Origin of the sequence: Streptomyces sp. NPDC017056, assembly GCF_044332485.1 — a bacterium.
In the GTDB taxonomy this organism is placed as follows: Bacteria; Actinomycetota; Actinomycetes; order Streptomycetales; family Streptomycetaceae; genus Streptomyces.
Genome location: NZ_JBIRPD010000002.1, coordinates 167,979 through 224,334, shown reverse-complemented (window position 1 = coordinate 224,334; position 56,356 = coordinate 167,979). Strand labels below are relative to the sequence as shown.

General features: G+C 73.3%; 53 protein-coding genes (2 of these 53 only partly in view). 25 read left to right on the top strand and 28 right to left on the bottom strand.

The genetic code is table 11. The annotated features are described in order from the left end of the window. The 3 genes from ACH4OW_RS03925 to ACH4OW_RS03915 all read left to right on the top strand — a co-directional run. Window positions 1-416: the 3' portion of an AAA family ATPase gene (locus tag ACH4OW_RS03925; RefSeq protein WP_360135317.1), read on the top strand. The gene continues 217 nt to the left of window position 1, outside the view; the window shows 416 of its 633 coding nt (coding positions 218-633); its start codon lies beyond the left edge, outside the window; the stop codon is at window positions 414-416. 92 nt (window positions 417-508) lie between these two features. Next, window positions 509-1,411 carry a sigma-70 family RNA polymerase sigma factor gene (locus ACH4OW_RS03920; RefSeq protein WP_360135319.1) on the top strand — a complete coding sequence of 301 codons (903 nt, stop codon included), beginning with the start codon at window positions 509-511 and terminating at the stop codon, window positions 1,409-1,411. 160 nt (window positions 1,412-1,571) lie between these two features. Next, window positions 1,572-2,312, top strand: coding sequence for a DUF4097 family beta strand repeat-containing protein (locus ACH4OW_RS03915; RefSeq protein ID WP_398024746.1), 741 nt, complete (start codon window positions 1,572-1,574; stop codon window positions 2,310-2,312). A 69-nt stretch (window positions 2,313-2,381) separates the two neighbouring features. On the opposite strand, the gene ACH4OW_RS03910 is transcribed toward ACH4OW_RS03915, so the two are convergent. Then, window positions 2,382-2,792, bottom strand: coding sequence for a VOC family protein (locus ACH4OW_RS03910; protein ID WP_360135323.1), 411 nt, complete (start codon window positions 2,790-2,792; stop codon window positions 2,382-2,384). Between the two features lie 169 nt (window positions 2,793-2,961). On the opposite strand from ACH4OW_RS03910, the gene ACH4OW_RS03905 reads away from it, so the two are divergent. The 7 genes from ACH4OW_RS03905 to ACH4OW_RS03875 all read left to right on the top strand — a co-directional run bounded on the left by ACH4OW_RS03905 (window position 2,962) and on the right by ACH4OW_RS03875 (window position 10,646). Next, window positions 2,962-3,741 (top strand): hypothetical protein, encoded by a 780-nt coding sequence (locus tag ACH4OW_RS03905; RefSeq protein ID WP_398024743.1) that lies wholly within the window; start codon window positions 2,962-2,964, stop codon window positions 3,739-3,741. Between the two features lie 37 nt (window positions 3,742-3,778). After that, window positions 3,779-4,819 (top strand): IPT/TIG domain-containing protein, encoded by a 1,041-nt coding sequence (locus tag ACH4OW_RS03900; protein ID WP_398024741.1) that lies wholly within the window; start codon window positions 3,779-3,781, stop codon window positions 4,817-4,819. Between the two features lie 267 nt (window positions 4,820-5,086). After that, entirely contained in the window at window positions 5,087-6,361 is a 1,275-nt protein-coding gene (locus ACH4OW_RS03895; RefSeq protein ID WP_360135416.1) for an extracellular solute-binding protein, read from the top strand. A 56-nt stretch (window positions 6,362-6,417) separates the two neighbouring features. Further along, window positions 6,418-7,431, top strand: a complete 1,014-nt coding sequence (locus ACH4OW_RS03890) for a carbohydrate ABC transporter permease (protein WP_398024739.1) — start codon at window positions 6,418-6,420, stop codon at window positions 7,429-7,431. Beyond that, window positions 7,428-8,276: a carbohydrate ABC transporter permease gene (locus tag ACH4OW_RS03885; RefSeq protein ID WP_398024737.1), complete on the top strand. Its 849-nt coding sequence runs from the start codon at window positions 7,428-7,430 to the stop codon at window positions 8,274-8,276. The genes ACH4OW_RS03890 and ACH4OW_RS03885 overlap by 4 nt, the downstream gene beginning before the upstream one ends. 64 nt (window positions 8,277-8,340) lie before the next feature. Further along, entirely contained in the window at window positions 8,341-9,306 is a 966-nt protein-coding gene (locus ACH4OW_RS03880) for a carbohydrate kinase family protein (RefSeq protein WP_398024735.1), read from the top strand. Next, window positions 9,303-10,646: an alpha-glucosidase/alpha-galactosidase gene (locus ACH4OW_RS03875; protein ID WP_398024733.1), complete on the top strand. Its 1,344-nt coding sequence runs from the start codon at window positions 9,303-9,305 to the stop codon at window positions 10,644-10,646. Before ACH4OW_RS03880 ends, ACH4OW_RS03875 begins: the two co-directional genes overlap by 4 nt. A gap of 65 nt (window positions 10,647-10,711) precedes the next feature. Here ACH4OW_RS03875 and ACH4OW_RS03870 read toward each other — a convergent pair whose 3' ends face one another. Continuing rightward, window positions 10,712-11,182, bottom strand: a complete 471-nt coding sequence (locus tag ACH4OW_RS03870; protein WP_398024731.1) for a GNAT family N-acetyltransferase — start codon at window positions 11,180-11,182, stop codon at window positions 10,712-10,714. After that, window positions 11,179-11,721 carry a DUF6790 family protein gene (locus ACH4OW_RS03865; RefSeq protein WP_398024729.1) on the bottom strand — a complete coding sequence of 181 codons (543 nt, stop codon included), beginning with the start codon at window positions 11,719-11,721 and terminating at the stop codon, window positions 11,179-11,181. Before ACH4OW_RS03865 ends, ACH4OW_RS03870 begins: the two co-directional genes overlap by 4 nt. A gap of 57 nt (window positions 11,722-11,778) precedes the next feature. Between ACH4OW_RS03865 and ACH4OW_RS03860 the strand changes: the two genes are divergently transcribed. Then, entirely contained in the window at window positions 11,779-12,252 is a 474-nt protein-coding gene (locus tag ACH4OW_RS03860) for a MarR family winged helix-turn-helix transcriptional regulator (RefSeq protein WP_360135342.1), read from the top strand. Between the two features lie 40 nt (window positions 12,253-12,292). Here the strand turns inward: ACH4OW_RS03860 and ACH4OW_RS03855 are convergent, their stop codons facing one another. Further along, window positions 12,293-13,768 (bottom strand): PLP-dependent aminotransferase family protein, encoded by a 1,476-nt coding sequence (locus ACH4OW_RS03855; protein ID WP_398024727.1) that lies wholly within the window; start codon window positions 13,766-13,768, stop codon window positions 12,293-12,295. Between ACH4OW_RS03855 and ACH4OW_RS03850 the strand changes: the two genes are divergently transcribed. Continuing rightward, window positions 13,767-14,741, top strand: a complete 975-nt coding sequence (locus ACH4OW_RS03850; RefSeq protein WP_398024725.1) for a DMT family transporter — start codon at window positions 13,767-13,769, stop codon at window positions 14,739-14,741. The genes ACH4OW_RS03855 and ACH4OW_RS03850 overlap by 2 nt on opposite strands. Before the next feature lie 196 nt (window positions 14,742-14,937). Beyond that, window positions 14,938-15,141, top strand: coding sequence for a DUF1918 domain-containing protein (locus tag ACH4OW_RS03845; protein WP_360135348.1), 204 nt, complete (start codon window positions 14,938-14,940; stop codon window positions 15,139-15,141). Between the two features lie 34 nt (window positions 15,142-15,175). Here the strand turns inward: ACH4OW_RS03845 and ACH4OW_RS03840 are convergent, their stop codons facing one another. Beyond that, window positions 15,176-16,471: a family 10 glycosylhydrolase gene (locus tag ACH4OW_RS03840; protein ID WP_360135349.1), complete on the bottom strand. Its 1,296-nt coding sequence runs from the start codon at window positions 16,469-16,471 to the stop codon at window positions 15,176-15,178. Between the two features lie 179 nt (window positions 16,472-16,650). Between ACH4OW_RS03840 and ACH4OW_RS03835 the strand changes: the two genes are divergently transcribed. Beyond that, window positions 16,651-17,508, top strand: a complete 858-nt coding sequence (locus ACH4OW_RS03835; RefSeq protein WP_360135351.1) for a 3-hydroxybutyryl-CoA dehydrogenase — start codon at window positions 16,651-16,653, stop codon at window positions 17,506-17,508. 691 nt (window positions 17,509-18,199) lie between these two features. Further along, window positions 18,200-18,457, top strand: a complete 258-nt coding sequence (locus tag ACH4OW_RS03830) for a hypothetical protein (RefSeq protein WP_398024722.1) — start codon at window positions 18,200-18,202, stop codon at window positions 18,455-18,457. 42 nt (window positions 18,458-18,499) lie between these two features. Here ACH4OW_RS03830 and ACH4OW_RS03825 read toward each other — a convergent pair whose 3' ends face one another. The 10 genes from ACH4OW_RS03825 to infC all read right to left on the bottom strand — a co-directional run bounded on the left by ACH4OW_RS03825 (window position 18,500) and on the right by infC (window position 29,398). Then, window positions 18,500-19,030 (bottom strand): NUDIX domain-containing protein, encoded by a 531-nt coding sequence (locus ACH4OW_RS03825; protein WP_360135355.1) that lies wholly within the window; start codon window positions 19,028-19,030, stop codon window positions 18,500-18,502. 49 nt (window positions 19,031-19,079) lie between these two features. After that, window positions 19,080-20,417: a tetratricopeptide repeat protein gene (locus tag ACH4OW_RS03820; RefSeq protein ID WP_398024720.1), complete on the bottom strand. Its 1,338-nt coding sequence runs from the start codon at window positions 20,415-20,417 to the stop codon at window positions 19,080-19,082. A 133-nt stretch (window positions 20,418-20,550) separates the two neighbouring features. Beyond that, the gene (locus ACH4OW_RS03815; protein ID WP_398024718.1) at window positions 20,551-21,777 is read right to left on the bottom strand and encodes a PP2C family protein-serine/threonine phosphatase; all 1,227 of its coding nucleotides are present in this window, start codon (window positions 21,775-21,777) and stop codon (window positions 20,551-20,553) included. Window positions 21,778-22,054: 277 nt separating this feature from the next. After that, window positions 22,055-24,583, bottom strand: a complete 2,529-nt coding sequence (gene pheT / locus ACH4OW_RS03810) for a phenylalanine--tRNA ligase subunit beta (protein ID WP_398024716.1) — start codon at window positions 24,581-24,583, stop codon at window positions 22,055-22,057. Continuing rightward, window positions 24,583-25,707: a phenylalanine--tRNA ligase subunit alpha gene (pheS, locus tag ACH4OW_RS03805; protein ID WP_398024714.1), complete on the bottom strand. Its 1,125-nt coding sequence runs from the start codon at window positions 25,705-25,707 to the stop codon at window positions 24,583-24,585. The genes pheT and pheS overlap by 1 nt, the downstream gene beginning before the upstream one ends. A gap of 142 nt (window positions 25,708-25,849) precedes the next feature. After that, the gene (locus ACH4OW_RS03800; protein ID WP_398024712.1) at window positions 25,850-26,980 is read right to left on the bottom strand and encodes an ATP-binding protein; all 1,131 of its coding nucleotides are present in this window, start codon (window positions 26,978-26,980) and stop codon (window positions 25,850-25,852) included. Window positions 26,981-27,019: 39 nt separating this feature from the next. Continuing rightward, complete coding sequence (locus tag ACH4OW_RS03795; protein WP_398024710.1) at window positions 27,020-27,874, bottom strand: TrmH family RNA methyltransferase; 855 nt, start codon at window positions 27,872-27,874, stop codon at window positions 27,020-27,022. Window positions 27,875-27,977: 103 nt separating this feature from the next. After that, window positions 27,978-28,361, bottom strand: coding sequence for a 50S ribosomal protein L20 (gene rplT, locus ACH4OW_RS03790; protein ID WP_360135368.1), 384 nt, complete (start codon window positions 28,359-28,361; stop codon window positions 27,978-27,980). A 104-nt stretch (window positions 28,362-28,465) separates the two neighbouring features. Continuing rightward, complete coding sequence (rpmI, locus tag ACH4OW_RS03785) at window positions 28,466-28,660, bottom strand: 50S ribosomal protein L35 (RefSeq protein WP_030017691.1); 195 nt, start codon at window positions 28,658-28,660, stop codon at window positions 28,466-28,468. A gap of 123 nt (window positions 28,661-28,783) precedes the next feature. Beyond that, window positions 28,784-29,398, bottom strand: a complete 615-nt coding sequence (gene infC, locus ACH4OW_RS03780) for a translation initiation factor IF-3 (protein ID WP_360135417.1) — start codon at window positions 29,396-29,398, stop codon at window positions 28,784-28,786. Window positions 29,399-29,752: 354 nt separating this feature from the next. Between infC and ACH4OW_RS03775 the strand changes: the two genes are divergently transcribed. Further along, a complete protein-coding gene (locus ACH4OW_RS03775; protein ID WP_360135370.1) occupies window positions 29,753-30,151 on the top strand; it encodes a DUF1844 domain-containing protein in 399 nt (132 codons plus the stop codon). A gap of 121 nt (window positions 30,152-30,272) precedes the next feature. Here the strand turns inward: ACH4OW_RS03775 and ACH4OW_RS03770 are convergent, their stop codons facing one another. From ACH4OW_RS03770 to ACH4OW_RS03755, 4 genes are all read right to left on the bottom strand, one after another. Further along, window positions 30,273-31,001, bottom strand: coding sequence for an MIP family channel protein (locus ACH4OW_RS03770; RefSeq protein ID WP_360135372.1), 729 nt, complete (start codon window positions 30,999-31,001; stop codon window positions 30,273-30,275). Between the two features lie 99 nt (window positions 31,002-31,100). Beyond that, window positions 31,101-31,841, bottom strand: a complete 741-nt coding sequence (locus ACH4OW_RS03765) for an SseB family protein (RefSeq protein WP_398024708.1) — start codon at window positions 31,839-31,841, stop codon at window positions 31,101-31,103. Window positions 31,842-32,273: 432 nt separating this feature from the next. Further along, window positions 32,274-33,434, bottom strand: coding sequence for a type VII secretion-associated serine protease mycosin (gene mycP, locus ACH4OW_RS03760; RefSeq protein WP_398024706.1), 1,161 nt, complete (start codon window positions 33,432-33,434; stop codon window positions 32,274-32,276). Beyond that, the gene (locus ACH4OW_RS03755) at window positions 33,431-34,678 is read right to left on the bottom strand and encodes a hypothetical protein (RefSeq protein WP_398024704.1); all 1,248 of its coding nucleotides are present in this window, start codon (window positions 34,676-34,678) and stop codon (window positions 33,431-33,433) included. Before ACH4OW_RS03755 ends, mycP begins: the two co-directional genes overlap by 4 nt. 224 nt (window positions 34,679-34,902) lie before the next feature. Here ACH4OW_RS03755 and ACH4OW_RS03750 point away from each other — a divergent pair, with 224 nt between their 5' ends. Further along, window positions 34,903-36,120 carry an amino acid deaminase/aldolase gene (locus tag ACH4OW_RS03750; protein ID WP_398024701.1) on the top strand — a complete coding sequence of 406 codons (1,218 nt, stop codon included), beginning with the start codon at window positions 34,903-34,905 and terminating at the stop codon, window positions 36,118-36,120. A 23-nt stretch (window positions 36,121-36,143) separates the two neighbouring features. On the opposite strand, the gene ACH4OW_RS03745 is transcribed toward ACH4OW_RS03750, so the two are convergent. The 4 genes from ACH4OW_RS03745 to ACH4OW_RS03730 form a co-directional block, all read right to left on the bottom strand. After that, a complete protein-coding gene (locus tag ACH4OW_RS03745; RefSeq protein WP_398024698.1) occupies window positions 36,144-37,442 on the bottom strand; it encodes a haloacid dehalogenase-like hydrolase in 1,299 nt (432 codons plus the stop codon). Window positions 37,443-37,570: 128 nt separating this feature from the next. Continuing rightward, window positions 37,571-38,383, bottom strand: coding sequence for a 3-oxoacyl-ACP reductase (locus tag ACH4OW_RS03740; protein WP_398024696.1), 813 nt, complete (start codon window positions 38,381-38,383; stop codon window positions 37,571-37,573). Continuing rightward, the gene (locus ACH4OW_RS03735) at window positions 38,384-39,751 is read right to left on the bottom strand and encodes an aldehyde dehydrogenase family protein (protein ID WP_398024694.1); all 1,368 of its coding nucleotides are present in this window, start codon (window positions 39,749-39,751) and stop codon (window positions 38,384-38,386) included. 13 nt (window positions 39,752-39,764) lie between these two features. Then, a complete protein-coding gene (locus ACH4OW_RS03730) occupies window positions 39,765-41,132 on the bottom strand; it encodes a glutamine synthetase family protein (RefSeq protein WP_398024693.1) in 1,368 nt (455 codons plus the stop codon). 73 nt (window positions 41,133-41,205) lie between these two features. Between ACH4OW_RS03730 and ACH4OW_RS03725 the strand changes: the two genes are divergently transcribed. The 4 genes from ACH4OW_RS03725 (at window position 41,206) to ACH4OW_RS03710 (ending at window position 45,021) form a co-directional block, all read left to right on the top strand. Beyond that, window positions 41,206-41,973 (top strand): FadR/GntR family transcriptional regulator, encoded by a 768-nt coding sequence (locus tag ACH4OW_RS03725; RefSeq protein WP_398024691.1) that lies wholly within the window; start codon window positions 41,206-41,208, stop codon window positions 41,971-41,973. 112 nt (window positions 41,974-42,085) lie between these two features. Beyond that, the gene (eat, locus tag ACH4OW_RS03720; RefSeq protein WP_398024689.1) at window positions 42,086-43,558 is read left to right on the top strand and encodes an ethanolamine permease; all 1,473 of its coding nucleotides are present in this window, start codon (window positions 42,086-42,088) and stop codon (window positions 43,556-43,558) included. 49 nt (window positions 43,559-43,607) lie between these two features. Continuing rightward, window positions 43,608-44,303, top strand: coding sequence for a gamma-glutamyl-gamma-aminobutyrate hydrolase family protein (locus tag ACH4OW_RS03715; protein ID WP_398024687.1), 696 nt, complete (start codon window positions 43,608-43,610; stop codon window positions 44,301-44,303). Between the two features lie 181 nt (window positions 44,304-44,484). Continuing rightward, window positions 44,485-45,021, top strand: coding sequence for a hypothetical protein (locus ACH4OW_RS03710; protein ID WP_360135395.1), 537 nt, complete (start codon window positions 44,485-44,487; stop codon window positions 45,019-45,021). Window positions 45,022-45,040: 19 nt separating this feature from the next. Here ACH4OW_RS03710 and ACH4OW_RS03705 read toward each other — a convergent pair whose 3' ends face one another. Then, on the bottom strand, window positions 45,041-45,988 hold the full coding sequence (locus tag ACH4OW_RS03705; protein ID WP_398024685.1) for a LysR family transcriptional regulator: 948 nt from the start codon (window positions 45,986-45,988) through the stop codon (window positions 45,041-45,043). Window positions 45,989-46,058: 70 nt separating this feature from the next. Between ACH4OW_RS03705 and ACH4OW_RS03700 the strand changes: the two genes are divergently transcribed. Further along, window positions 46,059-47,228 (top strand): TDT family transporter, encoded by a 1,170-nt coding sequence (locus tag ACH4OW_RS03700; RefSeq protein ID WP_398024683.1) that lies wholly within the window; start codon window positions 46,059-46,061, stop codon window positions 47,226-47,228. Here the strand turns inward: ACH4OW_RS03700 and ACH4OW_RS03695 are convergent. The 3 genes from ACH4OW_RS03695 to ACH4OW_RS03685 form a co-directional block, all read right to left on the bottom strand. Beyond that, window positions 47,200-47,943: a helical backbone metal receptor gene (locus ACH4OW_RS03695; RefSeq protein WP_398024680.1), complete on the bottom strand. Its 744-nt coding sequence runs from the start codon at window positions 47,941-47,943 to the stop codon at window positions 47,200-47,202. The genes ACH4OW_RS03700 and ACH4OW_RS03695 overlap by 29 nt on opposite strands. Window positions 47,944-48,047: 104 nt before the next feature. Further along, the gene (locus ACH4OW_RS03690; RefSeq protein ID WP_398024678.1) at window positions 48,048-50,645 is read right to left on the bottom strand and encodes an ABC transporter permease/substrate binding protein; all 2,598 of its coding nucleotides are present in this window, start codon (window positions 50,643-50,645) and stop codon (window positions 48,048-48,050) included. Next, the gene (locus ACH4OW_RS03685; RefSeq protein WP_398024676.1) at window positions 50,638-51,837 is read right to left on the bottom strand and encodes a glycine betaine/L-proline ABC transporter ATP-binding protein; all 1,200 of its coding nucleotides are present in this window, start codon (window positions 51,835-51,837) and stop codon (window positions 50,638-50,640) included. Before ACH4OW_RS03685 ends, ACH4OW_RS03690 begins: the two co-directional genes overlap by 8 nt. Window positions 51,838-52,081: 244 nt before the next feature. Here ACH4OW_RS03685 and ACH4OW_RS03680 point away from each other — a divergent pair, with 244 nt between their 5' ends. Then, on the top strand, window positions 52,082-52,996 hold the full coding sequence (locus ACH4OW_RS03680) for a 5'-3' exonuclease H3TH domain-containing protein (RefSeq protein WP_398025222.1): 915 nt from the start codon (window positions 52,082-52,084) through the stop codon (window positions 52,994-52,996). Window positions 52,997-53,045: 49 nt separating this feature from the next. Next, complete coding sequence (locus ACH4OW_RS03675; protein ID WP_398024674.1) at window positions 53,046-53,900, top strand: siderophore-interacting protein; 855 nt, start codon at window positions 53,046-53,048, stop codon at window positions 53,898-53,900. Between the two features lie 401 nt (window positions 53,901-54,301). On the opposite strand, the gene ACH4OW_RS03670 is transcribed toward ACH4OW_RS03675, so the two are convergent. Continuing rightward, complete coding sequence (locus ACH4OW_RS03670; RefSeq protein WP_398024672.1) at window positions 54,302-55,783, bottom strand: PLP-dependent aminotransferase family protein; 1,482 nt, start codon at window positions 55,781-55,783, stop codon at window positions 54,302-54,304. Window positions 55,784-55,895: 112 nt separating this feature from the next. Here ACH4OW_RS03670 and ACH4OW_RS03665 point away from each other — a divergent pair, with 112 nt between their 5' ends. Then, window positions 55,896-56,356, top strand: the 5' portion of a protein-coding gene (locus ACH4OW_RS03665) for a methyltransferase domain-containing protein (RefSeq protein ID WP_360135411.1). It continues 340 nt past the right edge of the window; the window shows 461 of its 801 coding nt (coding positions 1-461); it begins with the start codon at window positions 55,896-55,898; the stop codon falls past the right edge of the window.

Sequence of the window (56,356 nt, the reverse complement as noted above, 5' to 3'; positions counted from 1 at the left end):
CCGGCACGGTGATCGTGCCGATGACGCTCGTGGAACCGGCGTATTTCCGCGAGACCGTCGGCCGGCTGCGCGAACGCGGGCACGACGTACGCCACTTCGCGCTGCTCGCCGACCGGCGGACGGTGCTCGGTCGGCTGCGCGAGCGCAACTTCGGGTACGCCGTGAAGATCGTGGCGGGGAAGGACGCGCCGCTGCGGCGGGAGAGTTTCGCCGTGGCGCGGCTGGACGAGTGCCTGGAGCGGCTGCGCGGCGCGGAGTTCGCCGAGCACGTGTGGACCGACCGGCTCACGGTCGCGCAGGTCGCCGACCACATCGCCGCCTCGGCGGGCCTGGACCTGGCCGCCGACACCGACAGCGCGCTACGGGGGCGGCTGCGCCGCGCGTGGACGGGCGTCAAGCACATCCGCTTCGACTGACGCGGTCCGGCGTCTCCGGCCGGGTGCCTGTCACATCGGGGCGGGCCGATCCGTCAGAGTACCGACGGAACGCGAACAGGAGAATGTGACCAGTGGACGAGAAGGACTTTCTGGCGGAGCGCTTCGAGGAGCACCGGGCGCATCTGCGGGCGGTGTCGTACCGCATGCTCGGTTCGCTGAGCGAGGCGGACGACGCCGTGCAGGAGGCCTGGCTGCGGCTCAGCCGCGCGGAGACCGGCGGGGTCGGCAATCTCGGCGGGTGGCTGACGACCGTCGTGGGCCGGGTGTGCCTGGACATGCTGCGGGCCCGTACGGCGCGGGGCGAGGAGTCCCTCGACGCAGGGGAGTCCGCCGGTGTCCGCGTGCCCGACCCCGTCGTCGCCAGCGGTACGGACGGTACGGACCCGGAGCACCAGGCGCTGCTGGCCGACTCGGTGGGGCTCGCCCTGCTGGTGGTGCTGGAGACGCTGGCGCCGGCCGAACGCCTCGCGTTCGTCCTGCACGACATGTTCGCGGTGCCGTTCGAGGAGATCGGCCCGGTGGTCGGGCGCAGCGCGGGCGCGGCGCGGCAGCTCGCCAGCCGGGCGCGCCGCCGGGTGCGGGGCGCGGCCACCACGCCCGACGCCGACCTGGCCCGGCAGCGGGAGGTGGTCGACGCCTTCCTCGCCGCCTCGCGCGGCGGTGACTTCGAGGCACTGCTCGCCCTGCTCGATCCGGACGTGGTGCTCAGGGCCGACACCGGCGCCAGGTTCCCCGGCGCGGCCAAGGTGCTCGTCGGGGCGCGGCAGGTGGCCGGGCAGGCGTTCACCTTCCGGGGGCTGGCGCGGTTCGCCCGTCCGGCGCTCGTGAACGGGGCGATGGGTCTCGTCACGGTCACGAACGGGGTGCCGGTGTCGGTGATGGGCATGACGATCACGGGCGGCAGGATCGTCGCGATCGACATCCTGGCCGATCCGGAGCGGCTGCGGGGGCTGGGGGCGGGGAGCCGGGGCTGAGGATCCTGGGGCGAGCCACCGGCGGAACCGGGGGTTGTCCCCATGGTGGCCGTCGCGGCGCGTCCCATAGGCTCCATGATCGTCGCGCCGGTCCGCGCGGCGATCCGCGGCGTGCGCAGGACCCGTGTGCGCTGTGCCGACTACATCAGGGGGAATTTCCTTGCGTCGTCATCTCCGCGTTCTCGGAGCCGTTGCGCTGACCGGTATCGGTGTGAGCGCGCTCGGCGCGTGCGGATTCCTGAACCAGTCCACGTACGAGGACGACGCCACGCTCACCGCGCGGGTCACTTCCGTACGGCTGGACAACGGGAACGGCTCGGTCACCGTGCGCGGCAAGAAATCCCTCGGCAAGGTGTCCGTGCACCGCAAACTGGCATACCGGGGCGACCGGCCGGAGGAGCCCAGTCACCGGGTGGAGAACGGCGTGCTGGTGCTCGGCGGCTGCGGGGACGACTGCTCGGTGGGCTACACGGTCGACATACCGGCGGACCTGCCGGTGACCGGCGAGACCTCGAACGGCGCGGTGCGCCTCTCCCAGGTGGGCGACGTGCGGGTGCGCACCAGTTCCGGGGCGGTCGAACTGGACGGCGTCACCGGCACGGTCGACGTCCGCACCAGCAACGGCCGCATCCACGGGCGCGGGCTCCAGGGCGGCGGGGTCGAGGCGGAGACGTCCAACGGCGCGATCGACCTCGTCACGGGCACGGCGCAGGACGTCCGGGCGAAGACGTCGAACGGCGCCGTCACGCTGGTCGTGCCGGGTGGCGAGGGCAACCGCTACCGGGTGTCGGCCGACACCGACAACGGCCACAAGAGCCTCGGCGTACCCGACGACCCGGCCGGCAAGCACCGGCTCGACCTCGTCACCACCAACGGTTCCATCACGCTCAAGGGGGCGTGAGCGGGGCGCGGCACGGTCGTGCGGGCGCCCGCGGCCTTGCCGCCACGGGCGCCCGCCCCCGTCACGGCGTCACGAGGATGCCGGGGCCGCCTCGTCCGGGAACCCGCCGTACGGGCGGGTGATGATCTCCAGGCCGTGGCCGGACGGATCGTGGAAGTAGACCCCGCGCCCGCCGTCGTTGTGGTTGATCTCGCCCGGCTGCTTCCCGTGCGGGTCGGCGTAGTACGTCAGGCCCGCCTGCTCGATCCGCGCGAAGGCCGCGTCGAATTCCTCCTCCGAGACGAGGAACGCGTAATGCTGCGGGACGATCGACCCGGCGGGGATGGTGGCGAAGTCCAGGGTGACTCCGTTGCCGGTGTCCACCGGAATGAACGGGCCCCATTCCGCACCGGTTTCGAGCCCGAGGACATGCGCCAGGAATGCGGCGGACTCCCGGTTGTCCCGGGAGTGGACGATGGTGTGGTTCAACTGCACTGACACTGTGGAATGCCTCCGTAAGGCAAACTCACGGACACCTCCATGTCTCACCCGGCCGGTGACCGACACGCGATGCCGTCGCGGCAGATAGTAGGCGGCATCACCGGTGCCGTCGAGTGGTGTTCCGGTGGGCCCGGCGGTGTGCCGGCTGCCCGGATGCCATGATCGGCGTATGAGCGAACCGGGGGACACGGCGGCGGTCACGGACGCGGCGGAGCGGGCGGCATGGGTGCGCGCGGCGGCCCGTAACAACGCCCAGTGGTGCGACACGGTCTGCCGCGCCCACGGCATACGGGGCGTCTTCGGCGGCGGCGCCTGGACCGGCTCCCGCCGCACTCCCCCGCTCTACCCGGACGCCGTGACCCTCACCGACCGCCTCCGCGGCGCTCCCGCGGAACTCCTGGACCGGATCGACACCGCGTCCCCGGGCTGCTCGGTCAAGGACAGTTTCGCGTGCCTGGACCTGAGCGCGGCGGGGTTCGAGGTGCTCTTCGAGGCGCAGTGGATCCACCGGCCGGCCGGGGCCCCGGCCCCCGTTCCGCCGCGGACCGGCGGACCGGTCTGGGACGTGGCGGGCACCCCCGGCGAACTGCTCGCCTGGGCGCAGGCATGGGGAGCGGAACCGGGCACCTGCGGCCCGTTCCGGCCGGAGTTGCTCGCGGACGGCGGCACCCGCTTCCTGCGCGGCCGGTCCGCCGACGGGCGCGTCACGGCGGGCGCCGTCGTCTCGCTCGGCGCCTCGGTGGTGGGCCTGTCCAACGTCTTCACCTCGCGGGCCGATCCGCGGCGGGATCCGCGCGACACCTGGGCCGGGTGCCTGTCCGCCGTCACCGCCCGCTGGCCCGGCCTGCCGGTCGTCGGCTACGAGTCGGGCGCCGACCTGGAGGCGGCCGAGGCGAACGGGTGCCGGAGGGCCGGACCGCTGCGCGTGTGGCGGGCGGAAGGGACGTAACGTAACGGGAACAGGCGTGCGGGCGATGAGGGAGGGCATGACCACTCGATTAGCAGCGGCCTGGCCGGCCTTCCTCCTCGCCGCGGCCGCCCTGTTCGCGGCGGGCCCCGCCCGCGCCGCCACCGCCGCCTCCGGCCCCGATGTCGCCGTCTCGCAGGCGGGCAACTACCCTACGCAGCCCAACAGTTACGGGAACTTCTCCGTCAGCTGGACCTCGGTCGGCACGGCCGACGCCACCGGGGTCACCCACCTGACCGTGGACCTGCCGCCCGGCCTGAAGACCGGCGGGGCGCTGATGTACTCGACGCCTTACGACTACACGTTCGACCAGACCGTGTCGCCGGACGGGCGGCACCTGGAGGCGACGTTCCGCGGCACCCGCGTGCCCGGCCGCGGCGACTTCATGAAGGTGCAGGTCAGCTCGGGCGCGGCGAAGCCGTCCGGGGTGATCAGGGCCACCGTCGCGCACCGCGACGACGTCAACCCGGCCAACAACGTGTCCACGTACACGGTCAACGGCCCGCAGCAGCCCGCCGGGACACCGGACCGGCCCGCGGTGACCGCCATCGGCACGACCACCGGGCCCGGCGCCGGGGGCACCGCCGTGACGCTCACCGGCACCGCCCTGGACGACGGCTTCGTCCTGTTCGGCAACGACCGGGTCGCAACGACGAGTTGCACGGACACGCGGTGCACCGCCACCACGCCGGGCGGCTCCGGCACCGTGCCCGTCACCGTCGTCACGCCGGGCGGCGCCGCCGGCGCCCCGGAGGGGTTCGCGTACACCGGGCCGCCGCCCGCCCCGCCCGCCGCTCCGGTGGTCACCGGGCTGAACGTGCGCGGCGGCCCGGCGCGGGGCGGGACGTCGGTGTACGTCCTGGGCACGGGCCTCGCGGGCGGCACGGTCTCGTTCGGGGGCGCCCCGGCGGCGCACGTGTCCTGCGGGGAGTCGTTCTGTAGCAGTACGTCGCCGGCCGGGGCGGGCACGGTGCACGTCACCGTCACGACGGCGGGCGGCACGAGCGCCACGGTGGACGCGGACCGGTTCACGTACACGGACGCGGCGCCGCGGCGCTGAGACCGGTGCCCCGCGGCGCCCCACCCGTCGCGGCAGCACCATTGCACCGATCGGTGCCTGCTGGTTAGCTCTTGAGGGCTCCCGACCGTCCGGCTCGGGGGCCCGGGAGCGGGCGCAAACGGTTCTTCGGGACCTCGGACCGGTTCTTCGAGGGGGTGGCCGGTGGTGCGCGACGCACCGGGCGGGGACACGGGCACGGCAGGCTTACCCGACGCGAGCGCCGGACCGGGCGCCCGGCCTCCGGGCGGGCCGACACGGCGCCGCCTCCTGCACACCGGCGCCGCGCTCGCGGCCGGCGCACCACTCCTCGGCGGCTGTCTGGCGTCGGACGCCGGGAGCGTCGGCTCCGACGGCCGGATCACCGTCGAGCTGTGGCACGGCCAGGCCGACACCGGCCGCAAGGCCATCCAGTCGCTCGTCGACGACTTCAACCGCCGCCAGTCGCGCATCCGCGTCGACGCCGGGGGCGGCGGCGTGGTGGCCGACGCCATGCTCCAGAAGGTGACGGCGGCACTGGCCGCAGGCTCGTACCCGGACATCGCCTACGTCTTCGGCGCCGACCTCGCCCGGGTGGCCCGCAGCCCCCGCGTCGTCGACCTCACCGACGAGCTGCGCGCCACCGCGTACTGGCCGCGGTTCTGGGGACCGGTACGCGACGCGGTCCAGCTCAACGGCCAGGTGCGGGCCGCGCCCGCCGTGCTGGACTCGCTGTGCGTCGTCTACAACAGGCAACTGTTCCGCCAGGCCGGGGTGCCCTACCCCAAGGCGGGCTGGACCTGGGACGACTTCGTCCGTACGGCACGCCTGCTGACCGACCCCCGCCGCGGCACCTTCGGTACGAGCTGGCCCGGCACCGGCGACGAGGACACCGTCTGGCGGCTGTGGCCGCTGGTGTGGGATCTCGGCGGCGAGGTCATCGCCCCGGACGGGCACGGCATCGGCTTCAAGGACGTCGGGGAACAGGCGCTGGGCACCCTGGCGCGGCTCGCCGCCGACAAGAGCGTCTACGTCGACCCCAAACCGGGCAGCGAGCAGATGCACCAGGTCTTCATCGGCGGCCGGATGGGCATGATGGCCACCGGCCCGTGGGAACTGCCGGACATCGTGGCCGGCAAGGTCGACTACGACGTGGTGGCGCCGCCCACCTACAGCGGCCGGCCCTGCACGATCTCCGGCCCCGACACCTGGACCGTCTTCGACAACGGCCCGCAGCGGTCGCGCGCCGCGGTCGAGTTCCTGCGCTGGCTGGGCGACCCGGCACAGGACGTGCGGTGGGCGGTGGGCGGCGGCAGCCTGCCGCTGAGCACGGCGTCCGCCGGGCGCCCCGAGTGGCGGCGGTACTCGGCGCGCACCACCGGGCTGCCGGTGTTCACCAAGGCACTGGAAACCGCCAGGGTGCGGCCCGTCCACCCGGCCTACCCGCAGATATCGCAGGCGGTCGGCGAGGCGGTCGTCGCCGTACTGCTCGGCCGCAGCTCCCCCGCCGACGCGCTGCGCACCTGCGCCGAGAAGGCCGACGCGGCCCTGCTGATCCCCCGATGAGACCGGACGACGCCCGTGCGGCAGCGGCCGGCAGCGGCCGGACGAGAGAGGGTGCCATGCCGCCAGTGCCCCGCACGGCCCGCCGCACGACGCCGCGCGCCGTCACCCCTGACCCGCGCCGCGACGGCACCGGACGACGCCCCGGCACCCCGGCCGGCCGGCGGCCCCGTACGCTCGCGGGCCGCACCCGCAGGGAGACCGCCACCGCCTGGGCCTTCATCGGCCCGGCCGTGGTGATCATCCTCGGCCTGGGCATCGTCCCGGTCGTCTGGTCGCTGCTGCTCTCCTTCCGGGCGGACGACCTGGTCACGCCGGGGCGCTGGGTGGGCCTGGACAACTACCGCGCGCTGGTGCGGGACCCGGGCTTCCGTACGGCGGTGGAGAACACCCTGGTCTACGCGGGCCTGTACGTGCCGCTCAGCCTGGCCGGCGGGCTGGCGCTCGCGCTGGCGCTCAACCGCCGCATCCGGCTGATCGGCCTCTACCGGACGCTGGTCTTCATCCCGTTCGTGATCTCGGCCGCCGCGCAGGGCGTGCTGTTCTTCTTCATCCTCGACCCGCAGTTCGGCGTCGCCAACTCCCTGCTGCACCACCTGGGCGTCTCCCCGCAGGGCTTCCTCTCCGACCCCGGCCAGGCGCTGTACCTGCTGGTCCTCATCTCGCTGTGGAGCGGCGTCGGGTTCTGCGTCGTCGTCTATCTCGCCGCGCTCCAGGACGTGCCGCCGGAACTGGTGGAGTCCGCGCGGCTGGACGGCGCGAACAGGCTGCGGGTGCTGTGGCACGTCAAGCTGCCGGCCCTGACGCCGGTGACCGTCTTCCTGGTGCTGTGGCAGCTGATCACCGCGCTCCAGGTGTTCGACCTGATCTACGTGACCACGAAGGGCGGCCCGCTCGGGTCGACCACCGTCATCGTCTACTTCGTATGGGAGCAGGCGTTCCAGATGTTCACCGCCGGATACGGGGCCGCCGCCGCGTACGTCCTCGCGGCCGCCCTGCTGCTCGCGGGGACCGCGCTGCGCCTGTACCGGCGGCGCCGGCCGGGCACCACGCCGAGGGGAACGGTCCGTTGACCGCGCGGCGGAAACCGGGCCGGCGGCGCAGGCTCCTGCCGTTCAGCGCCTGGCACCTGCTGCTCGCGCCGCTGTCGCTGGGGTTCGCGCTGCCGCTGGTGTGGCTGGTGCTCAGCTCGGTGATGACCAACGCGGAGATCAACCGGTTCCCGCCCGCGCTGTGGCCGGCCGGCATCGACCTGGGCGGGTACGACTACGTGCTGGGCAACGCGATGTTCCCGCGCTGGTTCGCCAACTCCTCGGTCGTCGCGGTGACCGCGGTGCTCGCCAACCTGGTCCTCGGCTCGCTGGGCGGCTACGCCTTCGCCCGGATGCGGTTCGCCGGGTCCCGGCTGCTGCTCGGGCTGATGCTGGCGACGATGGTCGTGCCGTTCCAGCTGACCATGATCCCGACGTTCCTGGTGATGAAGGGGCTGGGGCTGATCGACACGCTGGGGGCGCTGATCGTGCCGTCCCTGGTCACGCCGTTCGCGGTCTTCCTCTTCCGGCAGTTCTTCCTCGCGCTGCCCCGGGAGCTGGAGGAGGCGGCCTGGATCGACGGGTGTTCGCGGCTGCGGGTGCTGTACTCCGTGGTGCTGCCGCTGGCCCGCCCCGCGCTGGCCACCGTCGCCGTGCTGACCTTCCTGACCACCTGGAACGATCTCACCTGGCCGCTCATCGCGATCAACCACGACACCCAGTACACGCTCCAGCTGGGCCTGACGACCTTTCAGGGGCAGCACCACAACCGGTGGTCGGCGATCATGGCGGGCAATGTGATCACCGTGCTGCCGGTGCTGGTGGCGTTCCTGTTCGCCCAGAAGACCTTCATCCAGTCCCTGACGTCGAGCGGTGTGAAGGGGTAGCGCCGCCCTTCGCCCGTACCGGTTCCGTCACCCGGCCCCGCCCCGTCCCGTCCCGGAGGTGTCCGTGTCCCGCCCCTTCGATCTCCTCGTGATCGGCGACGCCAACCCCGATGTGGTGGTCGGCCCGGTCCCGCACCCCTTGGAGTACGGGCAGCGCGAACACCTCGTCGCCACCGGCGCCCTGCTGCTCGGCGGCTCGGCCGCGATCACGGCCTGCGGCGCCGCCCGGCTGGGCCTGCGCGTGGCGTTCGCCGGGCGGGTCGGTGACGACGCAGCGGGCGCCTTCGTCCGTACGGCGCTGGCCGGGCGCGGCGTGGACGTCACCGCGCTGACCACCGACCCGGAGCTGCCCACCCCGCTCACCACCGTCCTCGCCCAAGGCGACGACCGCGCCATCCTCACCGCCCCCGGCTGCCTGGCGGCCACCGGGCCGCAGGACGTGCCGGACCGGCTGCTGGCCGCCTCCCGGCACGTGCACGCCGGATCGTTCTTCCTGATGCCGCGCCTGGCCCGGTCGCTCGGCGGCCTCTTCGCGCGGGCCCGCGGACACGGCGCGGCCACCTCGCTGGACACCAACGACGACCCCACGCGGCGCTGGGACCCCGAACTCCTCGGCCCCGCCCTGGAGTACACCGACATCCTGCTGCCGAACGCGGCGGAGGCACGGGCGCTGGCCGCGACGCTGGCGCCCGGAACACCGGAGGACGACGCGCCCGCCGCCCTCGCCCGGCGCGGGCCGCTGGTCGTCGTCAAGGACGGCGCGGCCGGGGCGCTCGCCCACGACGGCAGCACGCTCACCCGTACCGGCGCCGTCCCCGCCGACCCGGTGGACAGCGTCGGCGCCGGCGACAGCTTCGACGCCGGCTTCGTCGCCGCGGTCCTGCACGGCCTGGACCTGCCGGCGGCGCTCTCCTTCGCCGCGGCCTGCGGCGCCCTGTCCACCCGCGCCCACGGCGGTACGGCGGCCCAGCCCACCTGGGACGAGGCCCGCGCCGCCGCCCTCACGACCTCACCAGGGAGCCACGCATGACCCGCACCAGCCCGGCCGGCCGCACCGGCACCGGCACCGTGAAGATCGCCTTCATCGGCGCCGGCAGCGTCGTCTTCACCCAGGGCCTCCTCGCCGACCTGCTCGCCTTCCCCGAACTGCGGCGCATCCACGTCGCCCTGCACGACATCGACGCCGAACGCCTCGCCACCGCCGAGGGCGCGGCCCGTTACATCGCCGGCACCCGCGGCGCCGAGCCGGTCGTCACCGCGCACCTGGACCGGCGGGCCGCGCTCCAGGACGCGGACTTCGTCGTCAACACCGTCCAGGTCGGCATGAACGAGGCCACCCGTACGGACTTCGGCATCCCGGCGCGCTACGGGCTGCGCCAGACCATCGGGGACACCCTCGGCATCGGCGGCATCTTCCGCGCCCTGCGCACCTTCCCGCTGCTGCGCGCCCTCGCCGACGACATCGCCGAACTCTGCCCGGATGCCTGGCTGCTGAACTACACCAACCCGATGGCGATGAACGTGATGTACCTGGCGCAGGCCACACCGCTGCGCCGGGTCGTCGGCCTGTGCCACTCGGTCTACTGGACCGTGCGGGACCTCGCCGACCTGCTGCACGTGCCCTACGAGGAGATCTCCTACCTGGCCGCCGGCGTCAACCACCAGGCGTGGGTGCTGCGCTTCGAACGGGACGGGCAGAACCTGTACCCGCTGCTCGACGAGGTGATCGCCAAGGACCCCCAGCTGCTGCGGCGGGTCCGCGTGGACATGTACCGCAGGCTCGGCTACTACCCGACCGAGACCAGCGAGCACTCCTCCGAGTACGTGCCCTGGTACCTCCACCACGACAGCGAGGTGGAGCGGCTGCGGCTGCCGATCGGCACGTACCTGGACATCGTCGAGGAGAACACCGCCGAGTACGAGCGGACCCGGGACGCCCTCGCCTCCGGCTCGCCGCTGCCGGTCGAGGGCACCATGGAGTACGCGCCGCAGATCGTCCACAGCATCGTCTCCGGCACCCCGCGCACGGTCTACGGCAACGTCCCCAACCACGGCCTGGTGGACAACCTGCCCGCCGCCGCCGTGGTGGAAGTGCCGTGCCTGGTGGACTCGCTGGGCGTCCAGCCCACCCGGGTCGGCGCCCTGCCCCCGCAGTGCGCGGCCCTGAACCGGGCCTACGCGAGCGCCAACGAGCTGGTCGTACGCGCGGCGGTGGAGGGCGAGCCGCGCCACATCAGGCACGCCGCGATGACGGACCCGGCCACCGCCGCCGCGCTGCCGGTGGAGCGCATCTGGGACCTGTGCGACGACCTCGTGCGCGCCCACGCCGATCTGCTCCAACCGGAACTGCGGGAGGTGCTGGGGCACTGAGCCGGAGCGGTACCGCCACCGGGCGGCACCGCTACCGGACGACATTGGGCTACCGGGCGGCATGGCTACTGGAGGCCGAGTGCCATCCACTTGCCGGGCTCGGCCAGCGGCTCGAAGCCGACGCGGGCGTAGACCTCGTGGGCATCGCCCGTCGCCAGCAGGATGCGGCGCAGCCCGCAGGGCGCCAGGTGGTCGCGGACGCGGGTGACGAGGGCGGTGCCCAGGCCCTTGCCCCGCGCGGCGGGGGCGATGTAGACGTCGCAGAGCCAGGCGAAGGTGGTGTGGTCGGTGACGACGCGGGCGTACCCGACCTGCCGCCCTCCGGCGGTTCCGGCGGCCGCCCCGCCGGAAACCGCCTCGTACAGGCCGAAGTTGAGCGAGCCCGCCACCGCCCGGTCCTGGCGCTCGCGGGGGCGCCCGAGCGCCCAGTAGGCGTCGGTGGAGAGCCAGTGGTGGATCAGGGCCAGGTCGAGGCGGGCCGGGTCGGTGGAGACTTCGTAGCCGGCCGGGATGCCGTCGGAGCTGCTGTCGTTCATTGCGGGAGGCTCGCAGAGCAACCGGCCGGAGTCGAACGGTTTACGCCGCGAACGCCGCGGACGTCCCGGAGGGCCAGGGCGATCATGACGGCGGGGATGAGGATGTCGTTGGCCAGGATGCCGCCGGTGTTTCCGGCGGCGTGGTCGCCGTTGGCGAACCACTGGTAGACGTGGCCGATCGCGGCTCCCCACAGGAACACGGCGGCCGCCAGCCCGCTCGTGAGGCGCTCGCGGGGCGACGCGGACGCGCCGCGGAAGCCCAGTACGGCGAGGGCGAGGTTGGCGAAGGCGATCTCGAACTGGAACGGCGAGGGCGTGAAGCCGATGGTCTGGGCCATGCCCTCCGGGAACGCCAGGAACGCGAGCGTGATCCACAGGCTTCCGATGCCGAGGGCGCCGACGGACCACCAGCGCTGCCAGATCTCCGCCGCCGGCCGGCTCCGGCCGCGGCGGCGGCAGCTCAGCAGCGCTCCGAGGGCGGGCACCAGCAGGAAGAGAAGCGGAAACGCGGTCTGGACCGCGTACGGGAGAGTGTCCATGGATCCGAGTGTTGCATGGTTAATATTAACCATGCAAGAGTCCGGTAGACTGGGCACATGGACGAAGGACTGGCAGAGCTCCTGCACCGCGTGGTCATGCTGATGGGCGAGGCGGCCCGGCGCCGCTCCGGCCCCGACCAGCGCCTCTCCCCCAGCCAACTGCGGCTGCTGGGCACCCTTGAGGAGATCCAACCCGCCACCCAGCACCGCCTCGCCGAAGCCCTGACCCTGTCCGACCCCGCCATCAGCCGCGCCCTGCGCCCACTGGAGGCGGAGGGGTACGTGACGATCAGCGTCGACCCCGCCCACCGGCGCCGGCGCCTGGTCGCCCTCACCCCGGCGGGCCAGGCCGCTTTCCTGGCCGAGGGCAAGCCTTTGGAGGAAGAACTCCGCACCGCCCTCCTGGAGGCCGGCTTCCCCTACGAGCGCTACCTCGCGGAAACCCACCGGCTCGCCGCGCTGCTGACCCCCGCGGAGCCACGGCGCGGAGCCGCGGCCCGGCAACCGGGCGGCACACCGGATCCGGACTGAGCGGGTCCGGCATGAACCGGCTCGGGAACCTCGGCCCCCTCTACTCCCGGCCCCCGACGCGCAGTTCCTCGCACGCGGTGCGCAAGCGGCGTACCCCCTCGGCCAGTTCGGCCGTGCCGGCGGCCGAGGCGTAGGTGAGCCGCAGGTGCGCTGCCGGGGGCTCGGCGGCGAAGTACGGGCGGCCGGGGGCGACCGCGACGCCCGCACGGAGCGCCGCGCCGGCGAGCGCGGACTCGTCCGTACCGTCGGGCAGCCGCAGCCACAGGTGGTAGCCGCCCGGCGGCACGACCTGCACACCGGGGCCGGGGCCGGCCGCCTCCCCGTCCGCGAAATGCAGCCGGAGCGCCGCGACCAGGGCGTCCCTGCGCGACGCCAACTGCCCTGATATCACCCGCAGGTGGCGGCTCCACGCCGGGGACCCCACCAGTTCCAGTGCCGCTTCCTGAAGTGGCCTGGCGACGAAGAAACCGTCCACGACCTGGATGGCGCGCAGCCGGTCGAGGACCGGGCCGTGCGCGGCGAGCGCGCCCACCCGCAGGCTCGGCGAGGTGGCCTTGGTGAGCGAGCAGACATGCACGACCGTGCCGCACGGGTCGTCGGCGATCAGGGTGGGCGGCGGCGCGGGCGCGTCCTGGTGGACGAGCCGGCGCGCGAAGTCGTCCTCGATCACGAAGGCCCCGGCCGCGCGCGCGATCCGCAGCACCTCCGCCCGGCGCCCGGCGGCCAGCACGGTACCGGTCGGGTTCTGGAAGAGCGGCTGGCAGACGAACAACCGGGCCCCGCTGGCCCGGAACGCCTCGGCCAGCAGATCGGTCCGCACCCCGTCCGCGTCCACCGGTACGGGCACGGGGCGCAGCCCGGACGCGCGGGCCGCCGACAGCATGCCCGGGTACGTCGGCGACTCGACGAGCACGGGCGCGCCGGGCGGGGCCAGTGCCCGCAGCGCCGTCGTCAGCGCGCTCTGCCCGCCCGCCGTCACCAGGACGTCCGAGGCGGCGAGCGCCCCGCCGGGGCCGCCGATCTCGCGCGCGAACCAGGCCCGCAGTTCGGTGACGCCCTCCATCGGCGGGCGGCCCCAGGCGCCGGGCCGGCGCCCGGCGCGGGCGAGCGCGGCGGCGAGGGCGCGTTCCGGTTGCAGGGCGGGGTGCAGGTAGCCGCCGTTCAGCTCGATGACGCCGGGGGCCGGGGCCGCCAGCGTGGCCAGCACGCCGGAGTCGTCCACTCCGCGCGGCGCGTGGTCGTCGGCGGCCTCCGCGCTGAGGGCGATCTCCTGCCAGGACGTGTCCACGGCGCGCGCCTGCGGCCGCGCCTCCGCGCGGAAGGCCCCGGCGCCGGGCCGGGTGACCACCAGTCCCTCGGCCACCAGCTCGGCCAGGGCCCTGGACACCGTCACCGGGCTCACCCGGTGCCGCTCGACCAGGGCCCGGCTCGACGGCAGCTTCTCACCCGGAGAGTAGCGGTCGAGGCCGTCACGGAGGATACCGGCCAGTTCGGTCACGCTGCTACGCTCGTGCATGAGAGATCACGATAGCGCTACTGCGATGAGCGCGATAGCAGTCGGCGAGCCGGACAGTGCGACCCCGGCACCCCGTACGGGCAGCGCCACCTCCCTCGGATCGGCGGGCACCACCGCCGCCGCCCGCGGCACCCTGCTCGCCGCCCTCGGCGTCGCCTCCTTCTCCCTCACCTTCCCCGCCACCGCCTGGGCCCTGGAAGGCATGGGCGCCTGGACGGTGGTGACCCTGCGCAGCGTGCTGGCCGCCGCCATCGCCGGCTGCTGTCTGGCCGCGTTCCGGGTCCGGCCGCCCGAGCGGCGGCACTGGGCGGGCCTGGCCGTCGTGGCGGCCGGCGTCGTCCTCGGCTTCCCGCTGCTGACCACCCTCGCCCTGGAGACCTCCACCACCTCGCACGCGGCGGTCGTCGTCGGTCTGCTGCCGCTGACCACCGCGGTGTTCTCGGCCGTACGGACCGGGGCCCGGCCGTCGAAGGCGTTCTGGGCCGCGGCGCTGGCCGGCGCCGCCGTCGTCATCGGCTTCACCGTCCAGCAGAGCGGCGGCGCGCTGAGCACCGGCGACCTCTACCTCTTCGCCGCGCTCCTGGTGTGCGCGGCGGGCTACACCGAAGGCGGCCGGCTCGCCCGGCACCTGCCCGGCTGGCAGGTGATCGGCTGGGCGCTGGTGCTGGCCCTGCCGGTCACCGTGCCCGGCGCGGCCCTCGCGCTGCTCGCCGAACCGCCGCACCTGACGGGGCACGCGGTGGCGGGCCTGCTGTGGCTGTCGTTCGGGTCGCAGTTCCTCGGGCTGGTGGTCTGGTACCGCGGCATGGCGCTGATCGGCGTGTCCAAGGCCAGCCAGCTCCAGCTGGCCCAGCCGCTGATGACCCTCGTCTGGTCCGTGCTGCTGCTGGGCGAGCAACTGCCGCTGGCCGCCCCGGTCGCCGCCGTCGCCGTACTGGTCTGCATCGCGGTCACCCAGCGCACGGCCGGCTGAGAGCCCGCGCCCTCACCCGGCCGCACCCTCACCCGTCCGTGGCCCCACCCGTCCGTGGCCCACCCGCCCGTGGCCGGACACCGGCCTGCGCCACGCGCGGGTACCGCCTTCCACGGGTGCATCGGCGGTGACCGGCCGTAGACTTGCCGCCACGCGACACACACCCTCCGACCGACTGACGAGGAGGCCGTAGCCGATGCAAGCGAGTGTGGGAGACCGGCTGCTGGTGCACGGCAGGATCGTGGGGCAGCACGACCGGACCGCCGAAGTCATCGAAGTCCTGGGGCCCAACGGCTCCCCGCCCTACCGCGTCCGGTTCGAGGACGGCCACGAGACCCTGATGTCCCCCGGGCCCGACACGGTCGTACGGAGCTTCCCGGCGGCGGAGGCCCAGGACTAGGAGCCCGCACACAGGGCCCCTCGCCCGGGGCCCCTCACGCGGGGCGCGGCGGCAGCGCCGGCCCGTGGTAGTGGTCGGCCACGACCCGGGCCATCGCCCCGGTGCGGTCCTCCGCCACCTCCTTCGCCGAGAAGAAGACGTGGCCGCGCACCTGCGGGAAGCCGCGGGCCAGCGTGAGGTGGCGGGAGAGCTCGGCGGGGTCCTGCCAGGCGGGCGGCTGACCGGGCGCGCCCGCCTTGTACAGGGCCTCGCCGATACACAGGTGCACGCGTGTGCCGGTGACCGTCTCCGACCACCAGGGCAGCAGCTTGGCGTAGTCGGCCGCGGGAAAGCCGATGTTCCAGTACACCTGCGGCACGATGTAGTCGATCCACTCCTCGCGCACCCACTTACGGGTGTCGGCGTAGAGGTCGTCGTAGGTCTGCACGCCCGCCTGCGTATCGGAACCGGACGCGTCGGTGGCGCGATTGCGCCATATCGCGAACGGGCTGATGCCGAACCGGACGGGCCGGTGGTGCTTGCGGTCCCGCCTGCGCCACCGGCCCACGCGCCCGCCGCCGGCGCCCCGCGCGTCGCGCACCCGCTCCCCCGTCTCGCGCACCAGCAGGTCGATGTTGTCGCGCCGCCAGGCCGCCCGGTCCTCGAAGCCGCCGCCGTACTCCTCGTACGCGGCGTCGTCGGCGAAGGTCTGGCCCGCCACCGGATAGGGGTAGAAGTAGTCGTCGAAGTGGACGCCGTCGATGTCGTACCGCTCGACCGCGTCGAGGATCGCGTCCTGCACGAAGGCGCGCACCTCCGGCAGGCCGGGGTTGTAGTACAGCTTGCCGCCGTACGGCACGGCCCACTCCGGGTGCAGCCGCGCCGGGTGGGTGGGCACCAGCCGGGACGGGTCGGTGTGGTTGGCGATGCGGTACGGGTTGAACCAGGCGTGCAGTTCCAGTCCGCGCCGGTGGGCCTCGCGCACCGCGAAGCCCAGCGGGTCCCAGCCCGGGTCGCGGCCCTGCACGCCGGTCAGGTACTCCGACCAGGGCTCGTACGGGGACGGCCACAGCGCGTCCGCCGTCGGCCGCACCTGGAAGACCACCGTGTTCAGGCGGCGCGCCACCGCGGCGTCCAAGTACCCCAGCAGCTCGGCCTGCTGGCGGGCGGCCGGCAGCCCGGGCTTGGCAGGCCAGTCCCGGTTGGCGACCGTGGCCAGCCACATGCCGCGGAACTCGCGCCGGCCGGTGTCCGTGCCCCGGCCGCGGGCCGCCGCGCTGCCGCTCCCCGGAACCGCTGCGGCCGCCGTGAGGGCCGCCACCGCGAACGCTCTGCGTGTGATCCGTCTCATGCCACGCCCCCAAAGTGTCCGGAACGTCCGTCTCAGGACAACAGAATGCCCGCCCCTGCCCCCGCCGCACAGCACCCCGCGGAGTAACGTCGGGGCCGAGGCGGACGCCGGGGTCCCTGCCGCAGGCACGGACGGCCCCGCGCGCCCCGCCGGTCCCCGAGATCAGCGAAAGGCACGATGTGACCGACATCGAACGCGTCGGAGTGGTGGGCTGCGGCCAGATGGGCGCCGGTATCGCCGAGGTGTGTGCCCGCTCCGGCCTGGACGTGATGGTCGCTGAGACCACCGGCGAGGCGCTGGAGCTGGGCCGTACGCGCCTGACCAACTCCCTCGGCAAGGCAGCCGAGCGCGGCAAGATCACCGTCGCGGAGCGCGACTCGACGCTCGGCCGGCTCAGCTTCACCACCGATCTCGGCGAGTTCGCCGACCGCGACCTGGTCATCGAGGCGGTCGTGGAGAACGAGCAGGTCAAGACGGAGATCTTCCAGGTCCTCGACCAGGTGGTCACCCGCCCGGACGCGATCCTGGCCTCCAACACCTCCTCCATCCCCCTGGTGAAGCTGGCCGTCGCCACCTCCCGCCCCGACCAGGTCATCGGCATCCACTTCTTCAACCCGGCGCCGGTGCAGAAGCTGGTCGAGCTGATCCCCGCGCTGACCACCGGCGAGGAGACGATCAAGCGGGCCGAGGCGCTGGTCCAGAACGTCCTGGGCAAGCACGCCATCCGCGCCCAGGACCGCTCCGGCTTCGTCGTCAACGCGCTGCTGATCCCGTACCTGCTCTCGGCGATCCGGATGTTCGAGTCCGGCATCGCCAGCCGCGAGGACATCGACAACGGCATGGAGATGGGCTGCGCCCACCCGATGGGCCCCCTGAAGCTGTCCGACCTGATCGGCCTGGACACGGTCGCCTCGGTCGCCGACTCCATGTACGAGGAGTACAAGGAAGCCCTCTACGCCGCCCCGCCGCTGCTCCAGCGCATGGTCGACGCCGGCCGCCTCGGCCGCAAGACCGGCTCCGGCTTCTACACGTACTGACCGAAGCCCGCACCACCCGACGCGAGGGCCACTCCCCCACCCGGGAGCGGCCCTCGCGTGTTGTGCCACGGCAGCACTCGCACCGTCACCGCCGCGCCCCACGCTTGCCCATCACCCCCGTCACCAGCCAGACGCCCCCGGGCTGCGCGCCGCAGTGGAGTCACTCGCGCCGTCGACGTCGGCCGACGGCCGGCTACTCGCCGGTCGTCCCGTGCGGAGTCAGCGGGAGCCCCGCCCCGCGGAACGAAGTAAGGGCGGACCCGGTCCCCCGGGTCCGCCCTTTCCGCGTCGCCGGTGTGGTGCCCGCGACCGTGTGTGCCGCCCGCCGTCCCCGTGCCCCCTGAGTGGCGTCCCCCGTTGTGGTCCGCCCGCCGCTCGGGGGAAAGACGGCGGGCGGACAACCGGCCGATGGGCGCCCGTCCACCGGCAGCGGCCCCCGTTGGTAAACAGCATCGGTGTTCGCGGGCTTGGTCGGGACCGTGTGAAAGCGGCCGGTTGGGGCGCGGGGTTCACACCCCGTGTGAAGTCCGCGCTCCCCCGCGGGCCGTCACGGCGTGTCACTTCACACGGGGTGTGCGCGGCAGACCCGCATATTCGTCCCGCACACGCTCCCGCCGTACGTGCCGAGGTAGTTGACTGGTGCGCGTATGGACAACGAAGTCCCGCCCAAGAGAGGAAAGAGGAGCGGACCGTGACCGCCCACCCCGAACCCGACCTGGTTGCCACCGACATGGCGGACTTGAGACGCTGCCTCGATGTGCGGACGGCCCGTGTCGACGGACAGCTGGCGTTGCTCGCGCAACGATCCGAACAGAACGAGCGTGACGCGGGCGATCTGCAGGCCCGCGTCACGCGGTTGGAGCACGGCCGCTGGCCACTGCCCTCCATCGCCGCACTCACGGGGCTCGCGGCGCTGGCGATCGCCGTATGGCAGGCGATGGGGCGCTGAGACCGGCGGGCCGGCGGCGTTCTCGTCGCGCCGCGGCCCGGGTCACCCCAGCCGGATGTGATGCAGCAACAGCAGGGCGGCCGCCATGTTGGCGGCCGGCACCTCCCCTCTGGCGATCATGTCGGGTACCAGTTTGAGGGGGACCCATTCCCGTTTGTCGGATTCGAAGTCGTCCTCGGGATGGCCCGTGAACGCGCCCTGGTCGGACCAGTAGATGTGGTGCCGGGCGTCGGTCAGGCCGTTGGACGGCTCGACCGAGAGGAGGTGTTTGAGGGGGCCGGGGCGCCACCCGGTCTCCTCCTCCATCTCCCGGGCGGCCGCGGCGGCGATGTCCTCGCCGTCCTCGACCACCCCCGCGGCAAGTTCCCATCCCCAGGTGTCGGTGATGAAGCGGTGCCGCCACAGCAGCAGCACCTCGTTGGCCTCGTTGACCACTGTGGCCACGGCGACGGGCCGCAACCGGATCAGGAAGTGATCCAGATGGCGGCCGTCGGGGAGTTCGACATCGGCGAGGTTGACCCGGAACCAGCGGTTCTCGTACACGGTCTGCTCACTGAGATTCTTCCATCGCACGTAAGTGCCACCTTCCGCCGTTGAGCCGGCAAGGTGACACGGGCCGGCCTCACAGTGGAACGCGCAGCGCCTCGTCGATCAGATCGGCAGCTTCGTCGGTGGCGGAACCTCCGGTCTCGGCCAGGTGCTCGCGCACCGCCCGCAGCCGGTCCCGTAACCGCTGCGACTCCATTCCCCGCGCCTGTTCGGTCATCTGCGCGGCGTTGGCCACAGCCTGGTCCGCGTCCCCTTGGCGCAGCTCGATATGGGTGAGCATGGCCAGCCGGTGGACCCGGCCCCGGTCGTGCGCGGGGGTGTCGACGGCGGCGTCCGCGTGTTGCCTGGCGGCTCTGAGGTCCCCCAGGCTCAGCAGCGCCTCCGCTACTTGGACGTTCACCAGACCCGGCTGGACGTAATCCGTTTCGTCGGGTTCCTGACCAGGGCGTATGCGCTCGGCCGCCGCCTCCGCACGCCGGATGCAGGAGAGCGCGCTGGCGCCGTCCCCGAGGCGTGCGTACGCCTTGGCCTGCATCGCGTAGAGATCCGCCGCGAGCGCCGGGGTGATCTGCGGCCCCGTCGTGCGCAGGGCCGCCTCCGCGAAGGCGACCGCCTGACGGTACTCCCGTACGAACAGGGACTGGTTGACCAGCAGCGCGATGACGTACGCGCCGAGCCCCCGGTCCCCGCTGGCCTTGGCCAGCCGCAGCGCCTGATGGAAGTAGCGCTGGGCCAGTCCCAGGGCGTCCGAGTCGTACGCACAGATTCCCGCGACGGCGACCAGTCCGCCGGTGGCCCGGTGGAGCTGTCGTCCCGTCGCGTCGGTGTAGCTGCCCCGCAGCAGCGGCGCCGCCTCGGTGTTGAGGAATCCGACGACCCGCGTTCTCGTCGCGATACCACCCGCCTTCCGGTACATCAGCTCGTAGTGCGTACGCGCCGCGCGGAGCATTTCGATGTCCGCCATGGAGACCCTGGTCAGGCCGTCCCGGGACACGTCGGAGTCCTCTGGCGGGTTCTCCCACTCCCATACGGGAATGACCGCCGAGGTGCCGGTGAGGGCGGGAGCGGACAGCACGTGCGGCCGCTGCTGTTCGTCGGACCGCCACAGCGCGGTGGCCCGCTCCACGAAGCCGGAGAGCGGGGTGTCCGGGGCGCGGCGCACTCCCGGCCGGCTCAGTCCGATGTCGTCGAGTCCGACGGCGCGGTGCAGCCGTTCGCTGAGGACCTCGCAGATCAGGTCGGGTACCTGGCCTCGTGGCCGCTGCCCTTTCAGCCAGCGGGCCACGGCGGTGTGTTCGTAGCGCAGTGCCAGTCCGCGCTGGCGGCCGAGCTGGTTGATGTGCACGGCCAGCCCGGCGTGCGAGATGCCTGCCTCGTCGAGAATCGCGTCGAGCAGGCTGTTGGGCTCCATGGTGCCCTCCTGGTGAGCGCGCGCCGTCCCCCCGGCCGGTGCGGCCGCTCGTAGACTTGTCGACTCAACTGCCCCTTGAGATCAGCGTAATGAAGCGGCCTTCACACGGGGTGTGAACCGGCCGCGCCGTCCTTCACTCCGGCCGCCCCGCCCGGACACGCCCGCGCATCGCGGGCGCCACGGCCGCATTGGCGGGTACCCGCAGCCGGTCGTTGCACAGCACCAGCAGCGCGACGTCGTCGGACAGCCGCCCGCCGGCGTGCCGCAGCAGCGCGGCCCGTACGCCTTCCACGACGCTTTCGGGGCGGCAGTCCCTGGCCGCCCTGACGCTGTCGTCCAGGGCCTCGGGCAGCGGGAAGAACGTGCCGCGGGCGTCGCGCGCGTCCGTCGCCCCGTCGGTGTGCAGGAAGATCGCCTGGCCGGGCGGCAGCGGCGGGCGGTCCATCACCGGCAGCTCGGCGGGCAGCGGGAACAGGCCCAGCGGCGGCATCGGTTCGCCGGGCGCGTCCGGCAGCGCGCCCTCGCGGCTGAGCCGGTACGGCCACGGGTGGCCGCAGTTCAGGGTCCGTACGGAACCGTCCTTGGCGATCTCCACGAGCAGCACCGTCACGAACTCCTCGGACAGCGGGTTCTCCGGCTCCGCACCGCCCGACGACGGGTGCTCGGCGCGCGCCCGCTCCCGCAGGTGCCGCTGCAAAGCGCGCTCCAGGCGCCGGAGCACGCCGCTCAGGTCCGGTTCGTCGTGGGCCGCCTCGCGGAAGCTGCCGAGCACCGCGGCGACCGTGCCCAGCGCGCCGAGGCCGTGCCCGCGCACGTCCCCGATGACGACGCGTACGCCGTGGCGCGTGGCCATGACCTCGTACAGATCACCGCCGACCGTCGCGGCCTCGTCCGCCGCGAGGTGGTCGGCGGCGACGACGATGCCGTCCACGCGCGCGGGCAGCTCGCGCAGCAGCACCCGCTGCGCGGCGGTGGCGACCTCCTTCGTGCGCTCCAGCTCCCGCAGCAGGCGCAGCCGCCGGCCGGCGGTGAGGTAGCTGGCGCCGACGACGACCAGCACGGCACAGCACGTGCCGACGCGGGTGAGGACGTGGGTGTCGCGGTCCACCGACCCCAGGGGGACGAGCGCGAGCAGCGCGCACAGGCCGCCGAGCACGACGCACTGACGCCGCCCCGTGCCGGCGCAGGCGATGGCCGGCGCCGCGGCGAGCAGCTGGAGGAACTGCCCTTCGGCGGCGGAGCGCAGGTCCCACAGCAGCACGCCGAGCACCCACAGGCCGGGCAGCACGAGGACGAACGCCCGCCGGGCCCGCGCGGCATGCCTGCGCGCCCCGCCACGTCGCGCCCAGGTTCGGATCATGCCGATGTTCCCCCCAGCAACCATCGCGGCGGCCGGTCCGGCCCTTCCCGCGGCCAGGAGCCGGATCCGGCGAGCCGCGTCGACCGGGACGATTCTTGCGACCGCGCGTGGTCAAGCGAACACTTTGCGCTCCGATCTCACCCGATCGTGTGACAGCCGGGGGCGCGGTGGGCGCAACACGCACGGGGCCCGGTCACGGATCCGTGGATCCGTGACCGGGCCCCGCCGGTGCGGTGGCCGGCGCTCCCGCGGTACGGGAACGCCGCGCCGCGTGCGGCTACGCGCCGCGCAGTACCGCGCCCGTGCGCTCCATCGCCGCGGCGACCGCCGCGTCGCGGGCCGCGGACGCCTCGTCGGCGGTCAGCGTGCGGTCGGGCGCGCGGAAGCGCAGCGCGTAGGCCAGGGACTTCTTGCCCTCGCCCACCTGCTCGCCGGTGAACACGTCGAACAGCCGCAGCGATTCGAGCAGGTCGCCGGCGCCGGAGCGCAGCGCCGCCGCCACGTCCGCCGCCGGGACCGACGCGTCCACGATCAGCGCGACGTCCTGGGTGGCGACCGGGAAGGTGGAGATGCGCGGCGCCTGGACCACGCCCAGGCCGGCCCGCTCGACGCGGTCCAGGTCGATCTCCATCGCGCAGGTGCGCTCGGGCAGGCCCAGCGCCTTGGTGACGCGCGGGTGCAGCTCACCGGCGTTGCCGACGAGCACCTCCTCGCCGTCGATCAGTGCGAGCAGTGCCGCGCAGCGGCCCGGGTGGAAGGGCGCGTGCTGGTCCTGGCGCACGATCAGCTCGACGCCGGCCGCGCGCGCCACGAGGCGGCCCGCCTCGATGGCGTCCGCCCAGGTGGCCGGGCGGCCCTTGCCCCACCAGCCGGCCTGCTCGCGGGCGCCGGCGAGCACCACGGCGGCGCGGCGCGGCTGCGCGGGCAGCGCCGCGTTCAGCGCGGCGATCTCGGCGTCCGTCGGGCGGCGGTCGACGGGCAGCCGGGGGGCCGGCCGCTCGTCGCCGGTCGGCCGGAAGACCAGGCCGGTCTCGAAGAGCGCGAGGTCGTGCGAGCCGCGGCCATCGTTGCGGCGCAGCGCGGTGAGCAGGCCCGGCAGCAGCGTCGTACGGAGCAGGGGCTCCTCGTCCGAGAGCGGGTTGACCAGCCGCACGGCGCGCCGGCGGGGGTCGTCGTCCTCGATGCCGAGCTGGTCGAGCACCGCCTCGCCGATGAACGGGTAGTTCGGCGCCTCGACGTAGCCCGCGCCGGCCAGCGCGCGGCCCGCCCTGCGGTGCAGCCGCTGGCGCTCCGTCAGGCCCCGCCCGGCGGGCGGCCTGGGCAGCGTGGAGGGCAGGTTCTCGTAGCCCTCCAGGCGGATGACCTCTTCGGCGAGGTCGTTCGGGTCGGTCAGGTCGGGCCGCCAGGACGGCACGGTCACGACCAGCTCGTCCTGGCCGTACACGTCGCAGCCGACCTGCTGGAGGCGGCGTACGACGGTCTCGCGGCCGTACGTGACGCCCGCGACGCGGTCCGGGTGGTCCGCGCGCACGGTGATCGTGCGCGGCCCGCTGGGCGAGACGACCTCGGTGACGCCCGCCTCCGCGGTGCCGCCCGCGAGCAGCACCAGCAGGTCGACGGTGCGCTGCGCGGCGGCGGACGCGGCCTGCGGGTCCACGCCGCGCTCGAAGCGCTTGGACGCCTCGGAGGTCAGCCGGTGGCGGCGGGCGGTGCGGGCGATGGCCACCGCGTCGAAGTGCGCGGCCTCGATCACGACCTCGGTGGTGCCGTCGACCATGCCGGTCTCCGGGTCGGCCACCGCGTCCGCGATCTCGGTGTTGGCGCCGCCCATGACGCCCGCGAGGCCGATGGGGCCGCGGTTGTCGGTGATGACCAGGTCCTCGGCGTCCAGGACGCGCTGGGTGCCGTCCAGGGTCGTCAGCTTCTCGCCGGGCTCCGCGCGGCGCACGCCGATCGTGCCGTCCACGCGGGTGCGGTCGTAGGCGTGCAGCGGCTGGCCGAGTTCCAGCATCACGTAGTTGGTGACGTCCACGGCGAGCGAGATCGGGCGCATCCCGGCCTTCTGCAGGCGGCGCTGCAGCCAGATCGGGGAGCGCGCCTCCGGGTCCAGCCCGACGACGGTACGGGCCGTGAAGCGGTCGCAGGCCATCGGGTCGGCGACCTTGACCGGGTAGCCGTAGGAGTTCGGCGGCGGCACGTCCAGCAGCGCGGGGTCGCGCAGCGGCAGGCCGTAGGCGATGGCGGCCTCGCGGGCGATGCCGCGCATGGACAGGCAGTCGCCGCGGTTGGCGGTGACGGCGATGTCCAGGACCTCGTCGACGAGCTGGAGCAGCTCGATGGCGTCGGTTCCGGGCTCGTACTCCGGGGGCAGCACGATGATGCCCCCCGAACCGTCGTCGCCCATGCCCAGCTCGTCGCCCGAGCAGATCATGCCGTGCGAGACCTTGCCGTACGTCTTCCGCGCGGCGATCTTGAAGTCGCCGGGCAGGGTGGCGCCCGGGAGCACCACGACGACCTTGTCGCCGACCGCGAAGTTGCGGGCGCCGCAGACGATCTCCTGCGGCTCGCCGGTGCCGTTGGCCCGGCCGACGTCGACCGTGCAGAAGCGGATCGGCTTCTTGAAGCCCTCCAGCTCCTCGATGGTCAGGACCTTGCCGACGACCAGGGGGCCTTCCAGGCCGGCGCCCAGCTGCTCGACGGTCTCGACCTCCAGACCGGTGGCGACGAGTTTGGCCTGTACGTCACGGCCGGACTCGCCGTCCGGCAGGTCGACGTACTCCCGCAGCCAAGAAAGCGGGACCCGCATCAGATCTCCATCCCGAAAGGCCGGGTGAACCGGACGTCACCCTCGACCATGTCTCGCATGTCCTCGACGTTGTGGCGGAACATCAGCATCCGCTCGATGCCGAACCCGAAGGCGAAGCCGCTGTACTTCTCCGGGTCGACGCCGCAGGCGACCAGCACCCGCGGGTTGACCATGCCGCAGCCGCCCAGCTCGATCCAGCCCTCGCTGGAGCAGGTGCGGCACGGGCGGTCCGGGTCGCCGACGGAGGCGCCGCGGCAGACGTAGCAGACCATGTCCATCTCGGCGGACGGCTCGGTGAACGGGAAGTAGTTCGGCCGCAACCGGGTCTGCATGCCCTCGCCGAAGAGCGCCTTGACCATGTGGTCCAGGGTGCCCTTGAGGTCCGCCATGGTCAGACCCTCGTCGATGGCGAGCAGCTCGACCTGGTTGAACACCGGGGTGTGGGTGGCGTCCAGCTCGTCGGTGCGGTACACGCGGCCGGGGCAGATCACGTACAGCGGCGGCTCGCGGTCCAGCATGGAGCGGATCTGCACGGGCGAGGTGTGGGTGCGCAGCACCACGCCGGACTGGTCCGACTCCGTCGCGGCGTTCTCGACGAAGAACGTGTCGTGCGTGGTGCGGGCCGGGTGGTCGGGCGAGAGGTTCAGGGCGTCGAAGTTCAGCCACTCCGACTCGACCTCGGGGCCCTCGGCCACCTCGTAGCCCATGGCCACGAAGACGTCCTCGATCCGCTCGGACAGGGTGGTGAGCGGGTGCCGGGAACCGGCCAGGGCGCGGTCGTACGGCAGCGTGACGTCCACCGCCTCCTCGACCAGCACCCGGGCGTCCCGCTCCGCCTCCAGCTCTTCCTGGCGGGCCTTGAGCGCCTGGCTCACCTGGCCGCGGGCCTGGCCGACGCGCTTGCCCGCCTCGGCCTTGGCCTGCGGCGGCAGCGCGCCGATCTCGCGGTTGGCCAGCGCCAGCGGCGACGTGCCGCCGGTCTGCGCGACCTTCACCTCGTGGAGCGCCTGGAGATCGCCGGCGGCGGCGATGGCGGCGAGCGCCTCGTCCCGCATGCGGGCGATCTCTTCCGGTTTCAGGGCCTCGACCTCGACCGGGTCGTACGACTTATTGGGTGCGGACATCTCTTCCCGTGCTTCCGATGGGCTTGGCGCGCGGCGTGCCCCCGACGTCTGAAAGTGCCAAAGGTGCCAAAGACGCAGTCTACGGGGCACGGCGGCCGCGCCTCATCCGAGCCCCGGGAGGGAGGAGCCCGCCGGGCGCCGCTCAGGCCATGAAGGCCGGCGTCCCGACGGGCAGGCTAAATCGGAAACGGGCGCCGCCGGCGGGCGCGCGGCCGACCGTGATGGTGCCGCCGTGTGCCTCGACGATGCCCTTGACGATATACAGGCCCAGGCCGGTGCCGCCGCGCTTGCTGCCCCGCCAGAAGCGGGTGAAGACGCGGCCCATCGACTCCTCCGGGATGCCGGGGCCCTCGTCGCTCACGGTGACGCTCGTCCCTTCCGCTGCGGAGACCGATGCCGGTCCCACTTCGATGGTGACGGTTCCCGCACCGTGCCGCACCGCATTTTCCAGCAGGTTGCCCAGAACCTGGTCGACCTTGTCCGGATCGGCCCACAGGTCGGGCAGCGGCTCCACCATGCGGATCAGGAAGCGGTCGGGCCGCTGCCCCGCTGTCGTCTGCGCCTGTACGTGCCGGCGTACGGCGGAGACCATGTCCACCCGCTGCCGGCGCACCTCCAGGCGCCCCGAGTCGATCCGGGAGATGTCCAGCAGCTCGGCGATGAGCCGGGTGACGCGGTTGGCGTCCGCGTCCACGGTCTCCAGCATCAGCCGCTTCTGGTCGTCGGTGAAGCGCTCCCACTTCTGGAGCAGGGTGGCGGTGAAGCCCTTCACCGAGGTGAGCGGCGAGCGCAGCTCGTGGGCGACGGTGGCGATCAGCTCGGCGTGGCTCAGCTCGGTGCGGCGCCGCGCCTCGGTGCCGCGCAGCGCGACGACCAGGCGCCGTACGGGGCCGGTGGGGCAGGTGCGGACGTAGCGCGCGGAGACCAGCACCTCGCGGCCGCCGAGCAGCAGGTTGCGCTCCGGCTGGCCGCTGCGGATCGCCAGGCCGCCGTACGGGTCGGTCAGCTGCCACCAGCGGCGGCCCTCGATGTCCTGGAGCGGCAGCGCCTTCTCCAGCGGGCGGCCCAGCGCGTCGCGCGGGTCGATGGCGGTGATGCGGGCGGCGGCGGCGTTGAAGCAGACGACCCGGCCGTTCTCGTCGGCCACGACCAGGCCGTCGGGCAGGTCGTCGGGGTCCATCCCGGCGCCCGTGGCCTCGGCTCCGAGGAGCACGGAGCCGCCGTCCGGACCGGTGCCGGCAGCGACTGTCGCACCGGATGCCCTCGTACCCATCCCGCTACCCCCTTCCGGCCCCCCGGGCACGCAACCTTACTAGTCGCGGGAGGCGGAGCGGCACCCTCCGGAGGTGCGCTGGGCGCGGGCCGAGGCGTACAGGCAGACGGCCGCCGCGGTGGCCAGGTTGAGGCTCTCGGCCTTGCCGTGGATGGGGACGCGCACCACCGCGTCGGCCAGTGCGCGGGTCTCCTCCGGGAGCCCCCACGCCTCGTTGCCGAACACCCAGGCCGTCGGGCCGCTCATGCTGCCCGCGTCCAGCTCCGCGTCCAGGTCGTCGGCGCCCGCGCCGTCGGCCGCCAGGATGCGCACTCCAGCGCCGCGCAGCCCGCCGACCACCTGCTCGACCGGTACGCCGACGGCGACCGGGAGGTGGAAGAGCGAGCCGACCGAGGCGCGTACCGACTTGGGGTTGTAGAGGTCAACGGAGGCGTCGGTGAGCACGACCGCGTCGGCGCCGGCGGCGTCCGCGCAGCGCAGCACCGTACCGGCGTTGCCGGGGTCGCGGACGTTGGCGAGCACCGCGACCAGCTTCGGCCCGGCGGCCAGGATCTCCTCGAAGGGCGAGTCCAGGAACCGGCAGACGCCGACCAGGCCCTGCGGGGTGACGGTCTGGGAGAGGTCGGCGATGGTCGTGTCGGCGGCGAGGTGGACCGGCACGCCGGCCGCCCGTACCGCGTCGACGATCTGCGCGTGCCGCTCGGCGGCCTCGGGCGTGGCGAACAGCTCCACGAGGGTGCGCTCGCCGCCAATGCGGTGCTCGACGGCTTCGCGTACGGCCTGCGGGCCCTCGGCGATGAACCGGCGCTCCTTGCCGCGGAAGTTGCGGCGGGCCAGCCGCCGGGCGGCGGCGACGCGCGCGGAACGCGGGGAGATCAACTCGGGGGTGCCCATGGGCGGCGGCTCGCTTCTTCGGGTCTCGACGGTCGTGCAAACAGCGGCGGACCCGCAGGCCGGGGGCCTGCGGGTCCGTGACAAACGTGCCTCAGGCCGTGGTTCAGGCGGCCTTCGGGGCGTTGACGTCGCTCGGCAGCGCCTTCTGGGCCACCTCGACCAGCGCGGCGAACGCGTTGGAGTCGTTGACCGCGAGCTCGGCCAGCATCTTGCGGTCCACCTCGATGTTGGCGGCCTTCAGACCCTGGATGAGGCGGTTGTACGTCATGCCGTTGGCGCGGGCAGCGGCGTTGATGCGCTGGATCCACAGCTGACGGAAGTCGCCCTTGCGCTTCTTGCGGTCGTTGTAGTTGTAGACGAGGGAGTGGGTGACCTGCTCCTTCGCCTTGCGGTAGAGGCGGGAACGCTGGCCGCGGTAGCCGCTGGCCTGCTCGAGGATCGCCCGGCGCTTCTTGTGGGCGTTGACTGCCCGCTTGACGCGTGCCACTTGTTAACTCCTTGTAGCGGGGCCGTGGTTGTCGTCACACGGCCCGAATCGATTGGGTCCCGGTCCAGTTCCTGCGCCGCGCCGCGGGGCGCGGCGGTCAGGACTTACTTGCCGAGAAGCTTCTTGATCTTCGCGGCGTCGCCCGGGGCCATCTCGGCGTTGCCGGTGAGGCGACGCGTCACGCGGGACGACTTGTGCTCGAGCAGGTGGCGCTTGCCGGCGCGCTCGCGCATCACCTTGCCGGAGCCGGTGACCTTGAAGCGCTTGCTGGCACCGCTGTGCGTCTTGTTCTTCGGCATGCGCCGTTCTCTCCTCTTGGATGGCGCCCCCACCGGCCCGGGGACCGGCGCCCGGGGGCGTCAGATGTATCGGTTGGAATCCGGGGCGATCACCCCGGCGTGCTCCGGGGCTCGCGCCCTGGATCACGCCTCGGCGGGCTCCTCGACGTCCTGCTCGGGAGCAGAACCCTGGCGCTCCGCCTTGCGGGCGGCCTGCGCCTCGCGGGCCTCGGCCATCGCCTCGGTCTTCTTCTTGTGCGGACCGAGGACCATGATCATGTTGCGGCCGTCCTGCTTGGGGTTCGACTCGATGAACCCCAGGTCCTGGACGTCCTCCGCGAGCCGCTGCAGCAGTCGGAAGCCCAGCTCGGGGCGGGACTGCTCGCGACCACGGAACATGATCGTGATCTTGACCTTGTCACCCTGCTTGAGGAACCGGACGACGTGACCCTTTTTGGTGTCGTAGTCGTGCGGGTCGATCTTCGGCCGGAGCTTCATCTCCTTGATGACCGTGTGCGCCTGGTTCTTGCGCGCCTCACGGGCCTTCATGGCCGACTCGTACTTGAACTTTCCGTAGTCCATGAGCTTGCAGACCGGCGGACGGGCGTTCGCCGCCACCTCGACCAGGTCGAGGTCGTACTCCTGCGCAAGCTCCAGGGCCTTGGCAAGCGGCACAATGCCGACCTGCTCGCCACTGGGACCGACGAGTCGCACCTCAGGGACGCGAATCCGGTCGTTGATGCGGGGCTCGGCGCTGATGGATCCTCCTCGGTAGCACCACGCGACGGCCTGGCGGACTGCCGCGTAACGTCTGTTTCGATGTGACCAACCGCGCCGGAAGACAAAAAACGCCCCGGACGGGACACAGGCGGGGCTCCTCAATGGATCGGGAGCACCGCCGCGATGTCACCGCGGGGCGCAGCCTGACCGTTGACCCGCCGACCGCGAGGTCGGTTCGGGTGGGAGATCGGAGCCTCCACTTGTGGGCCGGGCACAAGAGTGCTCAGCCGGTCGGACACCCAGAATACACGAGTCAAGGGGCGGGCCCCACTCGTCGGCGGACCGGTCATAAGGTTGAGCCGTCCCCCTGAGCAGGAAGTGAAGTACGCAACGATGAGCGACCAGACCCCGCAGCAGCCCGGACCGGCGTCCCCGGCAGGCCCCGCGGACCCCGCGAGCCCCGACTTCGACGCCATGACCCGCGACATCGCGGACGTGCCGGCGGTCGAGGTGATCACGACGGTCGCGGTGCACCTGATGAGCTCGGCGGCGGTCAACCTCGGGCTCGCCGAGGAAGGCGCCCAGCACAAGGACCTGGACGAGGCGCGCAAGCTCATCCAGGCACTGGCCGGGCTGGTCACGGCCAGCGCCACCGAGATCGGCTCCTACCACGCGGCACCGCTGCGGGACGGGTTGAAGTCCCTCCAGCTCGCCTTCCGCGAAGCCTCGCTCGTCCCCGACGAGCCGGGCCAGGGGCCGGGCGAGAAGTTCACGGGGCCGGTGTACGGATAGCCCGTACCGGGCCGGGAGGCGTAGGGAAGGCCGGACCCCGGCCCGGCGGCGTACGGAAGAAAGCCCGTGCCGTCCCCGGCTGTGGGGCCGGGGACGGCACGGGTGTCCGGGGTACGCCCTCCTACGCCGCGGCGCGTTCGTCCGCGACCAGCTTGGGCTCCTGCGGCGGGTGGGTGATCTGGTGCACCACCGCGGCCAGCGCGCCGCCGATCAGCGGCGCCACGATGAACAGCCACAGCTGCGAAAGCGCGCCGCCGCCCGCGAACAGGGCCGGGCCGATACTGCGGGCCGGGTTGACCGACGTACCCGTGAGCGGAATGCCCACGAGGTGCACGACCGCCAGCGCCATGCCGATCGGCAGGCCGTCGAAGCCGACCACCGCCACCTTGTGCGTGACGGCGAGCACCACGAACACCAGCAGGAACGTCAGCACGATCTCGGCCACGAACGCGCCGCCCAGGTTGATGTGCACGGCGGACCGGTCACCCCACCCGTTCGACCCGAAAGCCTCGCTCGTCTTCAGGCCCGGCACCTGCTTGGCGACCAGGAACAGCAGCGCGGCGCCGACGATGCCGCCCAGCAACTGGGCGATCCAGTACTCGGCCGCCGCCCGCGGCGTGATACGGCGGGCCAGCAGCATGCCGAGCGTCACCGCCGGATTGAGATGACTGCCCGAGATCGGGCCGAGCGCGTATGCCAGGGCCAACAGGGTGAAGCCGAATGCCAGGGCGATGCCGAAGGTTCCGATGTACTCGCCGGCCAGCACAGCGGAGCCGACGGCGAAGAACACCAGGAGCAGCGTGCCGAGGAATTCGGATACGACCGTGCGGGTCTCCGTTGTCGTCTCCATGGGGCCTCCTCGCGCGGATCTTGCTCTCTCCTCGCATTGTGAGCCCCGTCACGAGGTTCCGCCTGTCGGCGGGGTTCCGCGCTCGCGGTCGGCGCCGGGTCAGCGCTTGTAGAAGGGTTCACCCGCAGATTCGGCGCCGGGCGGCAGCAGGGCCAGGTCGAGGCCGCGTACGAGACGGGAACGCAGCGTCTCGTCGGCCGCCAGGGCCGGGGCGAGACGCTGCGCGACGGCGGCAGCCGTGGCCTCCGGGGCGAGCCCGAGAGCCAGGGTCGCGTCGGCCTCCGCCGAGGGGTCCAGGCGGGCGGTCAGCACGGCGGGCTCGGCGGCCAGCAGGGCGCGCAGCGCGTCGGTGACGGCCCGGTCGTCGCGCGGGTCGGCGCTCTCCCGGCCCTCCGCGAGGGCGCGCAGCGCGGCGCCGGTGAGCTGGTACGTGGCCGGGCCCGCCAGGTCGACGACGACCGTGTCCGCCTTCTCGTGCGCGGCGGCCAGCAGCGCCTGCCGGAGCGGCACCGCCACCGGGCGGGCGTCCGGGCGCCAGCGGTGCAGCGTCTCCATCGACGTGAAGGCGGGCAGCGCGCGGCGGCCGTCGGGAGCCTGGAGCGTCGGCACCGCCATGTCGCTGGTCTTCTCCCGCTTGAGCCCGTCCGGGCCGGTCTCCACCTCGCCGAGGACGGCCACGACCGGAACGAGGAGCCGGGCGCGGCCCAGCAGCGGCAGAAGCCGGGCCTCGGCCTCCGCCGAGCGGTCCTGCGCGTACGCCGCCAGCGCGGCCGCCAGCGCGGGGTCGGCGGAGCCGTCGTCGTCGGAGAATTCGGAGGTGGGGATGTTCTTGGGCTGCACGGTTCGAGCCTAGCGGCAGGGCCGGTTGGGCCCGGGGTGGGGCCGGTCGGTACCGGCCCGTTTCCGGGTGCCGCGCCGTTCGCGCCTGCGGCGGGCTGTGGCCGCTGCGGTGCGCTGCGCTGGGCCGGGCCGCATTCAGCAGTGTCGGTCCGATTGCGGGTGCCGCGCCGTTCGCGCCTGCGGCGGGCTGTGGCCGCTGCGGTGCGCTGCTGGGCGCTGCGCTGGGCCGGGTCGCATTCGGCAGTGCCGGTCCGATTGCGGGTGCCGCGCCATTCGCGCCTGCGGCGGGCTGTGGCCGCTGCGCGGGGCTGTCGGGTTCGGGGACGAGCCTGCGCGGCAGGCCGCTCCGGCCCGTCCCCTTCCGTGGGTGGGGGGGGGAGAGATAGGTGGGTGGGTGGTCTGGGATCGGGGGTGAGTGCGGCGCCGTGGGGGTTAGTGGTTGCGGGTGCGCCAGAAGATGGCTGAGGTGGTTATGAGGGCCAGGCCCGCAGCTGTGGCCGTCCACGGGAGCCAGCTGTCGTTGCCGCCGGACGGGGCCGCGGTCGGGCCCTGGCCGAAGTAGGGCTTCGTGTAGGCGGCGGCTTCCGGCTTCTGGGGGGCCGGTTTCAGGGCGCCGCCCTCTTTGATCGCGGCGGCCGGGTCGACCATGCCGGCGCCCAGTTCGTCGTTGCGGCCGCCTTCCGGGGCGTCCTGGGCGGTGTCGGTGAGGAGCTTCTTGATCTGGGCGGGGCTGAGGTCCGGGTGGGCGGAGCGGACGAGTGCCACCGCGCCGGAGACGAAGGCGGACGCGGCGCTGGTGCCCCAGCCCTCGTAGTACTTGCGGTCCGGGTTGGCGATGACGACGCCGACGCCGGGCGCGCAGACCGTGGCGTACCAGCGGCGGGTGGAGAAGTTGGCGCGGGAGCCCCACTGGTCGACGGCGGTCACGGCGATCACGCCGGGGTAGGCGGCGGGGTAGGAGACGTGGTCGCCGTCCTTGCCGCCGTTGCCGGCCGAGGCTATGACGGGGATGCCCTTGCCCAGGGCGTACTGGATGGCGGCGTCCTCGCGCGGCTCGGGGTGTGCGGAGCTGCTGTCGTCGCCGAGGGACAGGTTGATCACGTCGGCGCCGTGGTCGGCGGCCCAGCGGATGCCGTCCGCGAGAGCGCCGGCGCGTTCGGTGCGGGCGCGGCGGCGCTGCGGGTCGCTGTCCTCCAGGATGACCCGGACCGGGAGGATCTTGGCTTCGGGGGCGACGCCGACGACGCCGTCGGCCCGGTCGGCGCCGTGGCCGTGGCCCGCGATGATGCCGGACATGGCGGTGCCGTGCTCGGCCCAGGAATTGTCGCCGGGCTGCGCGCCGAAGCCGACGAGGTCGTTGTCGGGCAGTACCTGGCCCTGGAGGTCGGGGTGGTCGGCGTCGACGCCGGTGTCCAGGACGGCGACGGTGATGCCGTCGCCCTTGGTCGTCTCCCAGGCGTCCTGGGCGTGCAGGGCTTTCAGCGCCCATTCCTGGGCGCGTATGCCGTCGGCGTGGGCGGGCAGGGCGTGCAGCACGGTCAGCGCGGCCGCGGACAGCGCGACGCCGGCGGCGCGCAGCAGGGGCCTGGTCATTTCTGCTCCGTGGTTGCCTTGGCGGCCTGTTTGCGGAAGACCTGCTCGATCCGGTCGGTGACGGCCTTGGCGTCGTGGCCGAGGCCGGCTTCGGCGGGGGCGGTGGAGGCGCCGCCGCGGGTGGCCTCGGCGGCGGGCTGCGGGTCGGCGACGGGGCGGCCGTCGGCGAAGCCGGAGACCGCGTAGACGACGACGGGCAGGTCGCCGAGGACCTTGATGCTCCAGCTGGCGCGCTGGGCGGGGCCGAATTTCGCGGCGGGGGTGTCCTTGGCGGCGTACGGGCGGGGCATCAGGTCCGTGCGGGTGTCGAGGTGCTCGGTGGCGAAGCGGCGGCGCAGGTCCGCCATCGCGGAGTGGTCGGCCTTGGTGGTGACGGCGCCGGCGGTGACGACGTTGGTGCGGGTGGCGTCGACGTAGGTGGCGCGTACGAGACGGTCGCAGCCCACCGGGGCGAGTGCCTTGGCCAGCAGGGGGTCGAACGCGCCGGTGCAGCCGCCGTCGGGTGCGACGGCGATGCGGGTCCAGGTGCGGTCCGCGCCGCCGGGGCCGGTGCCGTGGCCGTTGAGGGTGCGGGGGAAGAGGGTGTCGACGGGGGTGTTGTGCCACACCTCGCGGCCTTGGGCGAAGACGGCCTCGGCGGCGGGGCTGCCGTCGGCGTCGTCGGCGAGCCAGCTGCCGGCGGCGGCGCCCACGACGAGGCCGAGGCCGAGCACCAGCCCGGTGGCGGCGAGCACGCCGCGCCGCACGGGGCGGTGTGGAGCCGCGGCGGGCGGCGGTACGGGCGGGCCGGCGGGCGGCCGGGGGGTGTCGGCGGCCGGCGTCTCCGGCGGCCGGGTGGGGCGCGGTGGCGCCGCGGCGCCGCTTCCCGTACGGGCGTCGCCGGGGCCGTTCCAGAGGGCTTCGCTGTTGGCGAGGTGGAAGGCCGCGGTGTCGCGGGGCGCGGCGGAACGGTCCGCCGGGGCCTGGGGAGGGACGGACGGGGGCGCGGGCGCCTGGCCGGTGCGCGGCGGGGCGGCGGGGCGGGGCGGGATGTTCTCCGGGGGCGGGCTGCCTGCCGCCGCCGCGCGCGGGGCGGGCGGTGTCGCGGGCGGCATCGGCCCGGGGCCCGGCTTCGCGGGGCGTTCCGGCGGCGCGGGGCGCAGGACGGCGGTGTGCGGGTCCTCGGCGGGGGGTGCCGGTACGGGTGGCCGGGGCGGGACGGGAGGAAGGCGATGCGCGTCGGCGTAATCGGCTTCGGTGCTCACCCGCGCTCCCCCTCGCGCCTGTGTTCCCCGGCCCGACCGGCAATCGGGGCAGGGTGGTTCGTATCCGGACATCACGCCGCTGACCTGCTGGTTGCGGCGTCCGCCACTCTACGGGCTGCCGCCGCCGGTGCTCCAACTCGCCGCCGTGCCGAGGCCGTCCCGCGTCCGGTCTGTCGCGTTCTCACCCCCTACCCACCTGTAGGGCCTTCTGGCAGGCTGCGGCCATGTCCCCGTACTCGTGCGACGCAGCCGGTGACCGGGCCCGTTTCGACCGGGCCACCGCCCATCTCGACGCGCCGCTGGCCGTCGTGGACCTCGGAGCGTTCGACGCCAACGCCGCCGACCTGGTGCGGCGGGCGCAGGGCAAGCCGGTGCGGGTGGCGAGCAAGTCGGTCAGGTGCCGGGCGTTGCTGGAACGGGCGCTGGCGCGGGACGGCTTCGCCGGGGTCATGAGCTACACGCTGGCCGAGTCGCTGTGGCTGGCCCGGTCCGGGGTCGAGGACGTGCTCTTGGCGTATCCGTCGGCGGACCGGGCGGGTTTCGCGGAGCTGGCCGCCGATCCGAAGCTGGCGGCGGCGGTGACGGTGATGGTCGACGACGTGACGCAGTTGGAGCTGATCGACGCGGCGCGTCCGGCGGGGGGCGGTGAGGAGGTGCGGGTGTGCCTGGAGTGGGACACCGCCTTCCGGCCGCTGGGCGGCCGGGTGCGGGTCGGCGCGCGGCGGTCGCCGCTGAGCCGGCCCGAGCAGGTGGCCGCGCTGGCCCGCGCGGTGACGCGCCGCCCGGGGTTCCGGGTGGCGGGCCTGATGGCGTACGAGGGGCATGTGGCGGGTGTGGGTGATGCGGTCGCCGGGCATCCGCTGCGGTCGCGGGCCGTACGGGCGGTGCAGGCCGCGGCGCGCCGGGAGTTGGCGCGGCGGCGGTGGGAGGTGGTGCGTGCCGTGCGGGCCGAGGCGCCGGACCTGGAGTTCGTCAACGGCGGCGGTACGGGCAGCGTGCAGTACACGGTCGCGGAGGCGGCGGTGACGGAGGTGGCGGCGGGGTCGGGCCTGTATGTGCCGCGGCTGTTCGACAACTACCGGTCGTTCTCGGGCCGTCCGGCGGCTCTGTTCGCGCAGCCGGTGGTGCGGCGGCCGGGGAGTGGTGTCGTGACCGTGCTGGGCGGCGGCTATCCGGCGTCGGGCGTGGCGGGGCGGGACCGGTCGCCGGTGCCGTATCTGCCCGAGGGGCTGCGGTACGACCCGCAGGAGGAGGCCGGCGAGGTGCAGACGCCGCTGCTGGGACCCGCCGCGGACGGGCTGCGGCTGGGCGACAAGGTGTGGTTCCGGCACGCGAAGGCCGGCGAGCTGTGCGAGCGGTTCGCCGAACTGCACCTGGTCGAGGGCGACCGGGTGGTGGCGACGGTGCCGACGTACCGCGGGGAGGGCCGCACCTTCCTGTAGGACGACCCTCCGCGCGTACCGGGTCAGGCGTGGATGCGGTCCTTCTGGTCGGGGACGACCGTGCCGTCGGGGCGGCGGACCGGGCCGGTGCCGCCGTCGGTGTTGGTGTAGCCGGTGGTGGCGCAGGGGTACGTACCGGGCTTCTGCGGCAGCGGCTCGATGAACATCGGGTTGACCACCCAGCGGCCGTCGGCGTTGTCGTAGCCGCGGCACATCAGTTCCGGCTGGTTGCGGTTGATCGCCAGGTGCACGCCGGTGGCGTCGTTGACGAAGGTGACGTCGGTGTTGGCGTCGCCGCCGCCGAGCGCGATGCGGTGCGCGGGGTCCTGGAACCGCCACGCCTCGGCGCCCTTGATCTTGAAGATCTCCTGGTTGATCAGGCAGCGCTTGCCGTCCATGTACGGCAGCACCTCGCCGTGGCCGTCCTTGACGTCGCCGCAGCCGCGGACGCCGGTGGTGAACCGGCCGTTCTTCATCAGGCTGCGGACGCCGATGGTGTGCGCGCGGTCGACGCCGACGCCGCCGGACCACGCCTCGGCGACGGTCTCCGAGGACGCGGAGACGATGTAGACCTCGAACCCGGCCGCCTTGAGGGTGCGGATCAGGTCCTTCTGCTGGTCGTAGTAGCGGATGTAGCCGGCCAGCTGGTGGGTGCCGACGGTCTGCTTGGCGCCGACGGGCGCGGCGAGGTTCTCGGCGCGGGCCTGCCGGGTGTAGGCGGTGAGCTGGGCCGGGGTCAGGCCGGCGAACAGCTGCGGGACCCAGGCGTACTCGGGCTTGGTGCGGCGGTGGTTCCACTCGCCCGCGAAGGCGGCCTTGCCGTCCATGGTGCGGGCCTTGCCGCGGATCTCCATGATCTCGTCGGCGCAGGCGGCGTTCTTCGAGGTGCGCAGCGGGCGGCCGGCGGGTACGGAGGTGCCGCACGCCTTGGTCAGGGCGCGGTCGGCCGCCGTGGTCATCCAGGGGCTGGTGGCCCGCCAGCTCTTGGGGCGCAGGATCTTGTCGTGCTTGAGGGCCCAGGCGAGCGTGGCGTCGGTGATGTCGTTCTTGACGACGGTGTTGTCCCAGTCGAAGGCGGCGACGGGGCGGCCCTCGGGGCCCGGCTTCGGGTGCGAGCAGGTGCCGCGCTCGTCGATCATGCGCTGGATCTTCTGACGGTTGTCGCCGTACCACTTGATCTTCGTGGAGAGCTGGGGGCAGCTCGTACGCTCCGGGGCCTTCGCGGGGTGCGCGGGCGCGGCGACCGCGGGCCCGGTGGCCGCGAGGGTGGTGACGGTCGCGGCGGCGGCGAGTCCCAGGGCGAGGGCGTGTCTGGTGCGCATGGTTCTCCGGTGGTTGGGGCGGAATGTCGGCAGTGACGTTCCTTCGGGCAGAGCACACCGGGACCGGCGCGCCGGGGCGCCGGTCCCGGTGGTGATCTTCGGACTGTATCCGCGAAGAAGGCTGTGGCCTACACGGGTGTGACGTACGCCCCTGCGATCCCGCCGTCCACCAGGAACTCCGCGGCGTTCACGAAGGACGCGTCGTCACTGGCGAGGAAGGCGACCGCGGCGGCGATCTCCTCGGGCTCGGCGAACCGGCCGACCGGGACGTGCACCAGACGGCGCGCGGCCCGCTCCGGATCCTTGGCGAACAGCTCCTTGAGCAGCGGCGTGTTCACCGGCCCCGGGCACAGCGCGTTCACCCGGATGCCCTCGCGCGCGAACTGCACGCCCAGCTCGCGGGACATCGACAGCACGCCGCCCTTGGACGCGGTGTAGCTGATCTGCGAGGTGGCGGCGCCCAGCACGGCCACGAAGGACGCCGTGTTGATGATGGAGCCCTTGCCCTGGCGCTGCATGTAGGGCAGGGCGTGCTTGCAGCACAGGTAGACGGAGGTGAGGTTGACCTCCTGGACGCGCTTCCAGGCGTCCAGCCCGGTGGTGAGGATCGAGTCGTCGTCGGCGGGCGAGATGCCGGCGTTGTTGAAGGCCACGTCCACCGATCCGTACGTGTCGTACGCGGTCTTGAACAGCGCCTCGACCTGGTCGGAGTCGGTGACGTCCACCTGGACGAAGGTGCCGCCGACCTCCTCGGCGGCGGCCTTGCCCGTCGTCTCGTCGATGTCGGCGCAGACCACGTTGGCGCCCTCGGAGGCCAGCCGGCGGGCGGTGGCCAGCCCGATGCCGCTGCCGGCGCCGGTGATGACGGCGGTGCGGCCGACGAGACGGCGGCACACGGGGGTCTCGCCGGCGCCGGTGGCCGCGGGGGTCTGGTCGGTCACTTAGCTCTCCTCGGTGCTGATGAAGATGTTCTTGGTCTCGGTGAAGGCGGCGAGCGCGCCGGGGCCCAGTTCGCGACCGAGGCCGGACTGCTTGTAGCCGCCGAACGGGGTCCAGTAGCGGACGCTGCTGTGGGAGTTGACGGAGAGGTTGCCTGCCGCGACCGCGCCGGAGACGCGCAGCGCGCGTCCCACGTCGCGGGTCCAGACGGATCCTGACAGGCCGTAGTCGGTGGCGTTGGCGAGGCGGACCGCGTCGGCCTCGTCCTCGAAGGGGATCGCGACGGCGACCGGGCCGAAGATCTCCTCGACGGCGGTACGGTCGTCCGGCCTGCCCTCCAGGACGGTGGCCGGGTACCAGAACCCCTTGCCCTTGGGGGCCTCGCCGCGGATGGCAGCGGGCGCGTCCTCGGAGACGTACGACCGTACGCGCTCGCGCTGGGCCGCGGAGATCAGCGGGCCCATCTGCGTGGCGGGGTCGGCCGGGTCGCCCGCGACGAACGCCTTCACGGCGGACTCCAGCAGTTCCATGAAGCGGTCGTAGACCGAGCGCTGGACCAGGATGCGGCTGCGGGCGCAGCAGTCCTGGCCGGTGTTGTCGAGGAAGGAGCCGGGCGCGGCGGCCGCGGCCCGCTCGATGTCGGCGTCGGCGAAGACGATGTTGGGGCTCTTGCCGCCGAGTTCGAGGGTGAGCCGCTTGGTCCGCGCGGCGCACTTGGCGGCGATGCCGCGGCCGGTGGCGGTGGAGCCGGTGAAGACGACCTTGGCCACGCCGGGGTGTTCGACCAGGGCGTTGCCGGTGACCGCGCCTTCGCCCGGCAGGACCTGGAACAGCCCTTCGGGCAGGCCCGCCTCCAGCCCGTACTCGGCGAGCCGGAGCGCGGTGAGCGGGGTGGTCTCGGCGGGCTTGAGGAGGACGGCGTTGCCGGCCGCCAGTGCGGGGGCGGTGCCCCAGGCGGCGATCGGCATCGGGAAGTTCCAGGGCGCGATGACGGCGACGACGCCCAGCGGCTCCTGAATGGTGATGTTCAGGCCACCGGCTACGGGGATCTGGTGGCCGGTCAGCCGCTCCACTCCCCCGGCGGCGTAGTTCAGCAGGTCGACGACGTTGTCGGCCTCCCACTCGGCGTTGCCCAAGGGGTGCCCGGCCTCGGCCAGTTCGAGCCGGGCGAGCGCGGGGACGCCGTCCCGTACGACCTCGGCGAACCGCCGCAGTAGGCGCGCCCGGTCGCCGGGCGGCAGCGCGGCCCACTTCTCCTGCGCCGCGGCGGCCCGCCGGACCGCGGCGTCCACCTCGGCGGGGGTGGTCACGGGGACGACGGCTTCCAGTTCCTCGGTCGCCGGGTTGATGATGCGCAGCTCTTGCAACACGTGGCGGTCTTCCTTACATGCGCTCGAAGGAGCGGAAGCGCTCCCAGTCCGTGACGGCGGCGTCGTACGCGTCCTGTTCGACGCGGGCCATGTGCAGGTAGTGCTCGACGACCGCGTCGCCGAAAGCCCCGCGGGCGATGGGGCTGGCCTCCCACAGGGCGGCGGCCTCGCGCAGGGTGGCGGGCACGTGGGCGGCGTCGCCGGTGTAGGCGTTGCCCGTGCACGCCTCGGGGAGTTCCAGTTCGTGTGCGATGCCGTACAGGCCCGCGGCGACCATGGCGGCGACCGCGAGGTACGGGTTGACGTCGCCGCCGGGCAGGCGGTTCTCCAGGCGGCGGCCGGGGCCGTGGCCGACGACGCGGAGCGCGCAGGTGCGGTTGTCCGGTCCCCAGGCGACGGCGGTGGGGGCGAAGGAGCCGGGCCGGAAGCGCTTGTAGGAGTTGATGTTGGGGGCGTAGAAGAGCGTGAAGTCGCGCAGCGCGGCGAGCTGTCCGGCCAGGAAGTGCCGCATGACCCGCGACATGCCGTACGGGCCCGAGCCGTCCGGGAAGACCGGCTGCCCGGCCTCGTCGCGCAGCGAGAGGTGGATGTGGCAGCTGTTGCCCTCGCGCTCGTCGTACTTGGCCATGAAGGTGAGCGCCATGCCCTCCTGGGCGGCGATCTCCTTGGCGCCGGTCTTGTAGACGGAGTGCTGGTCGCAGGTGGTCAGCGCCTCGTCGTAGCGGAAGGCGATCTCGTGCTGGCCGAGGTTGCACTCGCCTTTGGCGGACTCCACGGTCATCCCGGCGGCGCCCATCTCGTTGCGGATGCGGCGCAGCAGGGGCTCGATACGGCCGGTGCCGAGGACGGAGTAGTCGGTGTTGTACTGGTTGGCGGGGGTCATGCCGCGGTAGCCGCGGTTCCAGGCGTCCTCGTAGGTGTCGCGGAAGACGATGAACTCCAGCTCGGTGCCCGCGTACGCGCTCCAGCCGCGCTCGGCGAGCCGGTCGAGCTGGCGGCGCAGGATCTGGCGCGGGGAGGCGGCGACCGGCGATCCGTCGTGCCAGGCGAGGTCGGCGGTGAGCAGGGCGGTGCCGGGGTTCCACGGGGTGCGGCGCAAGGTGGCGGCGTCGCCGTGCAGGGCGAAGTCGCCGTAGCCGCTTTCCCAGGAGGACATCGCGTAGCCCTGCACGGTGTTGACGTCGACGTCCACGGCCAGGAGGTAGTTGCAGCCCTCGGCCCCGTGCTCCAGCACCTCGTCGAGGAAGTGCCGGGCGGCGAACCGCTTTCCGGTGAGGCGGCCTTGCATGTCGGTGAAGGCCAGGACGACAGTGTCGATCTCCCCGGCGTCGACGAGCCCTCTCAGCTCTTCGACGGAGAGCGGGGGCGTGCGGTCTGCCACGGTGGTGCCTCCTGTCGCTGCATCCGGAGGTCATAAGGTAGGGCCGCGAACCATTGGTTGGGAAGGGGGTCCGGTGGACGGTGCGAGGGACGGCGGAACGGACGGCCGGGGGGAGCGCGGCGCCGACCGGCTGGCGCCCGTACTGCGGCCGGTGCGGGCGGGCAACGGCTTCGAGGAGGCGCTGGAGCAGATACTCCAGGTCGTCCGGCTCGGCCTGGTGCAGGACGGTGAACGGCTGCCCGCCGAGCGGGAGTTGGCGGAGCGGCTGCGGATCAGCCGGGTGACGCTGCGCGAGGTGCTCAAGGTCCTCCAGGACGAGGGCCTGGTGGAGAGCCGGCGCGGCCGGTACGGCGGCACGTTCGTGCGGGCGCGCCCGCGGACCGCGGGCGAGGACGAACTGCGGCGCCGCGTCGCGAAGGTGGACGTCGAGGACACGCTGCGGTTCCGCGAGGTGCTGGAGGTGGGCGCCGCCGGGCTGTGCGCCGCGCACGGGCTGGACGGCGCGGGGGCGCGGCGGCTGCGCGAGGCGCTGGCGGCGACCCACGACGCGCCGCTGGCGGACTACCGGCGGCGGGACACGATGCTGCACCTGACGCTGGCGGAGCTGGCCGGCTCGCCGTCGCTGGCGGCGCAGTACGCCGCGGTGCGCGCGGGCGTCAACGAGTTGCTGGACTGCATCCCGCTGCTGGTCCGCAACCTGGAGCACTCGCAGGCGCAGCACGCCGCCCTGGTCGAGGCGGTGCTGGAGGGCGACGCGGACGGCGCGCGCGAGGTGATGCGCGAGCACTGCCGCGGCACCGCCGCCCTGCTGCGGGGCTTCTTGACGGGGCCGCCTTCGTAACCAGTCTTTTACGCAGGGGGCTTGCGCTCGGCCGCACGGCAACGCAAAGGTGTGCGGCTAAACCTTTGATGTGCTTCCCCCACTCACCCCCTCGGCGAGGCAGGAGCGGCTCATGGCCGACAGCACGGATCCCCGCACCGCACCGCCCTCCCCCACCGCGGCCGGCGCCCCCGCTCCGCACGACGCGTACCTGGAACGGCGCGCCCTGCGGAGCGGCAGCGCCGGCCCGCTCCTGCTCACCGGCCTGGGCGTCGCCTATGTCGTCTCCGGCGACTTCTCCGGCTGGAACAACGGTCTGGCGCACGGCGGATTCGGCGGCCTTGCGATCGCCGCCGTCCTCATGGGCCTGATGTACACGTGCCTGGTCTTCGCCCTGGCCGAACTCGCCTCCGTCCTGCCGACGGCCGGCGGCGGCTACGGCTTCGCCCGCCGCGCCCTGGGCACCTGGGGCGGCTTCCTGACCGGCACGGCCATCCTCATCGAGTACGTGCTCGCGCCCGCCGCGATCTCCCTGTTCATCGGCGATTACGTCGAGTCCCTCGGCCTGTTCGGGCTGACCTCCGGCTGGCCCGTCTACCTGGCCTGCTTCGCCGTCTTCACCGGCATCCACCTGTGGGGCGTGGGCGAGGCACTGCGCTTCAGCCTGGTGGTCACCGCCGTCGCGGTCGCCGCGATCGTCGTCTTCGCGGTCGGGGCGCTCAGCGACTTCCACGTCGGCGCCCTGGACGACATCCCCGCCGACGCGAGCGCCTTCGGCGCCGGCTCCTGGCTCCCCTTCGGCGTCCTCGGCATCTGGGCCGCCTTCCCCTTCGGCATGTGGTTCTTCCTCGGCGTCGAGGGCGTACCGCTGGCCGCCGAGGAGGCCAGGGACCCCGCCCGTACGCTGCCGAAGGCGATGGCCGCCGCGATGGGCATCCTGCTGCTGCTCGCCCTGGTCACCTTCGTCGCCGCGACCGGCGCCCGCGGCTCAGCGGCCCTCCAGTCCGTCGGCGACCCGCTGGTCCAGGCGCTGCAACCGCACGGCGAGCCCACCACCGTCTCCCGCATCGTCAACTACGCGGGCCTCGCCGGGCTGGTGGCCTCCTTCTTCTCCCTGATCTTCGCCGGTTCCCGGCAGCTCTTCGCGCTCTCCCGGGCCGGCTACCTGCCCCGCTTCCTCTCCCTGACCAACCGCCGCAAGGCCCCCTACCTGGGGCTGCTGGTGCCCGGCGCGCTGGGCTTCGCGCTGGCAACGGCGACCGGCGACGGCGCCCGCATGCTCAACGTCGCGGTGTTCGGCGCCACGATCTCCTACGCCCTGATGGCGCTCTCGCACATCGTGCTGCGCCGCCGCGAACCGCGGCTGCACCGCCCGTACCGCACCCCCGGCGGCATCCTGACCTCGTCCGCCGCCTTCGTCCTCGCCTGTGCCGCGCTGGTGGCCACGTTCCTCGTCGACAAGGAGGCCGCGCTCCTGGCCCTCGGTGTCTACGCCGTCGCGCTGGCCTACTTCGCCTGCTACTCCCGGCACCGGCTGGTGGCGGCGGCGCCGGAGGAGGAGTTCGCGGCGCTGGCGGCGGCCGAGGCGGAGCTGCGACGCGACTGACCCACCGCCGCCGAGGCGGTGTCCCGCACCTACACACACCGGAGGCCCCGTGACCCAGCCGCTCCCCCTCATCGGCGTCACCACCTACCTCACCGACGAAGCCCGCTGGGGCATCTGGTCGCTGCCCGCCGCCGTGCTCCCGGCCGGCTACCACCGCCTCGTGCAGCGCTCCGGCGGCCTCGCCGTCCTGCTGCCGCCCGGGGACCCCGGCACCGCGGCGGAGGTCGTCGCGCGGCTGGACGGCCTGGTGATCTCGGGCGGCCCGGACGTCGAACCCGCACGGTACGGAGCCGAGGCGGACCCCCGCACCGACCCGCCGGCCCGCGAACGGGACGCCTGGGAGCTGGCCCTGATCGACGCCTCGCTGCGCGCGCGGCTCCCACTGCTCGGCGTCTGCCGCGGCCTCCAGCTGCTGAACGTGGCCCTCGGCGGCACGCTCGTCCAGCACGTCGACGGCCACACGGGCCCCATCGGGGTCTTCGGCCACCACGAGGTCAAGCCGGAGCCCGGCACCCTCCTCGCCGAGCTGCTGCCAGAGACGGTGTCCGCGCCGACCTACCACCACCAGGCCGCCGACCGCCTCGGCCGCGGACTGCGCGCCTCGGCCTACGCGGCGGACGGGACCATCGAGGCCCTGGAACTCCCGGAAGCGGACCACTTCGTACTGTCCGTCCAGTGGCATCCGGAGGCCGGGGACGACACCCGTCTGATGGACGCGCTGGTGAAGGCGGCGAGCGGTGCCTGAAAAGCCCCTCGTATAACTGCGAATTGCGTCGGCAAACCCACTCGATTCGGCGATGCCATCCCCGCCGGAACCCTGGCTACGCTCGCTGCGCCGACGCTGACCTGCGTCGACGCCACGGAGCCTCGCCGCTTTCGGCGAGGCCCGGCCGCGTGCTGTCCTTCCGAAGGAAGTGGGTTCCGCCATGACATACCGACGCCACCTGAAGTCCGCCGCCGCCGTGGGGCTGTCCTCCGTGCTGGCCTTCGGCTTCCTCGCCCAGCACGGCTCGGCGGCCGTGGCCGCCTCCGGGCAGTGCGGGGGCAGCGAAAGCGACTACGTCCAGGCCCCGCAGGCCGGCGGGAGAGCGGCGTTCGAGCTGTCCAAGCCGTATACCCAGGACGGCACCAAGGTGCGGACCGTGCGGTTCAACGCGGACCGCTCGCTCACGGTCGTGCCGACGGACTCCTCGGACACGGCCGCCGGCAACTGGATCTTCGAGGCGCCGAACGGCGGCAACCCCGCCAAGAAGGGAGTGGTCACCTTCGTGACGCAGGTAACCACGTCCGACAGGGCGCGGTACCGGACCGTCTTCACCGTTCCGGTCTCGGTCTGCAATCCCGGCAACCGGCAACGGCCCACCAACGTATTCCAGCTGAGAGGGGACCGCACGCTCACCTATATCGCCGCCGACGGCAGGTCGATCACCGGCGCGGACGCGGCGTATCAAGCCGACCGCTGACCCCGTCCGCGCCCCGCGGTCACGGCAGGGCCCGGGTCAGCCCCAGCAGGTGGCGGGCCGGGCCCGCCGGGCGGTGGCCCGCCGGCCAGACGGCGCGCAGGTCGCGGCCGAAGCGCGTACCGAGGACGGGGACCTCGACCAGCCGCCGGGCCGCCAGTTCCTCCCCCACGGCCAGTTCGCTCAGCACCGAAGGGCCCGCGCCGCTCACCGCCGCCGCCTTCACCGCCGTCGTGGAGGCCAGTTCCAGCAGCGGCGCCGCCAGCCCCCCGTGCCCGGCCAGCGCCGCGTCCAGGACCTGCCGGGTGCCGGAACCGCGCTCGCGCAGGATCAGCGGCGTCGCGGCCAGTTCGGCCGGCGTCAGCTGCGTACGGCGCCGGGACCAGGGGTGGGACGGCGCGGCCACCACCACGAGCCGGTCGTGGCCGACGACCGCGCCGTCGAGCCCGGCGGGCACGTGCAGCCCCTCCACGAACCCGAGGTCGGCCTCGCCCGAGAGGAGCCGCCCGGCGACGGCGGCGGAGTTGCCCGCCAGCAGCGTGACCGCGGTGTCCGGGCGCTGGGCGCGCAGCGCGATGAGCCAGCCGGGCAGCAGGTATTCGGCGATGGTCATGCTGGCGGCGACCCGCAGCCGCGAGTCGCGCTGTCCCCGCAGCGCCTGCGCGCCCGCGTCGAACGCCTCGGCGGCCTCCACCACCCGCCGCGCCCAGTCCGTGACCAGCGCTCCCGCCTCCGTGAGCCGCGAGCCGCGCGGCGAGCGCTCGACGAGGGCGACGCCCAGCTGCCGTTCCATCGAGCGGATCCGGCTGCTCGCGGCGGGCTGGCTGATGCCCCGCTCGCGCGCCGCCCGGCCGAGGCTGCCGAGCCGGGCGACGGCGAGCAGCAGTTCCAGCGCGCCGAGGTCGGGCACGCGATGGGAGAGCGGAGCGGCCGCACCCGCCTCGGGTCGCTCTTCGTTCGCACTGGCCATAACTCCACCTTATGTCCCCATAGACGCGAGGTCCCTGGTGGGCGGCGGCGTTCCCGCCGACCCTGGGATCATGGCAACCCTGACGCAGTCCCCGGCGGATTCCGGCCCCCGCACCTCCACCCGCTCCCCCGGCGCGCCCCCCGCGCTGCGCCACCTCGGCCCCAACTGGTACGCCGCCGTCATGGGCACCGCCATCGTCGCCAACGCCGGCGCCGCCCTGCCGCTGCACTTCACGGGCCTGCGCGGCGCGTACGTCGCGGTCTGGGCGCTCTCCGCCGTCCTGCTGGCGGTCCTGCTGACCGCCCGTACCGCGCACTGGCTCCGCCACGGCGACCAGGCGCGGCAGCACCTCCTGGACCCGTCCGTGGCGCCGTTCTACGGCTGTCTGTCGATGGCGCTGCTCGCGGTCGGCGGCGGGACGCTCGCCGTCGGCACCGACGTGCTCGGCGAGCGGGCGGCCGTCGCCGCCGACGCGGTCCTGTGGTGCGCAGGTACGGCGGTCGGGCTCGCGGCGGCCACGGCGGTCCCGTACCTGATGGTGGTCCGGCACCGGATCGAGGCCGGCACCGCCTCGCCCGTCTGGATCCTGCCGCTGGTCGCGCCGATGGTGTCGGCCGCGCTCGGGCCCGGCCTGGTGCCGCACCTGCCGGCCGGGCAGTGGCGGGAGGCGATGCTGCTCGCCTGTTACGCGCTGTTCGGGATGTCGCTGCTGGCCACCTTGCTGGTGCTGCCGCTGGTCCTGGCCCGGCTGATCCACCACGGCCCGCTGCCGCTCGCGCTGACCCCGACGCTGTTCCTCGTCCTGGGGCCGCTCGGCCAGTCCACGACCGCGGTGCACAACCTCGCCGACGCCGCGCCCGGCGTCGTAGGCGCCGGGTACGCGCAGGCCATGCGCGGCTTCGCGCTGCTGTACGGCGTGCCCGTGACGGGCTTCGCGCTGCTGTGGCTGGCGCTGGCGGCGGCGCTGGTCGTACGGGCCTTCCGGGCCGGGATGACGTTCTCGATGACCTGGTGGGGGTTCACCTTCCCGGTCGGCACGTGCGTGACGGGCGCCGCCGGCCTGGCCCGGCACACGGGGCTGGCGGCCTGCGCCTGGCTCGCGGTGGGGCTGTTCGCCTTCCTGGTGGTCGCGTGGCTGGTGGCGGGGGCGCGCACCGCCCTGGGCCTGGCGCGCGGTCGTCTGCTGGCGCCGCCGATGCCGGTGGCGGCGGTCAGCGCGCCGCGTCCAGCGCGGCCCTGAGCACCCCGGGCGCCTCGGCCAACGACGGCCCGTACCAGGTCAGGTGGCGCCCGCTGACCAGCGCGGACGGCAGCCCCGGGAACGCCTCGGGGCCGTCGTCCGCCGTGAAGCGGTACGGCTCGTCCGGCAGCACCACCAGGTCGGCGCCGCGTCCGTTCAGCTCGTCGACCGGGATGCGCGGGTACCGGTCGGCGTGGTGCGCGTACAGGTTCGTCACGCCCAGCCGGGCGAGCAGGTCGCCCGCGAAGGTGTCCCGGCCCAGCACCATCCACGGCCGCCGCCAGATCGGCACCACCGCGCCGCGCAGGTCCGCCGCCCCGGACCGTACGTCCCGCCAGGCGTCCGCCGCGTCGTCCAGCCAGCCGGGCCGGGGCAGCCCGCAGCCGCGCACCAGCACCCGTTCCAATTCGCGCAGCGCCTGGTGCAGGTCGCGGATCTCGGTGACCATGACGTCCAGCCCGGCCGCCCGCAGCGCGCCGAGGTCCGGCGCCCGGTTCTCCTCCTCGTTGGCGAGGACGAGGTCGGGCGCGAGGGCGGCGATGCGGGCGGTGTCCGGGTTCTTGGTGCCGCCGACGCGCGCAACGTCGAGACCGGCGGGGTGGCTGCACCAGTCGGTGGCGCCGACGAGCAGGTCGGGCGCGGTGGCGGCCACGGCCTCGGTGAGCGAGGGCACGAGGGAGACCACACGCGGGGTGCGGCGCTGACCGGTCGTCATCACCCCACCGTACGCGGGCGGGGGCCGCGCCCGACGCGGAACGGCCCCGCCCCCGGCCGTACAGCCAGGGGCGGGGCCCGCGCGGTGCTGGTGGGTTCAGCGCCTCACTTCACCGGCGCCATCTTGTCGACGATGCCCGGGTGGGCTTTGATCCACTTTTCGACGCCGTCGTTCTCGTGGCCCTTGCCGGCGTCCTGGATCTCCTTCTCCAGGCTGCCCAGCTCCTCCGGCGACATCTTCCAGTTCTTCAGCCAGCCCTCGAACTCCGGGAACTTCTCCGGGAAGCTCTTGTGGCCCAGCGACTTGATCTGGTTGTTGTCGCCCCAGGTGTGCTGCGGGTCGGCGAGCTTGGTCAGGTCGTACTTGCTGTACGCCCAGTGCGGCGACCAGAGCACGACCGCGATCGGCTCCTTCTTGGCGTAGGCGCGGTCCAGCTCGGCCAGCATGGAGCTGGTGCCGGCCTCGGTGACCTGGAAGTCCTCCAGGCCGTACGCGGGGGCGACGGTGTCCTTCAGGCGCTTCATCTCGCCGGTGCCCGGCTCGATGCCGATGATCTTGCCCTTGAACTCGTCCCGGTGCTCGCGCAGGTCGTCCAGCGTCTTGACGCCCTTGACGTAGGACGGCACCGCGATCTCCAGCGACGTCTTGTCGTACCACGCGCCGAGGTCGACGAGATCGTTCTTGTACTGGTCCCAGTACTGCTTCTGCGCGACCGGCAGCCAACCGTCGAACTCGACGTCGATCTGCCCGCTGGACAGGCCGGTCCACATCGGCCCGACGTCCAGGTTGCGGATGGTGGGCTGGTAGCCGCGCTTCTCCAGGACGTTCTTCCACAGGTACGTCGTGGCGATGCCCTCGTCCCACGCCGGGTAGCCGATGTTCGGCGCGGCGCCGGCGTCCTTGCCCTTGGCGTAGGTGACGTTCGCCGACGGGGCGAACGTGTCGACCAGGCCCGGGTTCTTCTTCAGCCAGGTGCGCACGCCGTCCTGCTCGTGGCCCTCGCCGGCGCTCTTGACGTCGTTCTCCAGGCTGGTGAGCTGCTTCTCGTCCAGGTGGAAGTTCTTCATCCACTTGGCGACCTCGGGCTCGTCCTGGGCGAAGCCCTTGCGGCCCAGCAGGTGCAGGCTGTCACCGGAGCCGAAGGAGCCCTTGGGGTCTTCGAGCTTGGTGAGGTCGTACTTGTCGTACGCCCAGTGCGGCGACCACAGGGTGACGGCGATCGGCTTCTTCGCCGCGTACGCGCGGTCCAGCTCGGTGAGCATGGACGCGGTGCTGGACTCGGCGACCTTGTACTCGTCCGCCAGGCCGTAGTCCTTGAGGACCTTGCCCTTGAGGATCTTCATCTCGCCGGCGCCCGGCTCGATTCCGGTGATCTTGCCGCCGAACTCGCCCGCCTTGCCCTTCAGGTCGTCGAGGGTCTTGACGTCCTTCATGTACGACGGGACCGCGATCTCCAGCGACGTCTTGTCGTACCAGGCGCCGAGGTCTTCGAGCTTGTCCTGGTACTTCTTGTAGTACTCGGCGTGCGTGGTGGGCAGCCAGGCGTTGGTCTGCACGTCGATGTCACCGCGGGCCTGCCCGGTGAACAGCGCGCCGGCCTCCAGTGCCTGCGCCTTCGGCTTGAAGCCGCGCTGTTCGAGGATCTCCTTCCACAGGTACGTGGTGGCCTTGCCCTCGTCCCAGTTGACGTACCCCAGGGTGATCGGGCGGCCGCCGCCATCGGTCTTCGCGCCTTCCTTGCCGAAGACGTTCAGACCGCCCGCGACCAGCGCGAGCACGACCACGCCGACCATCGCCACGGACGTGGCGGGCTTCCAGTACAGGAACTTCGTGCCGCCCAGGGCGGCCTGCGCCTTGGCCAGCGCGCGGCGGCCCAGCGGCGAGACCCGCTCGTTGAGGGCGCCGGTCATCCGGTCCAGGTACATGGCGAGGATGACGACGGCGAGACCGGCCTCGAAGCCGAGGGCCACGTTGACGGAGCTGACCGCGTTGTAGACCGACGATCCCAGGCCCTCGGCGCCGACCATGCCGGCGATGACGACCATGGACAGCGCCAGCATGATGACCTGGTTGACACCGGCCATGATGGTGGGCAGCGCCAGCGGCAGCTGCACCCGGAAGAGGGTGCGGCGCGGGTGCGTACCGAACGCCTCCGCCGCCTCGACCAGTTCGCCGTCGACCTGGCGGATGCCCAGCTCGGTCATGCGGACGGCCGGCGGCATCGAGAAGATGATGGTCGCCACCATGCCGGGCATCACGCCGATGCCGAAGAAGAGGATGCCGGGGATCAGGTAGACCATCGCCGGCATCGTCTGCATCAGGTCCAGGACCGGGCGCAGCGCACCGCCGACGGCGCGGTTGCGGGCCGCCCAGATGCCGAGCGGCACCGCCACGACGATGGTGATGATGCAGGCGACGAGCACCAGCGACAGGGACTGCATGGTGGCGTCCCACTGCTGGATCGAGTCGATCAGCGCGAAACCGGCGAAGGTGAGGACGGCGGCCGGCAGACCGCGCAGCCACCAGGCGAGCACCGCGAAGATGCCCATCAGGAGGAACGGCTGCGGGGCGGAGAGGACCGCCTCGATGCCGTTGTACATGTCCGTCAGGACGTGCGAGACGAAGTCGAAGAGCCAGGTGAGGTGGTGGCGCAGCCACTCGACGCAGGTGTCGGCCCAGGAGCCGACGTTGATCCTAGGCACCGGCGGTCACCTTGCCCTCGGACGTGCCGCCCGCTACGCCCGTGGGCTCTTCCGCTGCGACATCGCCGGAGTCCCGGACCGCCGTTCGCGCCGGAGCCGGCGTCACCTTCTGCTCCCCGTCCGGCTGCCCGCCGTCGCCGAGCACGGACAGCAGCCGCTGTACGGGCACCGCGCCGACCAGTTCGCCGTCCTCGCCGATCACCGCGACCGGTACGGACCCGGTCGAGCACGGCCCGAACAGCTCCGCGACCGGCGTGTCCCGGTGGACCGTGGCGGGCGCGGCGGTCAGCAGGTCGGCGGCCGTACGCAGCTCCGTACCGTCCTGCGCCGTGCCGCCCAGCACCTCGCCGGGCTCGACCATGATCGCCCCGGCGGTGAGCACCCGGGAGCGGTCGACGTCCTGGATGAAGGAGGCGACGTAGTCGTTGGCGGGGGCGAGGAGGATGTCCTCGGCGCTGCCGGTCTGCACGATCCGGCCGTCGCGCATGACGGCGATCCGGTCGCCGAGGCGCATCGCCTCGTTCAGGTCGTGGGTGATGAAGACGATGGTCTTCTTCAGCGTCTTCTGGAGCTCCAACAGCTGGTCCTGCATGTCGCGGCGGATCAGCGGGTCCAGCGCGCTGAAGGACTCGTCCATCAGCAGCAGGTCGGCGTCGGTGGCCAGCGCGCGGGCCAGCCCGACGCGCTGCTGCATGCCGCCGGACAGTTCGTCAGGCCAGGACTTCTCCCAGCCCTTGAGGCCCGCGAGGTGCAGTGCCTCGGTGGCGCGCTTCTCGCGTTCCGCGCGCGGTACGCCCTGCACCTCCAGGCCGTACGCCGCGTTCTCCAGCACACTGCGGTGCGGGAAGAGCGCGAAGTGCTGGAAGACCATGGAGATTTTCTCGGAGCGGACCTTGCGCAGTTCCTTGGCGCTCAGCGAGGTCAGATCCTGGCCGTCGAACCGGACGCTCCCGGAAGTCGGCTCCAGCAGCCCGTTGAGGGTCCGCAGCAGCGTGGACTTGCCGGATCCGGACAGACCCATGACGACGAATATCTGGCCCTCGTCCACGGAGAACGACGCGTCGATCACCGCGGCGGTCGTGCCGTCGGCCCGCAACTCGTCGCGGCCGGCGCCGCCTTCGAGCCGTCGTACCGCGTCCTCGGGTCGTCTCCCGAACACTTTGTACACGTGTTCGGCTTGCAGCCTGGCCACATACACCTCTCGAATTGACCGAAGTACGACCCGTCTCCCCCGTTGGCAGGTCGTGGCGCGGCGCGGGTCGGGCCCGCCGTTAACCGGTGGAAATGTTGAATTTCCACCGGTCCGCTCCGGCCGCGCGCCTGCCCCCGTTCGCCGAGGGCAAACACGACAGTGACGTGTTTCACAACCGCGCCGGACCCGCGCCCGGCGCCGCCCGGCGGGGTGCGGCATCATTCGGGGTGTGACCCGACGCCTGATGCTCCTCGACACCGCCTCCCTCTATTTCCGGGCCTACTTCGGCGTGCCGGAATCGGTCAGGGCCCCGGACGGCACCCCGGTCAACGCGGTGCGCGGGCTGCTCGACTTCGTCGCCAGGCTCGTCCAGGACCACCGGCCCGACGACCTGGTGGCCTGCATGGACTTCGACTGGCGTCCGCATTGGCGGGTCGACCTCATCCCCTCCTACAAGGCGCACCGGGTCGCCGAGGAAGCGCCGGCCGACTCGCCGGAGCCGGACGAGGAGGAGATCCCGGACACCCTCTCCCCGCAGGTCCCGGTGATCGAGGAGGTGCTCGACGCGATCGGCATCGCGCGGGCCGGCGCGGCGGGGTACGAGGCGGACGACGTCATCGGCACGCTCACCGCGCGCGCCGCGGGCCCGGTGGACATCGTCACCGGCGACCGCGACCTGTTCCAGCTGGCCGACGACCGGCGCGGCATCCGCATCCTCTATCCGCTCAAGGGCGTGGGCACCCTCCAGATGACGGACGAGGCGCTGCTGCGCGAGAAGTACGGCGTGGACGGCCGCGGCTACGCGGACCTGGCGCTGCTGCGCGGCGACCCCAGCGACGGGCTGCCGGGCGTGCCGGGAATCGGCGAGAAGACCGCGGCCAAACTGCTGGCCGCCCACGGGGACCTGGCCGGGATCATGGCCGCCGTCGACGACCCGGCCGCCAAGCTCACCCCCTCGCAGCGCAAGCGGCTGGCCGAGGCACGCCCGTACGTCGAGGTGGCGCCGAAGGTGGTCCGGGTCGCCACGGACGTGCCGCTGCCGGACGTGGATCCGGCGCTGCCCGGCGAGCCCGCCGATCCGGAACGACTTGCGGCACTTGCGGAAAAATGGGGGCTTGGTGGCTCATTGCAGAGGGTTCTCACGACGCTGCGCGCTTGAGCTGTTAGGTTAGGTATACCTAACAATGATCGTGTCAGGGGAGAACGTCGTGGCAGCAGAGCGTCCGGCCCGCAAGAAGCCCAAACTCCTTCACGCGCAGGTCCTGCGTACCGAACAGCTCACGCCGCACATGGTGCGGGTGGTGCTGGGCGGCGACGGCCTGGCGGAATTCTCGGCGGGCGACTACACCGACCACTACATCAAGCTGGTCTTCCCGGTCCCCGGCGTGGACTACCCGCAGCTGCTGGACATCGCGGAGATCCGCGCCGCCTTCCCGCGCGACCAGTGGCCCAGGACGCGTACGTACACTGTGCGCAGCTGGGACCCGGACGCGCGGGAGATGGCGGTCGACTTCGTGGTGCACGGCGACACCGGCCTCGCCGGGCCGTGGGCGGTACAGGCCCGCCCGGGCGACGAGGTGCACTTCCTCGGCCCCGGCGGCGCGTACGCCCCCGCCGCTGACGCCGACTGGCACCTGCTCGCCGGTGACGAGAGCGCGCTGCCGGCCATCGCCGCCTCCCTGGCCCGCGTGCCGGAGAACGTACCCGTCCACGCGTTCATCGAGGTCGCGGGCCCGGAGGAAGAGCAGAAGCTCGAAGCCCCGGCCGGCGCCGAGATCACCTGGCTGCACCGCGGCGCGGCGCCGGTCGGCGAGCGCCTGGTCGCGGCCGTGCGCGGGCTGGAGTTCCCGGAGGGCCGGGTGCACGCGTTCGTGCACGGCGAGGCCGGCTTCGTGAAGGAGCTGCGCGCCCTGCTCCGCGTCGAGCGCGAGATCCCGCGCGAGGCCCTGTCGATCTCCGGCTACTGGCGCCGCGGCCACGACGAGGACGGCTGGCAGGCGTCCAAGAAGGTCTGGAACGAGCAGGTCGAGGCCGAGCAGGAGGCCGCCCCCGCCGCTTCCTGACGCGCACGCGGGGTTCGGTGACCGGGCGCCGCGGGTAAGTGGACTCCGGGCGCGGGCCGGGAAGGCGACGGGCACCGCGCGGCGCTCCCGCCCCGGTCCCCGCGGCCGCGTGGCCGGGACCGTACGACTGATGGCGGGACGGCGCGTCTCCTTGCCGAGCGGCGGCCTCCGGTCCGTGAAACCTGGGATTCCAAGAGCGGGAACCGGATTACGGGCAGCGCCGGCTGCCGCGCCTCCGCGTCACCGGCGGCGTGCCGCCGCGTCGGCGCCGCGGAACCGGGGACGCGCACGGCGTGTCGGACCGGCGGACACGCGCCGCGCGACACGCCGTACGAGCCCGGCGCGCACCGCCCGCACGCACCCCGCCCGCACCGCGCGGCCGCACGGCGGGCGGCAGGCGCTCACGCCAGCACGCTCCCGATGACCGCCACCCCTTGCGCGATCTCGGTCGCCGTGCTCGCGGCGTAGCCCAGCACCAGACCGGGGCGCCCCGGGCCCTGGCGGGTCCACGACAGCGGCTGGGCCTTGACGCCCCGGGATAACGCGGCCGCCGCCAGGTCCGTGTCGGCAAAGTCCGCGTCGAAGGTGATCGTCAGGTGCAGGCCCGCCGCCGCGCCCTGCACGGCCGCCCCGGGGAGGTGCGTGCCGATCGCCCGGATCATCGCGTCGCGGCGCGCCCGGTGCCGCTTGCGCAACTGCCGCAGCCGGCGCTCCAGTTCACCGGTCTCCATCAGGTCGGCCAGCACCAGCTGGGGCAGCCCGGCGTTGCCGAGGTCGGTGAACCGCTTGGCGTTCACCAGCGCGCCGTGCAGCTCCGGCGGCGCGACGATCCAGCCGGTGCGCAGCGCGGGCGCCAGCAGTTTCGAGACGCTCCCCGCGTAGCAGACGTGCTCGGGCAGCATCGAGCGCAGCGCGGGCACCGGCGGCCGGTCGTAGCGGTGCTCGGCGTCGTAGTCGTCCTCGATGACCAGGCCGCCGCCGTCGGCCGCCCAGCGCATCAGCTCGCGGCGCCGCCCGCCGCCGAGCACCACCCCGGTCGGGAACTGGTGCGCCGGTGTGACCACGACCGCGCGGGCACCGCAGGCCCGCAGGTCGGCGACGCGGATGCCGTCCTCGTCGACCGGCACCGGCGGCGTCCGCATCCCCCAGTACTGCAAGTCCTGGCGGGAGCCGAGCGACCCGGGGTCCTCCACCGCCACCTCGTCGAGCCCCCGGTCGCGCAGCACGCGGGCCAGCAGGCCGAGCGTCTGCGCGGTGCCGGAGACGATCAGCACCTCGTCCGGGCCGACGGTGATGCCGCGGTTGCGGGCCAGCCACTTCGCGACGGCGCTCCGCAGCTCCGGCGTGCCGCGCGGGTCCCCGTACCCGAAGCCGGTGGCCGCGAGCGAGCCGAGCACCCGGCGCTCCGCGCGCAGCCACGCCGCGCGCGGGAACGAGGCCAGGTCGGGCGTGCCGGGGCTGAGGTCGATACGGGCCGGTGCCGCCCGCACCGTGTCGAAGACGTCATCGCCGGGCTCCGCGGTGTACACGGCGTCCGGCGGCAGCCTGCCGGGCGGACGCGCGGGCACCGGCGCCGCGGCGATGACGGGCGCGGCGACGACGACCGTACCGCCGCGGCCGCGGCCCACCGCGTGCCCGTCCTCGATCAGCCGCTGGTACGCCTCGGTCACCACGCCCCTGGAGACCCGGAGTTCCTCGGCGAGCGTACGGGTGGCGGGCAGCCGGTCGCCCACCGCGAGGCGGCCGTCCGAGACGGCGAGCCGCAGGCGCTGCGCCAGCCAGTCGGACAGGCCGCCCGCCGGGGCGTCGGCGGCGTTGAGCTGGAGGAAGTCGGACCCGGATGTTTTGGACCGGTCAGCCGGAACGTCTTTGGACCTGGGCACCGGACCATTGTGAGGCCAGAGTGACGGTATGAGAACGGCAGCAACAACGACGGACCAGCCGGTAGGCGCCGGGCACGGCCACCGGTCCCCCGCCCCGCACACCACAGGGTATGTGCACGGATATTCGGACCACGAGGCGCGCCGGCTGACCGACCAGGCGGACGCCCTGGCGGCACTCCTGCACGCGGGCACGGCGTACCCGGCGGGCAGCCGGGTGCTGGAGGCCGGGTGCGGGGTCGGCGCCCAGACGGTGCACCTGGCCGCGTCCAGCCCGGGGGCGCACATCACCGCGGTCGACATCTCCGCCGCTTCCCTCGCCCAGGCCCGCGCCCGCCTCGCCGCCCGCCCGCACGCGGCGACGGTGCGCTGGCAGCAGGCCGACCTGACCGACCTGCCGTACGACGACGCCTGCTTCGACCACCTCTTCGTCTGCTTCGTCCTGGAACACCTGCCCGACCCCGGGCAGACGCTGGCGGACCTGCGGCGCGTACTGCGGCCCGGCGGCAGCATCACCGTCATCGAAGGGGACCACGGGTCGGCGCTCTTCCACCCGGACAGCGCCCACGCCCGCGC

Excerpts from the sequence above, each read along its gene's own strand:
- ACH4OW_RS03705 (WP_398024685.1), bottom strand. The coding sequence starts at position 45,988 with ATGGCCAGTGCGAACGAAGAGCGACCCGAGGCGGGTGCGGCCGCTCCG.
- eat (WP_398024689.1), top strand. The coding sequence starts at position 42,086 with ATGGCCGACAGCACGGATCCCCGCACCGCACCGCCCTCCCCCACCGCG.
- ACH4OW_RS03855 (WP_398024727.1), bottom strand. The coding sequence starts at position 13,768 with ATGCACGAGCGTAGCAGCGTGACCGAACTGGCCGGTATCCTCCGTGAC.
- pheS (WP_398024714.1), bottom strand. The coding sequence starts at position 25,707 with ATGTCCGCACCCAATAAGTCGTACGACCCGGTCGAGGTCGAGGCCCTG.
- ACH4OW_RS03770 (WP_360135372.1), bottom strand. The coding sequence starts at position 31,001 with ATGGAGACGACAACGGAGACCCGCACGGTCGTATCCGAATTCCTCGGC.
- ACH4OW_RS03870 (WP_398024731.1), bottom strand. The coding sequence starts at position 11,182 with ATGAACGACAGCAGCTCCGACGGCATCCCGGCCGGCTACGAAGTCTCC.
- ACH4OW_RS03850 (WP_398024725.1), top strand. The coding sequence starts at position 13,767 with ATGAGAGATCACGATAGCGCTACTGCGATGAGCGCGATAGCAGTCGGC.
- ACH4OW_RS03840 (WP_360135349.1), bottom strand. The coding sequence starts at position 16,471 with ATGAGACGGATCACACGCAGAGCGTTCGCGGTGGCGGCCCTCACGGCG.
- ACH4OW_RS03900 (WP_398024741.1), top strand. The coding sequence starts at position 3,779 with ATGACCACTCGATTAGCAGCGGCCTGGCCGGCCTTCCTCCTCGCCGCG.
- ACH4OW_RS03905 (WP_398024743.1), top strand. The coding sequence starts at position 2,962 with ATGAGCGAACCGGGGGACACGGCGGCGGTCACGGACGCGGCGGAGCGG.
- ACH4OW_RS03815 (WP_398024718.1), bottom strand. The coding sequence starts at position 21,777 with ATGATCCGAACCTGGGCGCGACGTGGCGGGGCGCGCAGGCATGCCGCG.
- ACH4OW_RS03845 (WP_360135348.1), top strand. The coding sequence starts at position 14,938 with ATGCAAGCGAGTGTGGGAGACCGGCTGCTGGTGCACGGCAGGATCGTG.
- ACH4OW_RS03860 (WP_360135342.1), top strand. The coding sequence starts at position 11,779 with ATGGACGAAGGACTGGCAGAGCTCCTGCACCGCGTGGTCATGCTGATG.
- ACH4OW_RS03680 (WP_398025222.1), top strand. The coding sequence starts at position 52,082 with ATGCTCCTCGACACCGCCTCCCTCTATTTCCGGGCCTACTTCGGCGTG.
- ACH4OW_RS03750 (WP_398024701.1), top strand. The coding sequence starts at position 34,903 with ATGTCCCCGTACTCGTGCGACGCAGCCGGTGACCGGGCCCGTTTCGAC.
- mycP (WP_398024706.1), bottom strand. The coding sequence starts at position 33,434 with ATGACCAGGCCCCTGCTGCGCGCCGCCGGCGTCGCGCTGTCCGCGGCC.
- ACH4OW_RS03890 (WP_398024739.1), top strand. The coding sequence starts at position 6,418 with ATGCCGCCAGTGCCCCGCACGGCCCGCCGCACGACGCCGCGCGCCGTC.
- ACH4OW_RS03700 (WP_398024683.1), top strand. The coding sequence starts at position 46,059 with ATGGCAACCCTGACGCAGTCCCCGGCGGATTCCGGCCCCCGCACCTCC.
- ACH4OW_RS03875 (WP_398024733.1), top strand. The coding sequence starts at position 9,303 with ATGACCCGCACCAGCCCGGCCGGCCGCACCGGCACCGGCACCGTGAAG.
- ACH4OW_RS03695 (WP_398024680.1), bottom strand. The coding sequence starts at position 47,943 with ATGACGACCGGTCAGCGCCGCACCCCGCGTGTGGTCTCCCTCGTGCCC.
- pheT (WP_398024716.1), bottom strand. The coding sequence starts at position 24,583 with ATGCGGGTCCCGCTTTCTTGGCTGCGGGAGTACGTCGACCTGCCGGAC.
- ACH4OW_RS03865 (WP_398024729.1), bottom strand. The coding sequence starts at position 11,721 with ATGGACACTCTCCCGTACGCGGTCCAGACCGCGTTTCCGCTTCTCTTC.
- ACH4OW_RS03800 (WP_398024712.1), bottom strand. The coding sequence starts at position 26,980 with ATGGGTACGAGGGCATCCGGTGCGACAGTCGCTGCCGGCACCGGTCCG.
- rpmI (WP_030017691.1), bottom strand. The coding sequence starts at position 28,660 with ATGCCGAAGAACAAGACGCACAGCGGTGCCAGCAAGCGCTTCAAGGTC.
- ACH4OW_RS03745 (WP_398024698.1), bottom strand. The coding sequence starts at position 37,442 with ATGCGCACCAGACACGCCCTCGCCCTGGGACTCGCCGCCGCCGCGACC.
- ACH4OW_RS03795 (WP_398024710.1), bottom strand. The coding sequence starts at position 27,874 with ATGGGCACCCCCGAGTTGATCTCCCCGCGTTCCGCGCGCGTCGCCGCC.
- ACH4OW_RS03710 (WP_360135395.1), top strand. The coding sequence starts at position 44,485 with ATGACATACCGACGCCACCTGAAGTCCGCCGCCGCCGTGGGGCTGTCC.
- ACH4OW_RS03820 (WP_398024720.1), bottom strand. The coding sequence starts at position 20,417 with ATGGAGCCCAACAGCCTGCTCGACGCGATTCTCGACGAGGCAGGCATC.
- ACH4OW_RS03775 (WP_360135370.1), top strand. The coding sequence starts at position 29,753 with ATGAGCGACCAGACCCCGCAGCAGCCCGGACCGGCGTCCCCGGCAGGC.